The 57,671-nt window shown below is 50.2% G+C and carries 49 protein-coding genes (2 of these 49 cut by a window edge); 29 read left to right on the top strand and 20 right to left on the bottom strand.

Annotated features, from left to right (window positions below; genetic code table 11):
- Positions 1 to 2,098 carry the 5' portion of a S8 family serine peptidase gene (locus ACO0K8_RS07650; protein WP_422946058.1) on the bottom strand. 1,064 nt of this gene lie to the left of the window's left edge, so the window shows 2,098 of its 3,162 coding nt (coding positions 1–2,098); the start codon lies at positions 2,096 to 2,098; its stop codon lies off the left edge, out of view.
- Positions 2,099 to 2,136: 38 nt separating this feature from the next.
- Positions 2,137 to 2,856 carry an NF038120 family PEP-CTERM protein gene (locus tag ACO0K8_RS07645; protein ID WP_422946057.1) on the bottom strand — a complete coding sequence of 240 codons (720 nt, stop codon included), beginning with the start codon at positions 2,854 to 2,856 and terminating at the stop codon, positions 2,137 to 2,139.
- 467 nt (positions 2,857 to 3,323) lie between these two features.
- On the opposite strand from ACO0K8_RS07645, the gene gspG reads away from it, so the two are divergent.
- Genes gspG through ACO0K8_RS07590 form a run of 11 tightly spaced genes read left to right on the top strand, consistent with a single transcriptional unit; the run spans position 3,324 to position 12,518 of the window.
- Positions 3,324 to 3,773 carry a type II secretion system major pseudopilin GspG gene (gene gspG, locus ACO0K8_RS07640; RefSeq protein ID WP_422946056.1) on the top strand — a complete coding sequence of 150 codons (450 nt, stop codon included), beginning with the start codon at positions 3,324 to 3,326 and terminating at the stop codon, positions 3,771 to 3,773.
- Positions 3,774 to 3,808: 35 nt separating this feature from the next.
- Positions 3,809 to 5,005, top strand: a complete 1,197-nt coding sequence (locus tag ACO0K8_RS07635) for a type II secretion system F family protein (protein WP_422946055.1) — start codon at positions 3,809 to 3,811, stop codon at positions 5,003 to 5,005.
- Positions 5,002 to 6,693: a GspE/PulE family protein gene (locus tag ACO0K8_RS07630; protein WP_422946054.1), complete on the top strand. Its 1,692-nt coding sequence runs from the start codon at positions 5,002 to 5,004 to the stop codon at positions 6,691 to 6,693. Before ACO0K8_RS07635 ends, ACO0K8_RS07630 begins: the two co-directional genes overlap by 4 nt.
- Positions 6,686 to 7,504 (top strand): hypothetical protein, encoded by an 819-nt coding sequence (locus ACO0K8_RS07625; RefSeq protein ID WP_422946053.1) that lies wholly within the window; start codon positions 6,686 to 6,688, stop codon positions 7,502 to 7,504. The genes ACO0K8_RS07630 and ACO0K8_RS07625 overlap by 8 nt, the downstream gene beginning before the upstream one ends.
- Positions 7,501 to 8,049 (top strand): hypothetical protein, encoded by a 549-nt coding sequence (locus ACO0K8_RS07620; protein WP_422946052.1) that lies wholly within the window; start codon positions 7,501 to 7,503, stop codon positions 8,047 to 8,049. The genes ACO0K8_RS07625 and ACO0K8_RS07620 overlap by 4 nt, the downstream gene beginning before the upstream one ends.
- Positions 8,046 to 8,612 (top strand): hypothetical protein, encoded by a 567-nt coding sequence (locus ACO0K8_RS07615; protein WP_422946051.1) that lies wholly within the window; start codon positions 8,046 to 8,048, stop codon positions 8,610 to 8,612. Before ACO0K8_RS07620 ends, ACO0K8_RS07615 begins: the two co-directional genes overlap by 4 nt.
- Complete coding sequence (locus tag ACO0K8_RS07610; protein WP_422946050.1) at positions 8,609 to 9,157, top strand: hypothetical protein; 549 nt, start codon at positions 8,609 to 8,611, stop codon at positions 9,155 to 9,157. Before ACO0K8_RS07615 ends, ACO0K8_RS07610 begins: the two co-directional genes overlap by 4 nt.
- Positions 9,157 to 11,073, top strand: coding sequence for a secretin N-terminal domain-containing protein (locus ACO0K8_RS07605; protein WP_422946049.1), 1,917 nt, complete (start codon positions 9,157 to 9,159; stop codon positions 11,071 to 11,073). The genes ACO0K8_RS07610 and ACO0K8_RS07605 overlap by 1 nt, the downstream gene beginning before the upstream one ends.
- Before the next feature lie 2 nt (positions 11,074 to 11,075).
- Positions 11,076 to 11,561, top strand: coding sequence for a type II secretion system protein (locus ACO0K8_RS07600; RefSeq protein ID WP_422946048.1), 486 nt, complete (start codon positions 11,076 to 11,078; stop codon positions 11,559 to 11,561).
- The gene (locus ACO0K8_RS07595) at positions 11,555 to 11,950 is read left to right on the top strand and encodes a type II secretion system protein (RefSeq protein ID WP_422946047.1); all 396 of its coding nucleotides are present in this window, start codon (positions 11,555 to 11,557) and stop codon (positions 11,948 to 11,950) included. Before ACO0K8_RS07600 ends, ACO0K8_RS07595 begins: the two co-directional genes overlap by 7 nt.
- 4 nt (positions 11,951 to 11,954) lie before the next feature.
- Positions 11,955 to 12,518, top strand: a complete 564-nt coding sequence (locus ACO0K8_RS07590; RefSeq protein WP_422946046.1) for a type II secretion system protein — start codon at positions 11,955 to 11,957, stop codon at positions 12,516 to 12,518.
- A gap of 42 nt (positions 12,519 to 12,560) precedes the next feature.
- Here the strand turns inward: ACO0K8_RS07590 and ACO0K8_RS07585 are convergent, their stop codons facing one another.
- The 7 genes from ACO0K8_RS07585 to rpmH form a co-directional block, all read right to left on the bottom strand.
- Entirely contained in the window at positions 12,561 to 13,892 is a 1,332-nt protein-coding gene (locus ACO0K8_RS07585; protein ID WP_422946045.1) for an acyl-CoA reductase, read from the bottom strand.
- A complete protein-coding gene (locus ACO0K8_RS07580) occupies positions 13,852 to 15,051 on the bottom strand; it encodes a hypothetical protein (protein WP_422946044.1) in 1,200 nt (399 codons plus the stop codon). The genes ACO0K8_RS07585 and ACO0K8_RS07580 overlap by 41 nt, the downstream gene beginning before the upstream one ends.
- A 120-nt stretch (positions 15,052 to 15,171) precedes the next feature.
- Positions 15,172 to 16,590 (bottom strand): tRNA uridine-5-carboxymethylaminomethyl(34) synthesis GTPase MnmE, encoded by a 1,419-nt coding sequence (gene mnmE, locus ACO0K8_RS07575; protein ID WP_422946043.1) that lies wholly within the window; start codon positions 16,588 to 16,590, stop codon positions 15,172 to 15,174.
- Between the two features lie 145 nt (positions 16,591 to 16,735).
- Positions 16,736 to 18,421, bottom strand: a complete 1,686-nt coding sequence (gene yidC / locus ACO0K8_RS07570) for a membrane protein insertase YidC (protein ID WP_422946042.1) — start codon at positions 18,419 to 18,421, stop codon at positions 16,736 to 16,738.
- An 18-nt stretch (positions 18,422 to 18,439) separates the two neighbouring features.
- Positions 18,440 to 18,712 carry a membrane protein insertion efficiency factor YidD gene (yidD, locus tag ACO0K8_RS07565; protein WP_422946041.1) on the bottom strand — a complete coding sequence of 91 codons (273 nt, stop codon included), beginning with the start codon at positions 18,710 to 18,712 and terminating at the stop codon, positions 18,440 to 18,442.
- Positions 18,709 to 19,113 carry a ribonuclease P protein component gene (locus ACO0K8_RS07560; RefSeq protein ID WP_422946040.1) on the bottom strand — a complete coding sequence of 135 codons (405 nt, stop codon included), beginning with the start codon at positions 19,111 to 19,113 and terminating at the stop codon, positions 18,709 to 18,711. Before ACO0K8_RS07560 ends, yidD begins: the two co-directional genes overlap by 4 nt.
- 60 nt (positions 19,114 to 19,173) lie before the next feature.
- A complete protein-coding gene (gene rpmH, locus ACO0K8_RS07555) occupies positions 19,174 to 19,308 on the bottom strand; it encodes a 50S ribosomal protein L34 (RefSeq protein ID WP_061535510.1) in 135 nt (44 codons plus the stop codon).
- A 479-nt stretch (positions 19,309 to 19,787) separates the two neighbouring features.
- Here rpmH and dnaA point away from each other — a divergent pair, with 479 nt between their 5' ends.
- The 7 genes from dnaA to ACO0K8_RS07520 all read left to right on the top strand — a co-directional run bounded on the left by dnaA (position 19,788) and on the right by ACO0K8_RS07520 (position 31,241).
- Entirely contained in the window at positions 19,788 to 21,203 is a 1,416-nt protein-coding gene (gene dnaA / locus ACO0K8_RS07550; protein WP_422946039.1) for a chromosomal replication initiator protein DnaA, read from the top strand.
- 118 nt (positions 21,204 to 21,321) lie between these two features.
- Positions 21,322 to 22,428: a DNA polymerase III subunit beta gene (dnaN, locus tag ACO0K8_RS07545; protein WP_295747809.1), complete on the top strand. Its 1,107-nt coding sequence runs from the start codon at positions 21,322 to 21,324 to the stop codon at positions 22,426 to 22,428.
- 237 nt (positions 22,429 to 22,665) lie between these two features.
- Positions 22,666 to 25,173 (top strand): DNA topoisomerase (ATP-hydrolyzing) subunit B, encoded by a 2,508-nt coding sequence (gene gyrB, locus ACO0K8_RS07540; protein WP_422946038.1) that lies wholly within the window; start codon positions 22,666 to 22,668, stop codon positions 25,171 to 25,173.
- Between the two features lie 92 nt (positions 25,174 to 25,265).
- Complete coding sequence (locus ACO0K8_RS07535) at positions 25,266 to 26,177, top strand: Abi family protein (protein WP_422946037.1); 912 nt, start codon at positions 25,266 to 25,268, stop codon at positions 26,175 to 26,177.
- 419 nt (positions 26,178 to 26,596) lie between these two features.
- On the top strand, positions 26,597 to 27,043 hold the full coding sequence (locus ACO0K8_RS07530; protein WP_422946036.1) for a nucleotidyltransferase substrate binding protein: 447 nt from the start codon (positions 26,597 to 26,599) through the stop codon (positions 27,041 to 27,043).
- Positions 27,030 to 27,353, top strand: a complete 324-nt coding sequence (locus ACO0K8_RS07525) for a nucleotidyltransferase domain-containing protein (protein ID WP_422946035.1) — start codon at positions 27,030 to 27,032, stop codon at positions 27,351 to 27,353. The genes ACO0K8_RS07530 and ACO0K8_RS07525 overlap by 14 nt, the downstream gene beginning before the upstream one ends.
- 111 nt (positions 27,354 to 27,464) lie before the next feature.
- Positions 27,465 to 31,241: a hypothetical protein gene (locus ACO0K8_RS07520; protein ID WP_422946034.1), complete on the top strand. Its 3,777-nt coding sequence runs from the start codon at positions 27,465 to 27,467 to the stop codon at positions 31,239 to 31,241.
- 632 nt (positions 31,242 to 31,873) lie between these two features.
- On the opposite strand, the gene ACO0K8_RS07515 is transcribed toward ACO0K8_RS07520, so the two are convergent.
- Both ACO0K8_RS07515 and ACO0K8_RS07510 read right to left on the bottom strand, forming a co-directional pair.
- Complete coding sequence (locus tag ACO0K8_RS07515; protein ID WP_422946033.1) at positions 31,874 to 32,200, bottom strand: type II toxin-antitoxin system RelE/ParE family toxin; 327 nt, start codon at positions 32,198 to 32,200, stop codon at positions 31,874 to 31,876.
- Entirely contained in the window at positions 32,197 to 32,463 is a 267-nt protein-coding gene (locus ACO0K8_RS07510) for a type II toxin-antitoxin system Phd/YefM family antitoxin (RefSeq protein ID WP_422946032.1), read from the bottom strand. The genes ACO0K8_RS07515 and ACO0K8_RS07510 overlap by 4 nt, the downstream gene beginning before the upstream one ends.
- 479 nt (positions 32,464 to 32,942) lie before the next feature.
- Here ACO0K8_RS07510 and ACO0K8_RS07505 point away from each other — a divergent pair, with 479 nt between their 5' ends.
- Positions 32,943 to 34,760, top strand: coding sequence for a TonB C-terminal domain-containing protein (locus tag ACO0K8_RS07505; RefSeq protein ID WP_422946031.1), 1,818 nt, complete (start codon positions 32,943 to 32,945; stop codon positions 34,758 to 34,760).
- A 223-nt stretch (positions 34,761 to 34,983) separates the two neighbouring features.
- Here the strand turns inward: ACO0K8_RS07505 and ACO0K8_RS07500 are convergent, their stop codons facing one another.
- Both ACO0K8_RS07500 and ACO0K8_RS07495 read right to left on the bottom strand, forming a co-directional pair.
- Positions 34,984 to 35,136 carry a hypothetical protein gene (locus tag ACO0K8_RS07500; protein WP_422946030.1) on the bottom strand — a complete coding sequence of 51 codons (153 nt, stop codon included), beginning with the start codon at positions 35,134 to 35,136 and terminating at the stop codon, positions 34,984 to 34,986.
- An 88-nt stretch (positions 35,137 to 35,224) separates the two neighbouring features.
- Positions 35,225 to 35,512, bottom strand: a complete 288-nt coding sequence (locus ACO0K8_RS07495) for a DUF1330 domain-containing protein (RefSeq protein WP_422946029.1) — start codon at positions 35,510 to 35,512, stop codon at positions 35,225 to 35,227.
- Between the two features lie 147 nt (positions 35,513 to 35,659).
- Here ACO0K8_RS07495 and ACO0K8_RS07490 point away from each other — a divergent pair, with 147 nt between their 5' ends.
- The gene (locus ACO0K8_RS07490; protein WP_422946028.1) at positions 35,660 to 36,544 is read left to right on the top strand and encodes a LysR substrate-binding domain-containing protein; all 885 of its coding nucleotides are present in this window, start codon (positions 35,660 to 35,662) and stop codon (positions 36,542 to 36,544) included.
- A 366-nt stretch (positions 36,545 to 36,910) separates the two neighbouring features.
- On the opposite strand, the gene ACO0K8_RS07485 is transcribed toward ACO0K8_RS07490, so the two are convergent.
- Positions 36,911 to 38,026 (bottom strand): catalase family protein, encoded by a 1,116-nt coding sequence (locus ACO0K8_RS07485; RefSeq protein WP_422946027.1) that lies wholly within the window; start codon positions 38,024 to 38,026, stop codon positions 36,911 to 36,913.
- Between the two features lie 442 nt (positions 38,027 to 38,468).
- Complete coding sequence (locus ACO0K8_RS07480; protein WP_422946026.1) at positions 38,469 to 39,296, bottom strand: hypothetical protein; 828 nt, start codon at positions 39,294 to 39,296, stop codon at positions 38,469 to 38,471.
- A 643-nt stretch (positions 39,297 to 39,939) separates the two neighbouring features.
- On the opposite strand from ACO0K8_RS07480, the gene ACO0K8_RS07475 reads away from it, so the two are divergent.
- Entirely contained in the window at positions 39,940 to 40,566 is a 627-nt protein-coding gene (locus ACO0K8_RS07475) for a hypothetical protein (protein WP_422946025.1), read from the top strand.
- 257 nt (positions 40,567 to 40,823) lie between these two features.
- Here the strand turns inward: ACO0K8_RS07475 and ACO0K8_RS07470 are convergent, their stop codons facing one another.
- Positions 40,824 to 41,306 carry a GNAT family N-acetyltransferase gene (locus tag ACO0K8_RS07470; protein ID WP_422946024.1) on the bottom strand — a complete coding sequence of 161 codons (483 nt, stop codon included), beginning with the start codon at positions 41,304 to 41,306 and terminating at the stop codon, positions 40,824 to 40,826.
- A gap of 52 nt (positions 41,307 to 41,358) precedes the next feature.
- On the opposite strand from ACO0K8_RS07470, the gene ACO0K8_RS07465 reads away from it, so the two are divergent.
- The 4 genes from ACO0K8_RS07465 to ACO0K8_RS07450 all read left to right on the top strand — a co-directional run bounded on the left by ACO0K8_RS07465 (position 41,359) and on the right by ACO0K8_RS07450 (position 45,544).
- The gene (locus ACO0K8_RS07465; RefSeq protein ID WP_422946023.1) at positions 41,359 to 42,318 is read left to right on the top strand and encodes a LysR family transcriptional regulator; all 960 of its coding nucleotides are present in this window, start codon (positions 41,359 to 41,361) and stop codon (positions 42,316 to 42,318) included.
- Between the two features lie 218 nt (positions 42,319 to 42,536).
- Positions 42,537 to 43,616 carry a formylglycine-generating enzyme family protein gene (locus ACO0K8_RS07460; RefSeq protein WP_422946022.1) on the top strand — a complete coding sequence of 360 codons (1,080 nt, stop codon included), beginning with the start codon at positions 42,537 to 42,539 and terminating at the stop codon, positions 43,614 to 43,616.
- 12 nt (positions 43,617 to 43,628) lie between these two features.
- A complete protein-coding gene (locus ACO0K8_RS07455; protein ID WP_422946021.1) occupies positions 43,629 to 44,771 on the top strand; it encodes a sensor histidine kinase in 1,143 nt (380 codons plus the stop codon).
- Complete coding sequence (locus tag ACO0K8_RS07450) at positions 44,768 to 45,544, top strand: LytR/AlgR family response regulator transcription factor (protein ID WP_422946020.1); 777 nt, start codon at positions 44,768 to 44,770, stop codon at positions 45,542 to 45,544. The genes ACO0K8_RS07455 and ACO0K8_RS07450 overlap by 4 nt, the downstream gene beginning before the upstream one ends.
- Before the next feature lie 223 nt (positions 45,545 to 45,767).
- On the opposite strand, the gene ACO0K8_RS07445 is transcribed toward ACO0K8_RS07450, so the two are convergent.
- The 3 genes from ACO0K8_RS07445 to ACO0K8_RS07435 form a co-directional block, all read right to left on the bottom strand.
- Positions 45,768 to 48,185, bottom strand: a complete 2,418-nt coding sequence (locus tag ACO0K8_RS07445; RefSeq protein WP_422946019.1) for a phosphocholine-specific phospholipase C — start codon at positions 48,183 to 48,185, stop codon at positions 45,768 to 45,770.
- A gap of 300 nt (positions 48,186 to 48,485) precedes the next feature.
- The gene (locus ACO0K8_RS07440) at positions 48,486 to 50,672 is read right to left on the bottom strand and encodes a molybdopterin cofactor-binding domain-containing protein (RefSeq protein ID WP_422946018.1); all 2,187 of its coding nucleotides are present in this window, start codon (positions 50,670 to 50,672) and stop codon (positions 48,486 to 48,488) included.
- Complete coding sequence (locus ACO0K8_RS07435; protein WP_422946017.1) at positions 50,669 to 51,124, bottom strand: (2Fe-2S)-binding protein; 456 nt, start codon at positions 51,122 to 51,124, stop codon at positions 50,669 to 50,671. The genes ACO0K8_RS07440 and ACO0K8_RS07435 overlap by 4 nt, the downstream gene beginning before the upstream one ends.
- A gap of 399 nt (positions 51,125 to 51,523) precedes the next feature.
- On the opposite strand from ACO0K8_RS07435, the gene ACO0K8_RS07430 reads away from it, so the two are divergent.
- Positions 51,524 to 52,000 carry a DUF1203 domain-containing protein gene (locus ACO0K8_RS07430; protein WP_422946016.1) on the top strand — a complete coding sequence of 159 codons (477 nt, stop codon included), beginning with the start codon at positions 51,524 to 51,526 and terminating at the stop codon, positions 51,998 to 52,000.
- Between the two features lie 132 nt (positions 52,001 to 52,132).
- Positions 52,133 to 52,417, top strand: coding sequence for a KUP/HAK/KT family potassium transporter (locus tag ACO0K8_RS07425; protein WP_422946259.1), 285 nt, complete (start codon positions 52,133 to 52,135; stop codon positions 52,415 to 52,417).
- A gap of 291 nt (positions 52,418 to 52,708) precedes the next feature.
- Here ACO0K8_RS07425 and ACO0K8_RS07420 read toward each other — a convergent pair whose 3' ends face one another.
- Entirely contained in the window at positions 52,709 to 53,464 is a 756-nt protein-coding gene (locus ACO0K8_RS07420) for a response regulator transcription factor (protein WP_422946015.1), read from the bottom strand.
- Positions 53,465 to 54,033: 569 nt separating this feature from the next.
- Here ACO0K8_RS07420 and ACO0K8_RS07415 point away from each other — a divergent pair.
- Together ACO0K8_RS07415 and ACO0K8_RS07410 are read left to right on the top strand one after the other, a co-directional pair.
- Positions 54,034 to 55,404 carry a sensor histidine kinase gene (locus tag ACO0K8_RS07415; protein ID WP_422946014.1) on the top strand — a complete coding sequence of 457 codons (1,371 nt, stop codon included), beginning with the start codon at positions 54,034 to 54,036 and terminating at the stop codon, positions 55,402 to 55,404.
- Positions 55,405 to 55,752: 348 nt separating this feature from the next.
- Positions 55,753 to 57,671, top strand: the 5' portion of a protein-coding gene (locus tag ACO0K8_RS07410) for a penicillin acylase family protein (protein ID WP_422946013.1). 532 nt of this gene lie beyond the right edge of the window; 1,919 of the gene's 2,451 nt are visible here — the first part of the coding sequence; the start codon lies at positions 55,753 to 55,755; its stop codon lies beyond the right edge, outside the window.

The following is a 57,671-nucleotide window of genomic DNA, read 5'->3' as shown; positions in this document are numbered from 1 at the left end:
CCGCTGCTTTATTGACCTTACATTGATATTTGATGTAATCGTTTTTACCCATGTCATACACCAGACCTGGATTGGCCGCACCGTTTGGATTCACGTGACCTGCACCTTGCGACCAAGGCAATTTACCGTTTTGCATACCAGCCAAACCGTCATCCAGAGTAGGCGTGGCCGTTGTCATCATGGCGGACTTGACTGCGGCAGGCGACCAGGTCGGATGTTGCTGACGCAAGAGTGTCGCGATACCGGCGATATGCGGCGAGGACATCGAAGTACCTTGGTAGGATGCCCACGCTGGTGCACCAGCTGCATTGCCATCGGCAATCGCATTTCTCTCTGCCTCAGTCATACCTGGTGTGACATTGGCGATGATATCGACACCTGGACCGGTGATGTCCGGTTTGAGTTGATTGCCATCAAAACGGTTTGGACCACGTGAGGAGAAACCTGCCATGATAGGTGCCGGCACCTTCACGACACCAAATTTTGATATTGCTGCACTGGCTGACGCAGTAGTCGCGTAGGTTTGGATTAACGCACCATCGGCTGCGCTAACATGGACTGTTGGTACTGAATGCACTTCAGCCACCAGGCCAGCTCCGTTATCCACCAGCACCATACCAGCACCGCCGGCATTTAACACTGCCAAACTCTTGTCTACACGTGCGTTGGTGCCGCGGGTGCAGGTTACTACTTTGCCAGCGACCTTTGCCGGATCCAACAGTGGTGTGCCAGGAGACACAACACTACTGCTAAAACATAGTTTCAATTCGGTAGCATCGGCACCCGCGAGGCCTGCGTCTTCTGCCCGTATCATAGGAGAAGCAGCCAGATCGACGGTATTGAAACTCGCACCAGAATACTTCGCGCCATTACCTAAAGTGACTGAACTCTTCAAGCTGCGATCATGCGTAGATGCAGCAACGGTAGTCAGCCAAGGGCTGATATGTGCGACCTGATTATCTGGTCCGCTATTACCAGCCGACGCAGCAACAAAAACACCCGCGTTGGCAGCACGCAAAAAGGCCTGCTCCGCCAGGTCATTGACACTTTCACCACCGCTAATGGAGAAGTTAATCACGTTCACACCATCTTTAACCGCCTGATCAATCGCACTGACGATATCGATACTGGTACAGCTATTTTTACTCCCTGTACCATCGGTCGCTGTTGCATCAACGAAGGTCCAGCATACTTTATACGCCGCAATACGCGCACGCGGCGCCATACCCGTCGCGATTCCCATAGGAACACCGCTGATGATCGCAGTCGCGCCCCAGTTACCGGCAACGGTGGAGGCAGTGTGATCACCATGACCTCCGTGCCCTACAGTACCGCCGACTGAATCACGGGGCGAATCCAAAAATTCAGTCCAGTGAAAAGTAGGGTTACTGGCCTTCATACCACTAGCGTAGGCATGGGCGCCGACCAATTTATTATTACAATGCTTGGCAGGATCGAAACCTAAACCGCTATCGCAGGCACCTTTGTACGTCGCAGGAGCAGCACCAAAAACTTGGGTACCGCCAGCGTCATGGGTAGGAACGCCGTTCGCATCCACGCGATCAGCAAATGCCGGATTTTCTGGCCAAATACCTCCGTCAATAATACCGACGACCATGCCTTCGCCCGACATATTACGACCACCAAGCTGAGACCACATCCCATTGGCCGCATCTAAACCTAAAAAGCTAGTCGTCGTAATGGTCTGTAGCTGGCGCATTTCATTTGCCTGCACACTCAGAACATTAGGATTATTTTGCAGGCTGAATACCTCAGCATCGGTCAACATGGCGGCAAAACCATTGAGTACCGTGTTATAGGAAGCCAGAATTTCTGCGTTGGCGATGGTGGAGGTCACCAGATTTTGTTGGTCTCCCAGGTAACGTACATAATTTTGAACATCGACCGATTCAAAATTAATACGACTTCCTGAAGTTGCCTGAGTTGGCGCTAAATTCGCCACGCCACCGGCATAACTGGCGGTCGGTTGAGCTTGCAGTTGTACGATATAAGGACGACGTGTTTCTTGAGCGAAGGCGCTAGCGGCAAAACCGGATAGCAGCAGCATCGCAGCCAAAGAAATTGGGCGAAGTTTCATGTTCTTAATCCTTGAGAGTGATAGTTTTTAAGCTGTGTTTATACGGCGTTATTGCGGCGGCGCAAGCCAGCGATACCCAGCATGCCCAAGCCCATCAGTAACCATGTGGCTGGTTCAGGAACGGTGGCAGTGAGGACATTGTCTATAGCAAAATTCACTTTGCCATTGCCGTTGGTACAACCACTGAAATTGGCATTGGTGCAGGAAAACCCGAGAACCCTGACATAGTCAAAGTAAACGTCGGCAAACGCATCGTTGAGATTCAAGTTGGTAAAATTGTATTCGCCATTACTCAATCCGGACAGTAGTAAATCGGTAGTGAAAACCTGGGTTCCGCTGAATCCGGCAATACGCAAAAAGCTACTGGCGGGCAAGGTATCGCCAACACCGACGGTGCTCGCCATCAGGCTTTTTAACTGGAACTGTTGATTGTCTTCACGACCTAAATAAACATAGCCGTCATTGAGCCCAGCATAATAATTACTTTGATTATTTTGCGGGCAACGCAGTCCGTCGGCACAAATGTCGCCTTGATTGCTGCCATCGATGAAAGCACCAATCAAGTCGCCGTCGGTCCTGCCAACGCCGTAACTTTCAGTCCAGAATTGACCAGCGTTTTTATGATCGCCATGAAATACGAAGGGGCCGTCTTGCTGGGTTTCAAAATCGACAGTGGTAAATATGCTCGCGTGCGCGACGCCAGCGCTTAAGCAAGTCAAAGCAGCGGCAGCAATGCTAGTTTTTAGTAACTGTTTCATGCTCAGTCCTCATCTCAAATTATTTTTAAAATTTTTCTCCTGGACCGAGTTTCGTTCCAAGTTGCTGTCAAATATAACAATTCGTTTACCAGATGTGGAAATTATTTTATCAACAATAATTTATTAAATAGCACCTAAATCCAAATTTAATTTGGCACTTCATAGATGAAATTTTGTGCAAGATTATGTGGAAAAATTTTTCCACAAAGGAGAATATTTTTGCAAATTTTGTGCTCTTGTTGGCGTGTGGAAATTGCTGCAATAGCATAATTTCTTTGCAACAATATTTCATGCCAGAATATATACGTCCACAAAAAAATTTATAATAAAAATCGACGAAATTCAACACTGCGTGTTAGTCTTTCGCACACAAAATAGCGCTCGACCTGAGTTTTTGCATGCTAGTTGAATTCAAGCATGCAACAGAATGAGCAAAAGCTAAGTAAAAATTATGGGGAATAGGTCTGATGAAAGAAGTGCAGAAAAAGTGCAACAAGAGCTTGCAGGCGAATACTCAGCATGAGGGTTTTACTTTATTGGAACTATTGGTCGTTATCGTGATTATCGGTTTGCTAGCGGCTTACGTAGGTCCAAAATATTTTTCACAATTAGGTAAATCTGAAGTGACGATCGCCAAAGCGCAAATTGAGGCCTTCGAGAAATCCCTAGACACTTACCGCTTAGACCTCGGTCATTATCCGAATAGTGAGGAAGGCTTAAGCGTCTTGCTGACCGCACCTGCAGCCAATGCAGAAAAATGGAATGGCCCTTATCTTAAGAAAGCAGTACCACCCGATCCATGGGGACATCCGTATATTTATCGTTCGCCCGGCACTAAATCTGAATTTGAAATCGTATCCTACGGGCGCGATGGTCAGCCAGGCGGTAGTGGCGAAGACGCCGATATCAGTAACTAATTCGCCCCAGTTCACCCTAAGATGAGTTAAGCGCCATGCAGTACGATGTTCGAGCCTTAGCGCCCGATTTAGTTATATCCCTATTGACTATCGAAGCTGTCGACGAGGCCGATGCGCGTCGTCAGGTTGAGGCGCGCGGCCTCTTCGTCAGCGCGATCCATCCTTTGCGCGCGAGCTGGAGCACGGGCTGGCCGCGCAAGTCCAAAAGCGCCCTTTCCTTGGTACTGTTCAGCCAGGAATTATTGGCACTATTGAGTGCTGGTTTGGGTGTGGTCGAGGCACTTGAAGCCTTACAGGAAAAAGAAGCCAATACCAATACACACGCAGTGTTAGGGCGTTTGCTGGCGGGTTTACGCGAAGGTAAACGCTTCTCTGCAGTATTGGCGGAACAAGAAAATTTATTCCCTCCTTTATACGTAGGAATCGTCAAAGCCGCTGAGGGCACCAGTGACCTCCCACGATCACTGACGCGCTTTATCGACTATCAACAACGGATCGATATAGTGCGCGGAAAAATTATCAGCGCCGCTATTTATCCTATGATTTTATTAGGCGTAGGGGGAGGCGTAAGTACCTTCCTCATTACCTATGTGGTGCCACGCTTTGCCGAAGTGTATCAGGGTGCCGGGCGTAACTTGCCGTGGATGTCGCAATTGCTGCTGAGTTGGGGGCAATTTGCCGCGAATCACGGCGCGTTCTTATTCACTGCGATAGCCGGTTTACTGAGCCTGATTATCGTATTACTGCGCCGTATGATGGCACAGGGCGGCATCGCCCGTATTTTGGCTAAATTACCCGGCGTTGGTGTACGTGTTCATGTCTACCAATTATCCCGTTTGTATCTGACCTTGGGCATGCTGATAGAAGGCGGTATTCCTATCGTTCAGGCGATTACTACCGTGCAGGATATGGTCACACCTGCGGTTAGGATAGGCTTAAAAAACGCCCGCAACATGATCGAATCCGGCATGTCGCTCTCTATCGCTTTTGAAGAAAATAAACTGACGACGCCAATTTCATTACGCATGTTACGTGTGGGTGAACGTACCGGCGACATGGGACCAATGTTAACGCAATCGGCCGCGTTTTACGATGGCGAAATCAGTCGCTGGATAGACAGATTTACACGCACTTTTGAACCGCTGTTAATGGCTGCGATAGGTTTGATCGTCGGTGCCATTGTAGTCTTATTGTATATGCCTATTTTTGATCTGGCCGGAGATATGTCATGAGTAACCCGGCGATGGCGATCGACGCCTCTATGCTGGCACGCGCACGAACCCAGAGTCAGTTATCGCAACGCCCTTTGATCACAGAATTGGAAGAATTGAGTGGCGGTGATCCGCGCCAACTAGTGCATGGACTGGCGCTACCTCTGGGTCTGGCTGTGTTGGAAACGGCCGACATGCTTGGATTGACACCTGCTTTCGATCTACTGCCGTTATCACAAGCGATGACGCGCCACTGTGTATTGTTACGCGATGTTGAACAACTCGTGATCGCAGTGATCGCAGATCCTTTTGATCTTGATTTGCAGACCTGGCTGAGTCAGCGTGCCAATGCAAGTATCCGACAAGCATTACCTATAAAATTGGCCTTGCAGTCTGACATTCAGGCCTATCTTTCCAAGCAGGAGGAATCGGCACGTGCGGTCGATAATTTATTGCCAGGTGCCGTAGATACTAAGCGCGATCACAAAACCGCAGCTAATCTATCATTTGCCTCGGTATCGGAAGCGGCTAGTCCCGCTGTGAAGCTAGTTAATTCAACCTTATATGACGCCTTAAAAGCAAGTGCTTCAGACATCCACCTGGAAAGTACCGCGGCTGGTCTGGCGGTCAAATATCGGGTAGACGGGGTGCTGGATCACGCCACTTCAGTTAACGGCATAGAACTAGCAGAACAAGTCATTTCGCGCTTGAAAGTATTGGCAGAACTCGACATCGCTGAACGCCGGGTGCCGCAAGATGGTAGTTTTAGGGTAGAAACTGGCGGACGCGAAATCGATTTGCGAGTCTCCATCATGCCGAGTATTCATGGCGAAGATGCGGTGATACGGATACTCGATAAACGCGCCATGATAGAAGCCTATGGCGCACTAACACTTGAGTCTCTTGGTTTTGATATGGCATCGCTAGTCACTTTGCGTACCTTAGCGCAGGAAGCTTATGGCATGTTACTGGTCACCGGTCCCACTGGCTCCGGTAAAACCACCACACTATATGCCGCCTTAACTGAGATTCATAATGGCCGTGAAAAAATCATCACGATTGAAGACCCGGTCGAATATCAACTGCCTGGTATTTTACAAATTCCTGTGAACGAAAAAAAAGGGTTAACTTTTGCAAAGGGCTTGCGTTCCATCTTGCGGCACGACCCGGACAAAATTATGGTTGGTGAAATTCGCGATCGGGAAACTGCCGAAATAGCAGTGCAGTCTGCACTAACCGGACACTTGGTCTTGACCACGGTGCATGCGAATAATGTGTTTGACGTATTTGGTCGTTTCACCCACATGGGAATCGATCCGTATGCCTTCGTTTCTGCACTTAATGGCATTTGGGCGCAGCGTTTAGTGCGCATGAATTGCCCTCATTGCGCCAGCCCTCATGTACCTAGTGATGCGGATTTAGCGAGTGTCAATTTGTCGCGCAGCGAAGTTCTTGATTTTCAGTTCATGCAAGGCAAAGGCTGCGGCGATTGTCGTGGCACCGGCTACAAAGGTCGACGCTCTATCGCAGAAATTCTTACTCTGAATGACGAAATTCGTGAACTAATAGTCGACAAACGTCCGATACGCCAGATCAAAGCAGCGGCTTACGCAAATGGCACCAGAAGCCTGCGTTTAGCGGCTTTGGATTTGGTAAGACGCGGTGCCACGACACTAACAGAAATTAAGCGAGTGACTTTGCATGTTTAAACGTTTCGGCCAATCATTAAGAATCGGCATTGCACGTGACAGTATCACTGTGCTGCGCATTAGCAAATGGCACGAACCGGCAGTGACGGTGCTATTTGAACAAAAATTTGTGGCGCTGGATAACCACACACCAGACCAGTTACGCTTGCGACTAGAACAAAGCATGCAAGGAATAGCCGCAAATAATCTCCCTACAACGATAGTACTGGCCGACGATTTAGTCCGGCTTTGGCAAGTAACGCCCCCCCTAGGAAGTACTCGGATAGCGGATATACAGGCAGCGGCAGCCATGCGTTTTTTTTCTTTGTTTGGTGAAACTATGGACGATTGGCAGATGAGCGCCGACTGGCAAGTGCGCAGGTCGTTTTTTTCCGCCGCAATTCCACACACTATACTCAAGGTACTGACACAACTTGCACACGAACATCAATTGGCCTTGGTCGAGATAGCGCCGCAATTTGTTTTGGCGTGGAACCGCTGGAGTGCAAAGATCAAACCCGGTGCATGGTTCGCTTCAATCAACGATCAGGTACTAAGCGTCGCGCTAATTGAAGGATCGAACATCTGTGCAGTACATAGTATCTTAGTACCAACGGAAGCGAATCATGATTGGCTACAAGCACATCTGACGCGACTTGGTCTATTGCTAAATGTTACAGTCCCAACCCAGTTGCAAATATGTGGACAATTCAAGCAAAGTTGGGAGCAAGAGACCGCTCTGCTCAACTGTAGCCGACTGGTCCAGTCAAGTCAGGAAATTCCGGGGTATACCGCCGGCATAGAGTTAGCCTTGACTGGAGCCTCGCTATGAAACAAATTAGAATTGACTTTGCGAAGGGTAGTCTGCGCCGTACGATATGGCATAGCACGCCCCTGCATTGGTTTATTTTTGTCCTCGGCGTAGTAGCCTGTCTGACTGTTAGTTACACAATAGTCCATAACCAAGGGCTGCAACAAGAGCAGCAAGCGTATAGAAACAAAATTTTAAAAGAACGCAATAGTCAAATAGCACCTGTAAAAAAAATTGAAATCCCTATGGCGCAAGCAAGTGCCGTAAATCAAGTCGTATTGCAGCTCAATCTCCCCTGGCGCGAGTTGCAGTATGCGTTAGAAGAAGCGACCTCTGAGAAAGTCGCGGTGCTAGCACTAGAGCCTGATGCAAAATCACGTATATTGAAGATCACGGCAGAAACCAAAAACAGTGACGATATGTTGTCCTATATTGATAGACTTAAATTACAAGATTTTTTTGTCAGCGTGGTCTTAAACAAACATGAAATTAATGAACAAGACGCGAATAAACCCTGGCGCTTTCAACTAGATTTGGAATGGTCAGAAAAAGTGAATAAGCCATGAATTTCTCTGCTTTCGCGACGCTCCAGTTGCAAGCACGTTTATGGCTACAAAAACGTGGCTTAATCGCCAGTGTTGGAGTCTTGTTTCTAACATTAGCTTGCCTTGTCTGCTTGGGCTATTTTTCTTATGCAAGAACGCTAACGTTTCCCGCGCAACTCAGTAATCTCACTAAGCTGGAGAAATTGGATGCAGCCGTACAGACAGATAGCGAGTATCAGAATCTGGCGATTTTTTATGATGCCCTGGGCGAGCGGCGCTATGCTGAACAGCAACTAAAAACCATATTCGCATTGGCTAGTAAAAATGGTTTAAGTCTGGCAAAAGGGCAGTATAAATTAAGCTATGACAAAAACTCTCATGTCTATACCTACCAGATAGTTTTACCCGTAAAAGCTTCCTATCAGGCCATTTGGCAGTTTGCGCTCCAGACTCTGGATACGATACCGTTTGCTGCATTGAATGAAGTTAGTTTTAAGCGCGATAGTGTTACCGATAATATGCCAGAAGCAAGTTTGCATCTGAGCTTGTATCTGCATGACGTCGCGAAAAAGGGGGGGCCATGAAGCCGCGTCATTTAGTACTGGCGCTCGCTCTGTTACTGGCCGCTGGCGTCGCATTATTCGGAGATAAGACTCCTGCCAGCGGCGTGGCAGAAGCGGTGGCACGTGCCACACCTACAAAAAAAATGACTGTTGCAAACGTGAAATCACCAGCATCGACGGCCGCCGTAAGCGCAAAAATAGAAAACATACGTCCACGTCCCAAATTTGCGCCAGAAGATAGTATGGGAGACAACACGGTAGCCTCGCCGACGGCAATGTTTGGAAATCAAAACTGGAATCCGCCCCCGCCACCAGCGGCCAAAGCTATACCAGTAGCACTCGTGCCACCTAGCGCGCCACCACTGCCTTTCGTGTATTTGGGTAAATCTCTGGCTGACGGTACCTGGGAAGTATTTCTTGGTCGTGGCGACCGTACTATTATCGTCCAAAACAATAGCCTTATCGACGGCACTTATCGTGTCGATGCGATAAAACCGCCGCTACTCTTCCTCACTTATCTTCCGTTGAATCAGATTCAACAGCTCACCATTGGAGTTCTCGACTGATGTTAAGTCAATCGCAAAAATACGGTTCATCAAGCGCACCGCTGTTCCGTTTGTTAAAGTGTTTCGCCTTGCCTATGTTGGTATTGGCGCTGACTGGCTGTGCTGCACAAATCGCCTATAGGGATGCTAAGAAATTAGTCGCGGAAGATCAAATCGAGGCAGGACTGGTCAAATATAGAGAGGCCATGCGTGCTGATCCCTATAATGCAGAATATCGTATTGCCTACCTACGCATCCGAGACAAGAGTGTTTTGCAATTACTAGAACAAGGCGAGGCCCTATTTAGCGAGGGAAATAACGAGGCGGCTAGAAATAGTTTTAATCAGGCCTTAATACTGGACCCTGGTAGTGAACGTGCTCGGAATGATTTGAGGTCGCTAGAAATAAATACGCGTCAGGAAAAACAGTTGGTAGCGGCCGCAACCGCGCTCGACATGAAAGAACACGAGACAGCGCGTCAGATACTCAGTGCCGTCTTAGCTGAAACCCCTGGCAATCAAAAAGCCCGCAGCATGCTGGCATCTATTGCTGAAAAACCCAAAACAACCAGCGCGGAAACAGGAATAGCAAAACAATTTAAAAAACCTATTTCTATACAATTTAAAGATACGCCGTTGCGCCAGGTATTTGACGTGATCGCCCGCACATCCGGTTTAAATTTTGTGTTCGATAAAGATGTCAAAGCGGATCAAAGGACCACCATTTCTTTAAAAAATAGCAGTATCGAGTTGGCGGTTTACTATCTGCTCATGAGCAATCAGCTAGAACAGCAAATTGTCGATGCCAACACCATCATGATTTATCCAAATAGTGCCGCCAAACTTAAGGAATACCAAGAAATGGTGGTGAAGACATTTTTCATCACCAATGCGGATGCCAAAGTTGTCGCGAATACGCTTAAAACCATACTCAAATCCAAAGACATCGTGGTGGACGAAAAGCTCAATCTGGTGATTTTACGTGATACACGTGAATCGATACGTCTGGCGGAAAAATTGGTCGCCTTGCAAGATATTCCTGAAGCCGAAGTCATGCTAGAAGTTGAAATACTCGAGGTAAAGACCAATCGTTTGACTGAACTTGGCGTGGCATGGCCAGCCAGTCTCGCATTGACGCCCTTGGCGGCGAACAACGGAGTAGGTTTGACGATTGCTGACTTACGAAATCTGAATCAACGCAATATTGGTATTACCACCCCCAGTGTGACCATCAATGCGAACACCAAAGATGGAGATGCCAATACCCTCGCCAATCCAAGGATACGGGTGAGAAATCGAGAAAAGGCCAAAATTCATATTGGTGAAAAATTACCAAGTGTCACCACTACAGTCTCACCGGGTGCCGCGGGATTTGCTTCTGAATCGGTCAGTTATATCGATGTCGGATTAACGCTCAATGTAGAACCGACTATCTATCTGAATAATGAAGTGGCCATTAGGGTCGATCTCGAAGTGAGTAATTTACTCGGAACCATGACTACTAAGCAAGGTGCCGTAGGCTATCAAATTGGTACACGTAAAGCCACCACGGTACTGCAATTAAAAGATGGAGAGAATCAAGTATTGGCCGGCCTCATCAGCAATGAAGATCGCAGCAATGGAAATAAAGTTCCTGGTGTGGGCGATCTACCAGTGCTCGGCCGCCTGTTTGGCAGCACCAAGGACGATACGCAAAAAACAGAAATCGTGCTCTCTATCACGCCTAGGCTGATACGCAATATCCGCCGCCCCGAAGCGAACACTTCAGAATTCGCTGCAGGTACGGATTCTAATTTTAGAAATCGGCCCGAAGCCGCTGGTCGGACACCGGCGATAGTCGCACCTGCCAAAGTTGAACCGGTAGTCACTCCCGTACTAGTCCCTGTCTGGCCTGCGCCGGCTGAGGTTAGCACTGAACCGGCAGTGAAGCAGGAATAATAATGTCAGTCGAGTGCTACAAATTGCGTGGTTTTACCCTGATAGAATTGTTAGTGACTTTGGCGATTTTAGGTTTATTGGCTAGTCTCGCCATTCCTGTGGCACAGGTCGCTCAACAGCGAAAACAAGAGCGTCAATTACGGACTGCGTTACTAGAGATACGGCACGCGATCGATGCTTATAAAGCGGCGGCCGATGAAGGTCGCATCGTCAAATCAGGCGCAGGAAATTCGTATCCGGAAAGTTTGGAATTACTGGTGGAAGGGGTAACGGATCTGAGTAGCCCAAAACACGCGAAAATGTTTTTTTTGCGGCGCTTGCCACGTGATCCATTCAACCCCGATACCGAACTTAGCGAGTCGCAAACTTGGGGTAAGCGCAGTTATGCCAGCGAGGCCAGCGATCCGCGTGAAGGTGCCGACGTCTATGACGTTTACTCCACCTCAGAAAAAATAGGCTTGAACGGCATCCCGTATAGAAAATGGTAAACATGAAAAATCTGGCTAGACGAAATAGCGGGTTTACACTGATAGAATTATTGGTGGTGCTAGGGATTATTGCCCTGATGCTGACGCTGGCGGTACCGCGTTATTTCCCGACTATTGATGCGGCCAAAGAAGCCATGCTAGCCGATAATTTACGCAATATGCGCAGCACGATTGATCAATATTATGCGGACACTGGCCGCTATCCAGAAAACCTAGGGCAACTAGTCGAGAAAAAATATCTCAAAGCCTTGCCTATCGATCCGATTACGGAAAGTACGGAGACCTGGATCATCTTGCCGCCGGAAGATGACACCAAGGGCAATGTCTACAACATCAAAAGTGGTGCCAGCGGCAATGACCGCAATGGTAAGTCTTATCTAGACTGGTAATAGCATGAGGGTTAAAACTCGCTACCGACAAATTCAATCCGGCTTCACCTATGTAGGCTTGATCGTCTTAGTGGCGATTATAGGATTGGTCGCGGCCAGCACCCTGAAAATGGGCGCCTTGTTACAACGCCGTGCGGCAGAGCAAGACTTGCTGGAAGTCGGTGCAGCCTTCACCGCCGCCTTTAATAGCTATGCCGAAGCCTCTGGGCCAGAACAGCGTAGAAGCCCCACTACACTCAATCAGCTATTGCGCGATCCGCGCTTTCCCTCTGTCAAGCGCCACTTACGCACTTTATATGCGGACCCGACTAGCGGTGAAGCCGAGTGGGGCATAGTGCTGGGTGGTGATAAGCTAAGTATTATTGGTGTGTATAGTTTATCCAACGCAAAACCCATCAAACAGGGAAACTTTACACCAGGATTTGAGCACTTTGAGAACAAGGCGCATTTGAGCGATTGGATATTTATGGGGCGCGAAGCCCGCTTGTTACCGCAGCAAGCGAATACTCCTAAGTCAGCGACTCCGGTCCCTACATCGCTTACTGATATAGCTAAACCTGGCTCATAAACTAGTCTATTTCATCCGGTGTCTGCGAAAAAACAGGCAGACTTATTCAGCCATGATATTTACCAATTGCGTCAAATCATAGCCACCGTCGTGCGCTTGCGTTGGTGAACTTAGCACCATATTTCCAAATCCGCACATTCTAGTGATACCTAACGCCTTGGCAATGCTCAGCAAGCGTTCACTCTCATTGAGAGAGCTGCAGTGCGCCATGGTCTGCATCCAATATTTTTCATCTTTAAGCCCGTGCAAGATAGCGGTGACATCATCGTACTTAATGATGTGCAAAAAGCGACATAAAGGAGAGGGAATCAAGCCAGTTTTCCATTGGCTCCAGACCGCAGTTGACCATGAATTTTCTACAGGGCAGTGCAAACTAACTGCTCCAGTAAGTATACTCTGAGCCTTGATATCTTCTCTGGCGTTGACGATGTCGACATAATCATCGTTACTACGAAGCGCAGGAGCATCATCGTAAACCGATTGAAATGCCGCATGCAGGGAAGACAAGAAACGTTCAAATTGTTGATCAGAAATTTTACTTTCGACAAACAATGCCTGCAAATTATTACAAGCTTTTTGATCCCACATGCTAACGTCCATCACGATATTTTTACATAGCGTTGCTAGTTGCGCGTCTTTCAGACCGGCAGCGGTTAATACACCGATACCATATTTCGGACCATGACTTAGTATCCTTGCGGCGTAACCCAGATCAGTACGCCAGCTCATCACGGCATCCAGCCCACCCCACACGATAATTCTATCGACATTTTTTTTGAACAATATCTCTATTTCTTTATCGCCGCCCTTCCAGAAAAATGCAGCGAGTCGTGTGACTAATACTTTGTCGCCGTCAGCGGCAAACAGGCTTTCGATAAAGATGCCGGGCACACCACCATCAGCTGTCGAGAATTTATAAAAATTGATGTTGCCCGATAGGAGGCCATCGACCAGACCATCGAGACCAGATACCAGAGTATTGGTCGCGCCTATATGTAGTACCAAGCCAACAGGGCTGACCGATCTATTGCCGATTGCAGCTTGCCATCTTTGCTCTAGTGTTTTTCTTGAAAAAAATTGTGCGCACTCGTTAAAAAACAGAGTAATCGAACTTCCGGCTATTCCTGAGTTTTCTAAGTGCGCTAGGATACGCGTATGAAAAATATTAGTTTCATCGCTCCAGAGCCTGCCCAACTTGACCAAAATATCTATAATTTCATCTCGCGGCGGGGGCGGACTCAGCGCTAAGGCCTTACCAGTTTCAAGTAAGTGTTGAAGTTCATTTGCGTGTACCGGAGCGCTACTGTTTTGCATTCGGCCAAACTGAAAGCTTTTATTGAGCATGGTGGTCTTTTGCAAGATATTGCTCGGCATGGAGTGCGCAGCTCATGGCTTTTTTGGAGCCGCCTCTTCCTGTAATCGTCAAATAATCGCCGACCCGCCCACAAGCGCAATGCTGCTCCAGATAGCCCAAGTCCGAACTAAGTAAACTTGCAGAGGGATAGCTTTGCAAGATCGGGGTGAATAGTTGGACTAAACCAGTCTCTCCATGCGCGAGTTCCTCCATGCTTCTAAGGTCTCGTATTACGACATGGGCGAGCGCGGAAACATGTAACTTATTTTTTTCACAGGCCACATATAGCGCGGGATGCTCAACCAGCGAATAAGAATCGCGTATAGCCGAGGCTGGCATATTGCTAAACCTGGTCAAATAGGCATACAAATTAAAATCCTCGCCATACAAATGAGCAAACTCTTTCCAACCGCCGCCGCTCAAAATATAACTATCATCTGGAAATTTCACCTCCCCATATTTGTGATGATAGGCTTTGATGATCTCGCAACTGTAATGCAGAAAGCCCAATATCCGGATAGGCTTTGCTGTCAGTACATAAGCTCTTAAAGTCTCGACTGCTTGTTCGAGTAAAAACACGGTCCGCCCTTGCGCATCAAGATCGAGTGCGTAAAAATTGGCCAGACTAGGTGTTAGATGAGATACCACGCTATCGGTGCCGGCGGTGCCTGCTCCATTCGATGCGTCCGGGCTGTAGCCGGCGAATAAATAGTTGGCTGGTTCTGGACTTGCCAGGCCAAACTCACCGTAGACCTTGAGTATCCCGGCCACGATACGTACCAGAGAAGTCTCATCTATTGTGATTTCGGCCTTTTGGCCGCTAGTTCCAGACGAAAGAATATTGAGCGTAGGTGCTTCAAGTGCAGTACTACTGAGTGTATATTTTTTGAGTACCGAGGAGCTGATGTAGGGAATGCTCAGCAAGTCTTCAAAGCACTGGAATGACGCTAGCTCACAATCTGCTAGACGCATCAATTTACGATAAAAATCATAGTCCTGATATTGAATATGCAGGGTTTCTCGCATTGCGGCGAAAAACGCCGTCTTCCATTTTTCGTCTTTATTAAAGCTATCGAACTGGTATAAGCGATCCACCGCATTATCGCTATTTTGGCCAAGAATGTGGGCTTTAGCTAGCAGCAATTGCGGCGACGCCATCAGGTTATTGAGCTGATTCAAGTTGCTCTCCTTTGAAAATGAGTTTTCTAAAAATCACTTCGAAAAATAGAACAACCCAATCAATGCAAATTTAAACCCTTTACAACTATAGTTAACAAAATAAAGAAATGTTAGAAATTATTATTTTCCTATGCAGAAGCGTGAAAAAATAACTCCCAACAAATCATCTGAAGTAAATTCGCCGGTAATGCCGTTGAGTCTGTCTTGGGTCAATCGTAATTCTTCCGCGAATAAATCTAATGATTGATCATTTTGCGCTGCATAGCTGGCGGCAAATTCCAGATGTTCACGTGCTTGCTTGAGCGCGATCAAATGACGTTCGCGCGCCAGGTACAGTGATTCACCAGTCTGCTGCCAGCCTGCAATGCGCAACAATTCTTTGCGCAATAAGTCCATGCCCAGATGTTCTTGCGCCGACAAATAAATATGCGTTGCGTCTTCCATTACATCGACACTGGCATGATGTCCGGAGACATCAATTTTGTTCCAGATACGTATTACCGGGACATTCAGCGGAAAGCGTTCTACGATAGATTCGTCTGCACGGGTCGGACCACGACTGGCATCGAGTAAATGCAAAATGACGTCGGCTTTCTCGACTTCAGCCCAGGTGCGTTCTATGCCTATGCGTTCGACGGCATCAATCACGTCGATGTTCTCGCCAAATTCTGGCTCATCGTGCTCATGTCGTATCCCTGCGGTATCAATGATATTGAGCGGGATACCTTCTATGTGGATAGTCTCAGTAACCTTATCGCGGGTGGTACCTGCAATCGGAGTGACGATGGCGACATCATCTCCGGCTAGCGCATTGAGCAAAGACGATTTGCCTACATTCGGCTGACCTGCCAACACCACATTAAGACCGCTGCGTAACAAAGCCCCTTGCGCGGCTTGCTCAAAGACCTTTTGGAGTGCGCTTTGTATCGCTAATAATTGTCCGCGCGCATCGGATTTTTCCAGAAAATCGATTTCCTCTTCTGGAAAATCTAAGGTTGCCTCCACCAACATGCGTAGGTGCACCACTTTTTCGACCAGAGCATTGATGACTTTTGAGAAAGCGCCAGATAAAGATTGCGATGCCGATTTAGCCGCCGCCTCGGTCGAGGCTTCAATCAAATCGGCGACTGCTTCGGCCTGCGCCAGATCGAGCTTATCATTCAAAAAGGCACGCTGAGTAAATTCGCCGGGTTGCGCCAGTCGCAAACCGGCATCTTTACCCGCTTCCAGGCAGCGCGTCAGCAACATCTGCATCACCACTGGGCCGCCATGTCCTTGCAACTCCAGCACATCCTCGCCGGTATAAGAATGCGGTGCCTTAAAAAAAATCGCTAAGCCCTGATCAATCACGCTACCGTCCGCCTGGGTGAATGGCAGATAAGTGGCGTGGCGCGGCTTAAGTTGAGTGACGCCGAACAAGGCACTGACAATCGGTGTCAGATTTTTGCCAGATATGCGGACCACGCCTATACCACCACGGCCAGGAGCAGTTGCGATCGCAGTAATTGGGGTAGGGTCGTAAGTAGTGTGATGATTCATAAGGAATTTTAACCTTGCAGGCTATACCCGCAAAAAAATTTTAGTGCTTGTGATCTAAATGCTACAAAGGATACTGCTATGCCAAGCCCTTCGCCATAAAAAAAGCCCATGCACGCATGGGCTTTTTTCTAGTTAAATGCGTAGATCAAGACTTGTGTTCAGCCGGGATCAACTTATTATTGATCACCCATTGCTGAGCTATCGACAACACATTATTGACTACCCAGTACAGTACCAGGCCTGATGGGAAGAAGAAGAACATTACTGAGAACGCCAAAGGCATAAACAACATCATCTTCGCTTGCATAGGATCAGCAGGTGCAGGATTGAGTTTAGTCGTGATGTACATAGAGATCGCATAAATCACTGGCAAAATGTACCAAGGATCTGGAGCGGTCAGATCAGTAATCCAGCCCACCCAAGGCGCGCCGCGCATTTCTACGCTGGCTTGCAAGACCCAGTACAAAGACAAGAACACCGGCATCTGGATCAAGATAGGCAAGCAACCTCCGAGCGGATTGATCTTTTCTTTCTTGTACAACTCCATCATGGCCTGATTCATTTTTTGCGGATCGTTTTTGTATTGCTCGCGCACCGCTGTCATTTTTGGTGTGACCACTTTCATCTTCGCCATACTGCGATAACCGGCAGCCGACAGTGGAAACAAAGCAAGCTTGATAGAGATGGTGAAGATCACGATAGTCCAACCCCAGTTACCCAATAATTTGTGGATTAATTCCATCAACCAGAACAGGGGCTTTGCAACTAAGGTCAACACGCCATAGTCCTTCACCAGTTCTAATCCTGGCGTGACTTTTTCCAATAATGCCGATTCTTGTGGGCCGGAATACAAACGTGCGTCCATTGCCAATGTTGCGCCTGGAGCGATCGTCCCCATAGGCAAGATACTGCCCACCGCGTACAGATTGGTATCGACTTTTTTAGTGAAAATTTCACGCTGTGTTTTATCTTGTGGAATAAATGCAGAGACGAAGAAATGTTCAATCACAGAAACCCAACCGTTATCAGCCTTAGTCGCATGGTTGCTATTGCTAGAGCCAAGTTTTTCAGTTTCTTGCTTACCAATTTTTTCGAAATCAAGTTTTTGAAACTTGTCAGCATCGGTGTACACAGCAGGCGCAAAAAAATCACCGCTACCTGAGAACATGCCGCCGCTTTCAGGCTTAGTACCGTCATGTAACAACTGCAAATACAGAGAAGGAGTAATCGCAGCCGCAGTGTTATTGCTCACTTCATGCTTGACGTCGATAACGTAGTCACCTTTTTTGAAGGTAAAAGTTTTGCTCAGTTTAACGCCAGCCTGCTCAGACTCTAATACCAATTGGACATGGTTACCATCGCCCAAGACACGCACGCCTGGCTTAGCAATAAAACCGGATTTATGGTTAGGAAAATTACCGCCTAGCAAACCTGTCTGTGCCAAGTAGGTACGTTTCGCATCTTGCGTGAACAACACCACGTTTTTGCTGTGATCATGGCTATCTTTATGCTTAAGCAACTCTAAGCGCTTTACTTCGCCCCCGATGGTATCAATATCGGCCTTAATCAGATCAGTCGTGATGGTAATGATTTCACTCTTGATTGCCGGTGTATCGGCTGCAATTGCACCGACACTGGCAGCAGTGGCGTCAGCCAAAGCCTTGGGTGGATTGGTAGTTGCGCTGGCAGACGCCGCAGTATTCTTGCTCTGTTGCGCAGTCGGCGCAGGGAAAAACATAGATTGCTTGCCGCTATGGCGCATCCAGTTGTCCCAGAGGATCAACAGCGACATCGAAAAAACAACCCACAGGACGGTACGTTTGATATCCATTTGTGTATTTGACGAAGATTAGGAGAGTTTAGAAGAATGACCCGCAACAGATGTGGGGGCAGATGTTAATTTTTCAGCCTTGGGTGGAACATTATCCACGCCGCCAGGATGCCACGGATGACATTTACAAAGGCGTTTTCCTGCCAGCAGACTACCTTGGCAAGCACCGTATTCACGGATCGCTTCTGCAGCATACTCGGAACAGCTAGGATAAAAACGGCAGCGCTGCCCCAACATAGGGCTGATCATTAGTTTATATCCGCGCAGTAACAGTAGCAGCAAGGATTTCATGACGCAGGTTCGGCCGGAATTTTTTGTGACGCAAACAAACGCACGATCTCCACCCTCAACTCGCGTTTAAGTTGGGCGGTAGTGGCTGGTCCTGCCTTAGTATTGACCGGCTTAGACAAACGCACAATACAGTCGACATTTATTAATGTCGACTGCCGAAACACTTCGCGTGTCACGCGTTTGATTGCATTGCGCGTCGCCGCACGCGGGGCAAATCGCTTTGCCGCGACCACACCTAAACGAGCGTGCTCCAACGCAGTCGGGCGGGCATACAAAACGAAATGTGCCGTTCTTTGTACGGGGCGCAAACGAAAAACGGATGAAAACTCATCCGTTTTAACGATACGCCTAACGCGCGCAAAATCTCCGCTGGCGTTGGTCATGTCGATTGCATTGATCATCTCAATAATCTAGCTATCGCCACATCAGCCTAAGCTGCTGCGGCCAATAGCCAGAACAGATCAAGCTGCCAGGCGTTTACGGCCTTTGGCGCGACGTGCATTCAGAACAGCGCGGCCGCCGCGGGTTGCCATACGTGCGCGGAAACCGTGAGTGCGCTTACGGCGAACTACGGAAGGTTGATAAGTACGTTTCATGTTGATCTCGCTATTTTAAGCAAATAATAAATCGGAATTACGGGTAATAGCGTGAAGCGCGTTGATAAAACTTACACTTAATTTACACTTTCTCACACTCTATTCACACCATTACTGCCCCAAAACCGCTGCTCATGACTGCTTCATTAGTTGTTTCATTACAAGCAACAAATGCAACATCCATTAAAATAGGGGTAGGGAACCCATAATTATTCACTAGTTTGGCATTCCATGTCAATCCATTTGACGCAAATTTAATCAGGCTTGCGCTTTTAATAATTAAGAAATTTCCCTCCAAGCTGTGGATAACTCTGGCTGGCAAGGGTAGAATAGCGGATTAGTGTGTCAGCTTTATTTTGTTCTTTTTGCAATTGTGCCGGATTGATACTTCTACGGTATTTAGCAACATACTGGCAAGTCCAAAAAGTAAGACGAACGAAATTTTCTGTTCATACGCAAGCATTTTATAACGAGTATTCATGGATAATTTTTGGCAAGCCTGTTCTTCTCAACTAGAGCAGGAGCTCACGCCGCAACAATACAGCGCTTGGATCAAGCCTTTAGCCCCCGTCGATTACGAAGACGGTAGGTTGCGTATTGGCGCGCCGAATCGCTTTAAGTTAGATTGGGTAAAGACGCAATTCGCCAGCCGCATCACAGAATTAGCCGTGCAGTATTGGGACGACACGATAGAAGTGCAGTTTATTATCGACCCGCGCATTAATAAAAAACCTGTGCCTAGCGTGCCGACGTCTAGCAGCATGCCTAGTGCGGCCAGTATCGCGCAGCAACACAGTCATGAAGGCGACCGGCCTAGCCACGCCGAGATGCCGCAATACCCAGAGCCAACACCGCAGCCGTCGCCACGTCGCGAGCAAAGCCGTATCAACTCGGATCTGACCTTCGATAGCTTCGTTACTGGTAAGGCCAATCAACTGGCACGTGCCGCTGCGATACAGGTAGCAAATAATCCTGGTGTCTCGTACAACCCGCTGTTCTTATATGGCGGCGTCGGTCTGGGTAAAACGCATTTGATCCACGCTATCGGCAACCAGATTCTGGTAGATAACCCGAACGCCAAGATTCGCTACATCCACGCCGAGCAGTACGTGCGCGACGTCGTTACCGCTTACCAGCGCAAGGGTTTTGACGAATTCAAACGTTACTACCATTCGCTAGATTTATTACTGATCGATGATATTCAATTCTTTGGCGGCAAGAGCCGCACCCAAGAAGAATTCTTCTACGCGTTCGAAGCCTTAATCGCCGCCAAGAAACAAATCATCATCACCAGTGATACCTATCCAAAAGAAATCACTGGCATGGATGACCGCTTGATCTCGCGTTTTGATTCTGGCCTGACGGTCGCCATCGAACCGCCAGAGCTCGAAATGCGGGTCGCTATTTTGCTCAAAAAAGCCACCAGCGAAGGCGTGCATTTTTCTGATGACGTGGCCTTTTTTGTGGCCAAGCATTTGCGCTCCAACGTGCGCGAGCTCGAAGGCGCTTTGCGCAAGATTTTGGCTTACTCCCGCTTCCACGGTAAAGAGATTACGATCGACGTCACCAAAGAAGCGCTGAAAGATCTACTGTCGGTACAAAACCGCCAGATTTCGGTAGAAAATATACAAAAAACGGTAGCCGATTTCTTCCACATCAAAGTGGCGGATATGTACTCCAAACGTCGTCCGGCGAATATCGCCAGGCCGCGTCAGATCGCCATGTATCTGGCCAAAGAACTCACGCAAAAAAGTTTGCCAGAGATCGGCGAATTGTTCGGTGGGCGCGATCACACCACCGTCTTGCATGCGGTACGCAAGATCACAGCAGATCGCGGTAAAAGCCCGGAATGCAATCATGAGCTGCACGTTTTAGAGCAGACCCTGAAGGGCTAAGTTTGAGGAAATCGCAAGCAGAGATCAGCCTGCTTGCCGTTAGAAATAAGCTCGGCAATACAAGTAATCAAGTAATGAACCATCCTTTATCAACCACAAATTAAGCGAGGATATACAAATGCAATTGGTAAAAACCCACCGAGATACTTTACTCCGACCTTTGCAAATCGTGAGTGGTATTGTCGAGCGTCGGCACACTTTGCCGATTCTGGCCAATATCCTCATACGCAAAGATGGTGAAAAGGTCTCCTTTCTGTCTACCGACATCGAAGTTCAGATCACCACGCATGCCGAAATCGGTTCGGGCGGCGAAGTTACGGCGACCACCGTTGCAGCCCGTAAATTGCTCGATATTTTGCGCGCTTTGCCGGATGATAATGACGTCTCCATTAAGCTAGAAAACAAGAAAATGACCGTGCAGTCGGGCAAATCGCGTTTTTCTTTGCAAACCCTGGCAGCTGAAGAGTTCCCTACCGTGGCGCAAGCCGAGACTTACAACGCCAGCGTTAGCCTGCCGCAAAAAGCGCTCAAGCACCTGTTCAACATGGTGCATTTCTCGATGGCGCAGCAAGACATCCGTTACTACCTTAATGGTCTGTTATTAGTCGTCGATGGTAAGAACGTGATTGCGGTTGCCACCGATGGTCACCGTCTGGCATATTGCCAGGTAGAAGTCGAGCAAGAGTTTGCGCGTCAAGAAGTCATCATCCCGCGCAAGACCATTATCGAATTGCAGCGCCTGCTAGAAGACAAAGACGAGCTGGTACAACTAGACATCGCCAACAATCAGGTCAAACTGACTTTTGCCGATATCGAGTTAATCTCTAAGCTGGTCGAAGGCAAGTTCCCTGACTTTAACCGCGTCATCCCTAAAGGCTACAAGAACAACTTCACGCTCGGTCGCGAACAATTGCTGCGCTCACTGCAACGCGTTGCCATCATGACTAGCGATAAGTTCAAAGGCGTGCGTTGTGTGATCACCCCGGGTCTGATGCAAATCTTGTCTACCAATGCCGATCAGGAAGAAGCGGTCGAAGAGATAGAAATCGATTACGGAGGAGACAGCGTCGATATCGGCTTTAACGTCACCTACTTGCTCGATGTATTGAACAATCTCAAGGTCGATCAGATTAACATCGCCCTTGGCGATTCCAACTCATCGGCTTTGCTGACCATCCCAGAAAACACCGACTTCAAATACGTCGTGATGCCAATGCGGATCTAGTACTGAGAACCCCTCTCACGCTTGCGGGAGAGGGGCAGGGGTGAGGGCGGTGGAGAAGACCGGACACCCGAAAAATCCGCAAGCCGATTTCCACAAGAATTCCGTTTCGGATTTTTTAAATAATGCAGTCTATCAGCCACCCTCACCCCTACCCTCTCCCGCACGCGGGAGAGGGGGCTGCAAGCTAAAACCCAAGAACCAGTTAGACCCAGTAACACATTAATTCAGAAGGTAGCCATGTCCGAGAACACCCAAGACAATACTCCAGCAACAGAATCCGCCACATCGGCTGGTTATGGCGCATCCTCCATCCAGATTCTGGAAGGCCTGGAAGCCGTGCGTAAGCGCCCCGGCATGTATATCGGTGATACGTCGGACGGCACCGGTCTGCATCATCTGGTATTTGAAGTGCTGGATAACTCCATCGATGAATCCTTAGCTGGCCACTGTACCGAGATCAACGTCACTATCCACAGCGATAACTCGATCTCGATTACCGATAACGGCCGCGGTATTCCTACCGGCATCAAGTTTGATGACAAGCACGAGCCTAAGCGTAGTGCGGCCGAAATCGTCATGACCGAGCTGCACGCCGGTGGTAAGTTCGATCAAAACTCCTACAAAGTATCGGGCGGTCTGCACGGCGTCGGCGTCTCTTGCGTGAACGGCTTGTCGAAACTGCTCAAGCTCACCATCCGCCGCGACGGCAAAAAATACGCCATGGATTTTGTCCGTGGTGTACCGCAAAACCGCGAGATAGAAACCATCAACGGCGTAGTCTGCTCACCGATCAAAGTGATAGGCGACACCGATAAGCGCGGTACCGAAGTGCATTTCTGGGCTGATGAAGAAATCTTCACGCACGTAGAATTCCATTACGAAATCCTGGCCAAGCGTATCCGCGAACTGTCTTTCCTGAACAACGGCGTACGCATCAAACTCAGCGACCATCGCACCGGCAAAGAAGAAATGTTCGCGTTCGAAGGCGGCACCCGTGGTTTTGTTGAATACATCAACAAAACCAAGAGCGTCTTGCATCCGACGATTTTCCAGGCAACTGGCGAGCGCATGTCCGACCAGGGCACCAACATCAGCGTCGACGTATCCATGCAATGGAACGACGCCTACAACGAACAAGTACTGTGTTTCACGAATAACATCCCGCAACGCGACGGCGGTAGCCATCTCACCGGCCTGCGCGCAGCGATGACACGCGTCATCAACAAGTACATCGAAGAACACGACTACGCCAAAAAAGCCAAAGTAGAAGTCACCGGCGACGATATGCGCGAAGGTCTGACCTGCGTATTGTCCGTCAAAGTACCAGAGCCAAAATTTAGTTCGCAAACTAAAGATAAACTGGTATCTAGCGAAGTGCGCGGCCCGGTAGAAGAGATCGTCGCCAAGACCCTGTCCGATTATTTGCAAGAACGCCCGAACGACGCCAAGATCATCTGCGGCAAAATCGTCGAAGCATCCCGTGCCCGTGAAGCCGCCCGCAAAGCGCGCGAACTGACACGCCGCAAAGGCATCATGGACGGTTTAGGTCTGTCTGCCAAACTGGCCGATTGCCAGGAAAAAGACCCAGCCCTGTGCGAACTGTATATCGTCGAGGGTGATTCTGCGGGTGGATCAGCCAAGCAAGGGCGTGACCGTAAGTTCCAGGCGATTCTGCCACTGCGCGGTAAAGTGCTGAACGTAGAAAAAGCCCGTTTCGAAAAAATGTTATCGAGCGAACAGATCACCACTCTGATCGCCACGCTTGGCACCTCTATCGGCCCGGACGAATTTAACGTCGAAAAACTGCGCTACCACCGCATCATCATCATGACCGATGCCGACGTCGATGGTGCCCACATCCGTACCCTGCTGCTGACCTTGTTCTACCGCCAGATGCCGCAACTGGTAGAGCGCGGCCACATCTACATCGCCCAACCGCCACTGTATAAAGTCAAGGCTGGCCGCGACGAGCGCTACCTCAAAGATGATGCCGAAGAAGCCAGCTACATGATGACCGTCGCCTTAACCGGCGCAGCACTAACCCCAAGCACAGGCGCAGAACCGATCACCGGCGAGCCGCTGGCAGAATTGGTACGCCAATACAATCTGGCCAACGCCGTCATGATGCGCCTCACCCGCGTGATCGACCGCGCCGCCCTCACCGCCATCATGACCGGCGTGACGCTGCAACTAGATACGGCAGAGAACGCCGCGATCTCGGCCCAGGCACTGACAGCCACCATCAACGACACGGCAGTAAAAGCCATCGTGCGCACCGATGACGTCACCGGCACCTTCAGCCTGCGCATAGAACGCATGTTCCACGGTAACGTCAAAGTAAGCAGCATCGACTACGACTTTAGCGAGAGCGCCGACTACCGCGTACTGGCCAACGCCGCCCTGACCTTTAAAGGCCTGTTAGGCGAAGGCGCCTTCATCCGCCGTGGCGAAGGTGAGCGCGCCAAAGAAAGCGCCGTAGCCGACTTCCACCACGCCATGCTGTGGCTGCGCGACGAAGCCGAACGCGGCGTCAGCAAGCAGCGCTACAAAGGATTGGGCGAGATGAACCCTAGCCAGCTGTGGGAAACCACGATGGACCCAACGGTACGCCGCTTGTTGAAGGTACAAATCGACGACGCCATCGCCGCCGATCAGATCTTCACTACGCTGATGGGCGACGATGTAGAACCGCGTAGAGCATTCATAGAATCGAATGCTTTGCGTGCTGGGAATATTGATACTTAATCTCATATCGACTATAATTCGTTCAACACAACCGCCACGCCTCTTAACAATGCGCAACCTTGGCGGTTTTTTTATGTCTTTTTGAAAAGTACATGAAGAATTACACTAAACCAGCGTTATCGTTTGAACTACAGGTCGATAAATTAGAAACAAGAGGCCTCATCGTTTCTGATCGTATTGGCGCAGCTAAAATACTTGCTTGCGTCAGCTATTACCGATTCTCTGGATATTGCTATCCTTTTCGCCAACGAGATCACAATGGATTGATTTCAGACGATATTATTGCTGGAACAACTTGGGAAGAAATCGTCAAATTTTACGAATTTGACCGGCATCTACGACTATTAATATTAGACGCAATAGAACGAGTAGAAGTGGCCATTCGTACTCAGCTAACCTATCATCTTGCGCACACGCATGGCGCGTTCGCTCACACAAATGCGGCTATCTTTCATCCAAAATTTGATCACGCAAGCTGGCTTGCGAAAGTCGAACAAGAAACAAAACGATCGAGTGATGAGTTTATTCAACACTATCAAAGAGAGTACAACGGCTTTCCGACAATTCCATTGTGGATGTTGACTGAGATATTGAGCTTGGGAAATTTATCTTATTTTTATCAAGGCTTGCAAGCCGACGATAAAAGGCCTATTGCGACATATTTCAACTTGCATCCCAAGCGTTTGGCTGACTGGTTACACACTTTGACTTACGTGCGCAATGTCTGCGCACACCATAGTCGATTATGGAATCGTGAGCTTGCGATTCGTCCGGACAAAGCGAAAGAGACTGAATGGCTCCCGCCAGTCACGCCGCGCAATGACAGAATATTTTATGTCCTATTAATGTTGCGCCATCTGTTAAGTGCAACGGGCAATGGCCAAGATTGGGCAAAACAAGTAACTCTATTGTTAGCGCCGTTTGCAGAAAATCGCCAATGGCGGGCGGCGATGGGAATACCAGCTCAGTGGGCGCAGCATCCGATCTGGGCACATAAAAGTTAATAGCGTTTGGCAAAAAGAACTTAATTTGTTTGACGGGTATTTGATAAACTCATCTGATTCATAAAGGAAAGTATATAAATCCTTTAAATATCAAATGCTTAGCGGCTCCGAATTTGTTTGATGGGTATTTGATGAAAAGGCCATTTAAGACCTTTAGGAAACCAGAGCTGACACTTTACTTTGCGCCCGATCGCGCATTCGACGCACGGTCGATGCACTACTGCTGTCAGGCAAATTACAATCGGTAGGGGTACAGCACACGATGGGGGCAGTTCTAACATTTCAAGGTTTTCAAAACCCATCACGCATATTCCATGCGGTCTGCAGGCCAATATCGTGCCACGAGCCGCATGGGTATTGCGCGACAGGCCGGCACTGCTTTAAGATTGTTTTCTGTCTCTTGTACTGGGTGAGCCACCATGATTTACCTTAACACCGATCACTTGCAACGCTGCATACAAACGCTGCAATCCTCGCTGCGCCTATACCAGGCTGCCGAAGCTGGCAGCATCGATCAGGAAGTGTTTCGCAATGCGATCGTCAAAGGCTATGAGCTGAGCCAGGAGGCCGCCTTCAAACTGCTGCGCAAGGCGCTCAAAGAATACGGCCACAGCAGCAAAAAACTCAACGAAACCCCGATCAAAGACGTGTTACGCCTGGCCGCCAGCCACAGTCTGATGAGCGTGGCAGAAGTAGAGCACTGGTTTAGCTATCGCGACAACCGCAACAACACCGCCCATGGCTATGGCGAAGGCTTCGCCAAACAAACCCTTATTTTATTACCCGGCTTTATCACGGACATCAGCAGACTGGCACAGCAACTGGAAGCCAAACTAGGCAAAGACAGCGACCATGCCCAAGCTTGATCCCAGCGCCCTGCACCTGCCCGCCCGCTATCGGCAAATACTGCTAGCGCTATTGCGTCAGCACCTGCCGCAAGCAGAAGTCTGGGCCTACGGCAACCGCATCACCGACGACTATTACGAAGCCAGCGATCTCGATCTGGTAGTGCGTAATCCATCTGATTTAAGCCAGGCCAGTGACGGCATTCTTGACCTGCAAGAAGCGCTGGTAGAAAGCGATATTCCTATCCTGGTGCAGGTAGTCGACTGGGCGCGGTTACCTGGGTCATTTCATGCTGAGATTGAGATTGGGTATGTGGTGGTTTTGGGGTGAATTTTTGGAATGTTAGACCCCCGCGTTAGTTGATCCATTTAGTTGAACGCGACACATCGTAGTCGATAATATGCACTGCCGAAATGCAAAAATCAATAAGAGCGGAAATCAATGAACGGTTTAATCAATGTTCCAATACCATCTATTACGTCGTTAACCGCAGAAGCAGCCGTGACGGTGATTCGGGACACCCTGCGAGCGGAGTGTCGTTATAGCCAACTGGGGCCGACAGCATTAACGGTTTCAAGTCGTCTCACGGTTGCTGATGGCGGCATCGACGCGGAAATAGATGCCACATTAAGTCTGACTGTTCCGACAGACTGTCTCTTCCAAGCTAGTCTAACGGGCTTTCAGATCAAGTCAGGAACCAGTTTTAAGCCATGGACGGCAAGCGCTATTCGAGCCGAGCTTCTGGATAGCAAAGGCGCGCTTTACAGCGAAGTTCAACGCCTGGTGCAGCGCGGCGGGCGCTACACGTTGATTTGCACTGGCCACGACCTTACGCCCAAACAGCGAAATGAGGCCAGGGGTCAAATTGCGCTGGTCCTCGCAAACTCTGGTTTCCCTGCATACGACACATTGATTGATGTCTTTGGCGCCAGTCAATTGGCTGAATTCATTGAGCGTTACCCTGGTGTGGCGTCTCTGGTAACAACCGATCCCATTCAAGAAGCGCTTGTTTTCGATGAGTGGGTGCGCGACGACCACATGTCGAATTCATTCGAAATGTCCAAAGATCAAAGCGATTTGATCGATCAAATTCGCCAGGGCTTGTTTGGGATCGCTAAACATGTTCGTGTGCTGGGTGAACCAGGCCTCGGGAAAACTCGTCTTGTGCTTGAGGCATTGCGTGATGTGAATCTCGCTCCGTTTGTTTTGTACGTAGAGCATGGTTCCAAGTTTGGTCAAACAAAACTATTCCGCCAGCTATTGAAAACCCCGTACGACAAACCGCTCATTCTTGCAATTGACGAATTACCAGAGCAGGAAATGGCCGAAATTTGGCGGCATTTAAAATCAAGATGCGGGGCTTTGAAGATTGTTTCGTTGGATCACGGTCGCGATGAAACACAGGATGCCGAAATACAGAGGATCTACGCTCCGCCTCTGCCCGCCGAAACAATCAAGAAGATATTGATAAGTCGGCTGGGAGATTCGCGCGAGTTGGATCGTTGGGTAGAAATATGCGAAGGTTCCCCTAGGGTGGCACAAGCGGTTGCTGACAATTTGCGCGCGAATCCTGCCGACTTACTACGCCCACCTGCGACAGTCCCGATTTGGGATCGATTTCTGCACGGTTATGGTAAGCGTAACGAACAACATGCTCGGCAAATTGACTGTGTTACGCAGCATATGGCCTTGTTCAATCGATTTGGATTTGAGGATCCGGTCGGCGATGAGGCGCGCTACATTGCGGATTTAATTGCAGTGGTAGATCCAACTGTCGGTTGGGCCAGGTTTCAAGAGATTGCGCAAAGTCTGCGCGCACGAAGGGTGTTACAAGGTTCTAGAACATTGTTCTTTGTACCTAAAGCGTTACATATCTACTTGTGGAAGCGATTTTGGCAGAACTATGGCCGTGGATTCGATTTCACACATACCTTCAACACAATGCCTGAATCTCTTCATACGTGGTTTATGAATATGTTTAGGTACGCTGGAGATGCGGCAACCACGAACGTAATAGAGGACATTCTCAAACCAGACGGCATCTATTCAGAACGGGCAATGCTGACTTCGTCGAAAGGCGCGCGATTTCTTTCAACGCTGACTGAAGCAAACCCATCCGCGGTACTGAGACTGCTTGAGAACACTATGTTGAAGTGGTCGAATGAAGAAGTTGCATCGTTTAAGGAGAATCGTCAAAGTATTGTTTGGACACTGGAGAAGATTGCAGTCTGGCCTCAACAAACTGTGCGCGCAATGCGCTTACTCATTAGGCTTGCAGTCAATGAGACGGATACGAATAGCAACAATGCTACTGGCACTATTCGAGGTCTCTTTTGCATAGGGGTTGAGGCTGCGGTAACCGAGGCATCCCCAGCCGAACGATTGCCCGCCCTCCTTCCGCTACTCCGATCTTCCTCTGATAAGGAACGCGAGTTAGGATTAAATTGCATAGAAGCAGCATTGGATACACATGGACGTGGCTACCGAATCATTGGACCGGAGTTTCAGGGACTCAAACCGCGCGCTAAATTATGGATTCCAAAAACTTACGGAGATTGGTGGGATGCGCAGTATTTATATTTCAAGGCATTGGTAGACGAAACGGCGCTTTGGCCAGATCACTTAAAACCCAAGGTCTGCAGTGCGTTGTTAAGCGCAATACAACAGCAAATAAAAGTAAAACCTTGTACCCAACTTGCCTTCGACATGCTTAGCACCTTGGTTCGTGATCCAAACATGGAATCAAGCGAGCTCAACAAGTTTTTTACGGATTGGCCAGAATACCATGACCAACCAGAAATCAAGGACATCACAGACAAAATTGTCTCGATAGGACGCGCCTATACAAAGCAGAGTTTAACGAATCGTTTTCAGCGATATGTCGTAGATGTTGACTACCTGACTTGGGATGAAGACATTCGTGAAAGACGAGGAAAGCGCAACAACCACGCTAAGCCTCTGGTTAGTGCACTCGCCAAGCGAGTCGCTACGCGTATTGAACTGTTTGAATCGTTATTGCCATGCCTTTCCCCGCAGAAGAATTCGCCAGCTTTGTGGCACTTTGGAGAGCAGTTAGCAAGTAATGACCCAAAAAGGTACTTGCAGGATAAATTAGTTACGCAAGCGCTTACTTCCAAGCATTGGGGCTGCTTAAACGGTTATTTTTCCTATGTACAAAAACATGATGTATTAGCATTCCAGGCTGCTGTCACTTCCTTGTTGTCGAATGCTGACAATGCTTGGCTTGGTGCGGCGTTGACGGTACGTTCTGAATATGATCAGGTGCTGTTTGATGGGTGTCTAGTGGCCTTCGAAAAAAAATGGATCGAATCTAGTCAATTTTATGCTTTGCGTTATGGGAAAATGTGGCAAAAACTCCCTTTACCTAAGTTAGAGCGCTTAATCCAACTGCTGATCGATGCAGCAAATACCACGTCTGTTGGGATTTTGATCGGACTTTTTCATGAAATTGAATTCGATGATACATCACCCTTTGCCAGTATGACAGTCTACACCGCTCTTTGCCGCGCCATACCAAGCGACCAAGGATGGAACGACTCACGTGGCTATGATTGGCAGCATGTTTGCGAGAAGCTCATAAAGTGGAACAGTCATTTTGCACAACCTTTGCTGGACGCATTGTTAACGGAAATGGATAGCCACTACCGATTGAGTTATGACCACTATGTCGAATCCGTTTCTATTGAGTTGGTCAAGGTAGATCCCGTCGGCGCATGGCAAGTGATCGCGCGGCACTTTGAAGCAACACTGCCCAAATGGAGGTCAGATTTATTGAACTGGCTAAAAGGAGGAATCTCTGGTTTTGATGAAAAGGTTGTTAATGCACCCATTAACTTGCTTTCAATAGTCTCAATATTAGAATGGATTGACGTAGACCCCGGGAAGCGCGCGTGCCTAATTGCACATTGCGTTCCAGGCACTCTTGATATTGAAGCTGGCGGTCAATTGACAAGCGTGTTAATTGCAAAATACGTCAATATTGACGGAGTCAAGAGCGGTATAAGTGCATCTTTCCACTCAGGTGGATGGTCAGGCCCAACCAGCCTTCATCTAAAGAAAAAACGCGAAAAATTGCGCGAGTGGTTATCGCGAGGATTCGATTTCGAGGTCGTTCAGTGGATAGAGTCAGAGCTTGAACAAATAGACAAAAGCATTGAGCGTGAGGAAATAGCAGAGGAGAGAGCCCGGTTCGACTGAATGCGGACGACGGGGGCAATTTTAATCAAAGGGACTGCAGCCGGAGTCAGTTCTAACACTCCACCATTTTCAAAACCCATCACGCATATCCCATGCTGCCTGCAAGGCCGTAACCCGCAATAGGTAGGGCAATGGAATGGACTCCTCCCCCTACGGCATCAACTGTGCCAGACTGATGAGTCACAAAACTAGTCAGTTCACAGAGGAGAAGTCCAAATGAATATTAATCGAATTGGTATCGATCAAAGAGGTCAGCATCAATTATTTTTTAAGATGAGTATCTCTTAATTTCAAAACCCATCACGCATATTCCATGCGGCTCGCAGGCCCATATCGTGCCACGAGCCGCATCGGGATTGCGCGGTCGATTTCAGTAAGTTGGTAACTTAAAACCGATAAGGCTAGGCATCGCATTCAATTTAAGCGATGCCCTTTAGATTTCAATCACATCCACACGCACTGGTATGCCGAGAATTTTTACTCTGATTTTGCTTTGATTGATTCGATTCGGATACACAGGCTCTGTCACTTAGTTGGCTTGATGGATAGCAAAGAATGGCCTGTTTCTCTGCTCAGGTAAGTCAGATTGCTTTTCGATCAGATGATCTATTTTGAGTGGGCGATGAGCCTTTTTATATATTGAACATTCGCTTCATTAAGTGTGTTCTGAAGTCTCGTTTTGTGTGAACAAACATGTGAACCAAAACCTGCTTGTCGTCATATTCATAAACAATTCGGGTCTGTCTTACAAATCGCAATCTGAAGTTTCCTTCACCCAAATCATTTAACTCTCCAATCATTTTTCCTGCTTCTGGATTTGATCCAATGTTGGAGATTGTCGTTTTGAATTCTTGATTGACTTCATTCCAAACCGTTTCACCAAACTGATCCTTCACATAGCTTTTTATTTCTCTGTAGTCTGGTTTGGCAACATCAAGAATAATAACTTTTCGGGTCATTCTTCTTTATCCATTTCTGCAAAGAAGGCATCAGCTTCCTGAAAATGGCCTTGTTCAAATTCCTTTCTACCAATCGCAATTAACTTAAGAAGGGCGAAAGTCTCTTGTTGTCGTTCGTATTCATGAATGTCCATTACTACCATCTTGGCTTCACCATTCTGAGTAATGATGAGCGCTTCTGGATTGCTGGCAAAGTTCTTCACAATGTCGGCTGCATTAGATTTCAGATAGGAAATTGGCTTTATCTGTGTGGCTAGGCTCATGGTGTTTACTCCTGTTGGTGGCATGCGCCTTAATATAGTCCAAATTTAGCCAAGCATCAACGGATTTGGGTAACAACGAACAAAAAGGTAAGAACAATATGGGTCAGCATCGACGCAAATAATTGATGCTGAATATCTCTTTATGCTAATTGTTCTTCAAACCGAAACACATTCTCAATTACAAACAGTTTCGCCTAAGCTTGTTTGTTTGGGTTTGTTTGGGATTGTGATGTGTTTTTGATGCTTTTTTTGCGGTTTGTTTTCTGATGGGATGCTGCTGCTTGTGAGAAGTAAGGATGATAAATTATGCTTGTGGCAATGAGCTTGACGTGAAATACTCTAGCTAGGTGGCATAAATTTCCACTCCGTTTTTATGGCTTATTAAATGGCTTATGACTCAGGTGAAATAAGAACAGGCAGCAAACCAATGGGATTTCGATTTTAAATGAACATGTCGCTTAATTCGAATGTAAGACCTGATGCCGAGATATTCTGAACGCAGGCGTCTGACGTTTGGGCTACTGCTCTCCTTGACGATCCACGCGATGTTGTTAAGTCTGACCTTCGATGGTCAAAGTGATGGGGTTCCGGGCTTGGGCTTACCCTGGCAGGATAGACGCAGCGAAGTTCCCGATTTGCACATTGTGCTAGTTCCGCAGCCAGTCATGCATGCAGAAGCTTTGTCGAGTGCAGGCGGCGAGCTGCTTGGTGATATGAAGCCGACGATGCTGACACTCGTGCATGTTGAGTCGCCCCCGAAGGTAGCGGTTGCCGCCGCAAGTCCAGCGCAAGGCAAACCTAAGAAAAAGACTAGGGTAAAGACGATCATATCGTCCAGTTCTGCAGCTGCGATTTCGCCCACACCCGTCAAAGCGCCGAATGAAAATAGGGCGGCCTTGCCGAAAGCTACAGATGACTTGATCGCCGTGGCGAATTCGGACAAACCCACATGGACCGTGCCTCCTGCGCCAGAGGTGCCAGCACCGGTCACGACGGTCGCGTCGCAGGCTGAGCTGCTCGAAGCTGGACGGCAGGAGATGATAAAACAAGCGGCAAAACAAGCTGCAACACAACAAGATGCAGCCAGGGCAGAAACAGCACGGCTAGAGGCTGAACGCAACGAGCTTGCAAAGCAGGCAGCACAATCTGCAGCGCAACAGGAGGCCGCCCGTCAGGAAGTGGCCAGTGCGGGTGCTATGAGAGTCGAAGCGGAGCGCCAGGCAGCCGCAAAACAAGAGGCAGCACAGGTCGAGACCGCGCGGGCAGAAGCTGAACGCAAGGAAATATCACGTCAGGAAAGCGCTAGACAGGCCGCCGCACAACAAGCAGTGGCGCGGCTGGAAGCAGACCGAGCCAAAGCCGCACGCATCGAGGCTGAACGCCTGGAAATTGCAAAACAAACGGCAGCGAAACAAGAGGTAGCACAGGTCGAGGCCGCGCGGGCGGAGGCTGAACGCAAGGAAATATCGCGCCAGGAAAGCGCTAGACAGGCCGCAGCACAACAAGCAGTGGCGCGGCTGGAAGCAGACCGGGCCAAAGCCGCACGCATCGAGGCTGAACGCCTGGAAATTGCAAAACAAACGGCAGCAAAACAAGAGGCAGCACAGGTCGAGGCCGCACGGGCAGAAGCTGAACGCAAGGAAATATCACGCCAGGAAAGCGCTAGACAGGCCGCCGCACAACAAGCAGCGACGCGGCTGGAAGCAGACCGGGCCAAAGCCGCACGCATCGAGGCTGAACGCCTGGAAATTGCAAAACAAACGGCAGCGAAACAAGAGGCAGCGCAGCAGGGTGCAATCCTGCTTGAAGCCGCACGGTTGGCCGCCTTGCAAGCAGAGGCGGAACAGCGGCAAGAAAAACTGCGCGCCATTGGGCGGCAGCTGAACGAGGAAGCCAGGCAACGCGAAGTGGCAGCCGCACAGCGCCAGTTACCGTCTGCGAGCAGCGCGCGTCGCGGCAGGCTGTTAGGCTACACCAATCCCAACGCCGAGCTGGTCTTGTATGCACAAGCGTGGAGCCAGAAGATCCAGCTAAACACAGCGAATGACACGGTTCTTGCAACAGCAAAGCAGCCCCACATCGATCCCATGGTCACTGTGGCCATTCGAAGCGATGGATCGGTGGAATCGATCACTTTCGTTGTTTCCAGCGGTGTGCCGGCCATCGATGAAGCAGTACGGCGCATTGTCAATAGTCAGGCCAACTATCCGGCATTCCCGCCGGGGCTGGTCAAGGAGTTCGACGTTATCGAAATTCGCAGAAGCTGGTACTTCGACATGGCGATCCGGCTGCACTGAGTGCTTTGAAGTGCGCCAAGGAATTGAGAAACCCGGGTCAGATCTGTATCTCTCCTTTATCAGCGACGCAGGTCGTTCGGCCTACTCGCTGCAATCGCGCATGATTTCTCTGTATCGGAATTGCCGTTTAAAATCGCTGTGCTAGGTAGTGCGCCGAGTAATCTGGCCTTGCGCGGGATGATTGAACTGCGGTCCAAAGGGGTCCGGTCCAAAGGGGTCAGCATCAATTATTTTTTAAGCTGAGCATGTCTTCATTTAAAAACCCATCACGCATATTCCATGCGCTCTGCAGGCCAATATGCCGCCACGAGCCGCAGGCGTATTGCACCGCATGGTATCGTTCATAGACGCCATGCGATGCAATAGATAAACCCATTGCGGCTTACTGGCTTGAAGACCAACATCAATAATACGTGTTAGCTACCGTGTTTTGAAATCTTCAACGGCCTTCACACTGCCCTCATTCAAATACCATTTACCAGTAGCAAATCAAAATCTGCGCCACTGCGACGCAATTGTTTTAGATGCTCGTGTTCTGGATCTGTGTACCAGGCTTGCGCATGTTCAGCCGTGGGGAACTCTATCATTACTATCATCGCGCCTACTTGTAAATCGCCCTCCAGCTTTTGCGGGGCGGATCTGGCCAATAGTCTGCCTTGGTGGCGCAAAATCAAAGCCGGCATTTTTTCGCCGTATTCCTTTTGCCAATCTGTATTGTGGACGGTGATAGAACCGATTGCATATGCTGCCATTTTTTTTACCTCTTTCATTAAGTGTTGAAGGACTGGCTTGATCACTCTGCAACGCCAGCGTGTTTGTCACGTATGGCATTATTCAACAATGCAAGAAGCGGATAAATGGCCTCACGCTTTGTAGACCCGTAACTTATAATTTCGAATATGAGTAATAAACTACAAAGCATGCATGTCTTCGTTGTTGCCGCCACTTCAGAGAGCTTCGCGGCGGCCGCGCGTGCACTCGATATGTCGTCGGTGATGGTGGGCAAACACGTACAGGCGCTAGAGCAGCAGCTAGGCGCTAGCCTGATAGCGCGCACTACGCGCAAGCAGACATTGACTGAGATAGGCGTCAATTATCTGGAGCGTTGCCGCGATGTTTTGGCCAGCGTGGCTGCCGCCGACACCGTTGCCGAAAACTTGCGCGCCACACCGCAAGGCAATTTGCGCATTAGCGCGCCGGTGGCTTACGGCACGCATCGCTTAATGCCCGTCATTAGCGAATATGCAGCCAACTACCCGCAGGTTAACATTGATCTTGAATTGAATAACCGTGTGGTTAACATGGCGGATGAGGCGGTCGATGTGGCGATACGCTCCGGCTCTTTGTCAAATACTGATCTGATCGCCCGCCCCTTAAGGGCTAGCCGCATGCTGGCGGCGGCCAGCCCGTCTTATCTGGCACGGCATGCGGCACCCGTGCATCCGTCCGATTTGGCGCAACACAATTGCCTGTCCTTGGCGGCTTGGGGTAGCAAGCATGTTTGGCGCTTTACCAAGGCCGATGAGACAGTGCCGGTGCCGGTAGAAGCGGCGTTCGCGAGTAATTATGGCCAGGCATTATTGGCCGCCGCAGTGAGTGGCATGGGTGTTGTGGTGCAGACCGACGCATTGCTGGAAGCCTCTATCGCTGCCGGGCACTTGATCTTGTTGTTACCCGATTGGGAGCTGCCTTCACGTGCCTTGCATGTGGTACGCCGGGCAGAGATACGGCCTAGTGCCAAGGTGCGCAGTTTTGTTGATCTGGTCGTTGCCAGGTTGGCTTAGTTTATTGCAGCTTGCTTGAGATTTAATTCGGCATGGAGCGCTAAGAATTCAAAACACAGCACCGCCACCAGGCAATCTACATGGAAGTCGGAGCTCAGGCCTTAGATTTGACGTTCGGGGGTGCAATCGAGGGCAGTTCTAACTTTCCAATATGTTCAAAACCCATCACGCATATCCCATGCGCTCTGCAGGCCAATATGCCGCCACGAGCCGCATGGGGATTGCGCGAAGGATTTCAGCCAAGTTTAATTAATCAAGGCAGCATGCGGGTTGAGCCCGCTCAGCGCGAGCGAATAAGACCTGCGCCTAACATCAGGCACGGCGTAATTCGTCAAGCCGCAGTGCGCGAGGTGATTTGCCTCTAATCTAATCTGGAACTTCATCGATCCCGCGCGGCTCGCTGCGCGGTTGCACGTTCATCGCATGCCGATAGGCGCTGGAAGCCTCGTAAGCTTTGATGCGCACCCGCATGATAGAGCCCAGCGGCCGATGTTCGGGGATGCAATGCCAGGGATTGAAAGACAGAACGTCGTCGCCATACACGCGGCGGGCCGGGCTATAAGCATCCTGCGGCAACAGGCTAATCTTGGCGATCGCCTGATGCGGCGAGCGCTCCTCTGGCCAGATGATCGATGCATCTTCGACCGGCATCGTATCAAGGTCCATGCAAAGTTGCGCGCGCAGCTCATACTCGGCGCCCTGCGTCGTAAAAAACGCGGCGATCTGATCGCGCACTACCGATGGCGCGTGATTCGGGTCATAGGTCTGGCCGGTGCAGGCGCGTACCGCGGCAGACAGCGGCGCGACGCTGATCTTGGCGACATGATCACCGAAGCGAATCGCCGCCATGCTGTGAAAGGTCTCGCCCAGAATGTGATGATTGGGCGTACCCAAGGCATCGAGCGTCGGGCTATCGACACCAACCAGGTCGAGCACTGCAGCCGCAGCCTTGGCGAGCCCAGCAACGGCGATTTGCGCAGCCTGCGGATCATCTGCATGCTTCTCCAGCACTTGTTGCATTTTCCAGTAAGCGTTGATGTGCCCAAACGGGATCACCGGCTGATTGACCAACAGAAAATCCTGGGTGGTCTCATCCTCATGCCCGGCAAGAACTTTGCGCCCTGCCACATCCAGCACCTTGATCGCCATGCCTTTGGGCGAGGCAATTTTATCGCTATTGATATCGCCGGGTGCCGACGAAAAGCGCACGACTATCGGATACGTGCCTGGCTCGCGGAACAAGCCCTGGCGCAAATGCGGCATCAGGTCAGCGTACACTGTGAGCGTCCCGACCAGCACACCGTGGCTCTTGGCGTGCGCATCGCGGCTGGCGTGGCGGTGCTTGTCGAAGACAATACGGTTGAGCCGCGCCATAGAATTGACAACCTTGTCGATCAGTTGCGCTTCATCCTTTTGCAGAACTTCGATAGTGTCGCTATAGCGGAGATAGCTGTCTTGCGGCGGTACCTTGGCTGCGTTCATGATTCATCTTTCTGATTGAATAGCAAAGGATCTGCTGTTGCAGAACGGCGCGATGTCACACAGATCACATCGGCGCTGCTTGAACGGATACTGATCAAGCTCGTTCTAGCCCGATCTGGACTTGCCATGGCGGTCACGAGCGAAAATCTAGTGACCCATCCTACGCACATCTAGGCCTGAGTCTGTGCGTTGACGCGCATAAGATTTGAAACGATAGGGGGAATCGATAACGGTCTAAGCGATCGGAGTCAGCATCGCCGATTGTAAAACCCATCACGCATATCCCATGCGGCTCGCAGGCCGATATACTGCCACGAGCCGCATAGGGATTGCGCAGTCGATTTCAGTCAGTTTGAAACTCAGAACCGATAAGAGTCAGCTTCGGATTAAATTTATGCGATGCTGACCCTTTAGATTCTCATCTACAGACTTCATCTGTGGCTTACATTGCATAGCCGCTGGCCTTCAAGATCGCAGCCGGATCGCGCAATTCAAGTAGTGTGCGGATGGCCGCGCGTTGATCGGGTGCATGCGCGACGTAGGCTTCGGCGATACGCATTCCTATCCAGTAGCCGGCCTCGCATGGCCATCCTTCCGGGGCGCTGCCACAATTTGCGAACCATCGCTTAAAGCGCGGGCTGGCGATGGGATTGCGCAGGCTGTCGCGGTCTGCCAGCATGGCTAGTCGATCGCGCTGGAACTCTTGCCACAACCAGGATTCTCGTTGGCGCGCCCAGCCGTCGCGATCCAGATTCGGCACTGCGCCAGTGACGAGCTTGGTCAGGTAGTCGGCGACGCCTTCCCTTAACGATTGACTCAACAAGGGGTCGGCCAGCGCTTGCGGCGTCTCGTCGTCCTGCCAGGTGTGGACCGTTTCGTGCGCAAAAAAACCACGCATGGTGGTGCGGAACTGCTCGGGTGTGGTGCCGCGCGGGCAAGTCACCTCGAGGCCGATCACCTGCGCATCGGCGCTAGCGGTGCCGCCCGAATTGAGGGCCCCGAATACGATTTCTATCGCGGGCAGCGGACGTTCCGGGAGTAGGCCGGCGTAGGCCAGGTAGATCGCCCGCAAGTCGTTGCGCAAGGCCGGTAACTGCGGCAGACATTCCCGGATCGCATAGCGATAGGTGTCGGGCTGGGCAGCGACCGCCCGCGCCAGACGTTGCGCGTTGATGATACGCATAGGCGTGAAGATTTTCACGCCAGGTCCGGCACCGTCCAGATACTCGCGCTGCAGGATTTCGGCGGTTGGCAGAGCGCCATCCTTCATCAGCTTCGCGAAGCGCAGAGCGTCGCGAGCGCCAATGTCGGCTGCCAAGGGGTCGACACCGAGGGCAAACACCGCGCTGCACCACAGCATGGCAATGGGCACAAACATGCTTCTGATTTTCATCTATTTATTCTCTTGGTGAATGAGCCGAGATCGGCCAAAACAGGGTTATCGCTTTGGCAAGCGGCGGCTGATGCCGGTGCAAACGCACATCTTGCCTGCGATTTCAGGGGGCCGTAGCGCAAACATTTGTAGGTGTACGGTCGGCGCCGATTGTAGATGCTTATTGTGGGATTGTCACTGAAGGTTAAGGTCTCATTTTGAATGATTCAGAATAATCATAGAGGCAGTTTCGACTATTTTTTGAGCTGAATATCTCTTCATTTTGAAACCCATCACGCAGATTCCATGCGGTCTGCAGGCCCATATCGTGCCACGAGCCGCATGGGGATTGCGCGGACGATTTTCAGAAAGCTAGCTCGGGCTGATGAAGCTTTAGCTCACGCTAGGCCTTAGCCGCGGTTTTACGCAAGCAATAAACCAATTTTTGGCTTGCATATCTGTGCCAAATCCGCTATTAACTCGGGGTGCAAGAAATCTGTAAGATTGTACTAAAACACTCACCATCACAGGAGTCAACATAGTGTCTAAAATCGTCCGTGTAGCCATTCAGGAAGACGTCCCGCAACTGGTGTGGCCAGCATGCTGTCCCAAGTGCGGAACTACGGAAAAGCTAGTTAACACCACTAGCCGTATCGGCCGCGTGAAATCGATACGCCCTAATCTGCTTGGCGGCATGACCATGAAAAGTGATGTTTTATATCTGTCTTTCCCAACTTGTCAGAAGCACGCTCAGCAAACCCACTGGGCCAACACCATTCTTGAGAAGAGCCCCTTGATGCAACTGCTGCAGCTGCTCATTTATATGGCGGCGCTGTTTGCCTTGCCACTGATCACGCGACCCAAAGCTTTTATTGCCGACTTAGGTTGGTTTGCTTTGATCCCTGTAATCGGCTTGTTGGGTGTCGCTTGCCTGGTGTGGGCGCGCAGATCCAGCAGCGTCTGGCCCATGCATTTTGATCCGGATATGGATGTGATTGCCATACGCTTTCTTGATGAAGATTATGCCGCAAAATTTAGACTCGCCAATCGCAAAGCCACCAGCAACAGCCTGACACAAGCACCACCCTGGTATAAGCGCGGCCTGATCTGGAAGCTGCTCGTCGTCGGGCTATTTATCGCCTTCATGGCAAAATTGATGGCACACTAAAACTGCGTCAGATAACTGTTCCTGGTCCGCAGATTCGGCATTGCGAATCTGTTGATCAGTATGGCGGAATCACGACAAATTTAGCGGTGGCTGCAGTTAGCGCTACTTTCCACCATTTTTAAAAGATCATCACGCATATCCCAAGCGGCTCACAGGCCGATATGCCGCCACGATCCGCATGGATATTGCGCAAACGATCTCAGCCAGTTAGCGTCGGTGTTACACAGCCAATAAATTAATTTTGCCCTAACATGTCCTCAATCGCCACGCGCAAACGCCGTTAAGGTATCGCCGGCCAATCTATAGCGTATCCATTCGTCTTGCGGACTTGCACCCAAGGATAAATAGAATTGGATCGCAGGTTCGTTCCAATCCAGTACGCTCCATTCCAGCCGGCCGCAACCGGCGTCACAAGCGATGCCTGCTAAATGACGCAGCATTTTTTTGCCGGCACCGCTACCGCGATGTTCGGGGGAGATATATAAGTCTTCCAGATACATGCCCTTGCGGCCTAACCAGGTCGAGTAGCTGTAGAAATAGATGGCAAAGCCGACGGCCTGCCCGTCTATCAGACAGATCAAGCCATGTGCCGGGCTATCGGCTGCAAACAAGCTGCGCTCAATATCGGCCACGCTGGCGATTACTTCATGCTCCGCCTTTTCGTAAATCGCCAATTCGGTGATGTAGTGGTGGATCAGCGCAGCGTCACTAGGCAAGGCGTCACGTATTTCAATCTTCATACAGTTTCCATTTTTCAATTCGCATTTGCGTGATAGTAAGCATTCTCGTACTATGCAGCAAGTGCAATTAATTCACTCAATTATGAACAATCTGCATTTGGACTTACGCAAGCTAGACCTCAACTTATTGCTGGTCTTTAATGCTTTATATCAGCAAAAGTCTGTCACTGCTGCCGCCAACGAGTTGGCCATGAGCCCATCGGCACTTAGCCATGCTCTGACACGTTTGCGATTATCACTTGGCGATGAATTATTTGTCCGGCTAGGCAATCAAATGCAAGCGACGTTAAGAGCCGAGCAAATCGCCGCCCCTATCAGTCAGGCATTACAGCAATTGTCCGCCAGCCTGAGCTTAAACGAACGATTTGATCCTATCAGTAGCGAGCGTTGCTTTGTCTTTTCGGCGTCTGATTACACGGCGTTTGCGATTTTGCCGCGCGTTATGGCCGCCTTACAAAATAGCGCACCTAAGCTCAAGATCAAGGTTGTCAATTCCCAGCAGAAACTAGCGATAGAGGATCTGGCTGCCGGCCATATCGATTTTGCTTTAGGCTATGACGAAGAGCGTTTGCCGCTACCGCCCGGTATCGAAGATTTTGATTGGCTGCAGGACGAGTATGTCGTGATTGCCAGTCAACAGCATTCCTTGATCCGTGGAAAAATGACGCTGGCTAAGTATTTAAAAGCACGCCACGCCATCGTCACGCCCTGGAATGAAAACCGTGGCGTCATCGATTTTGTCTTGGATGGCCTGTCCGTGCAACGCGAGGTCGTCATGCAGTTACCGACCGTGCTGGTCGCGCCTTTTATTGTCGCCGAAAGTGAGCTGCTCATGACCATACCGCGCCATGCCGCTGAAACTTTGGCGCGTGCTGCGCCTATCACGATTTATCCGGCACCATTCAAGATCCCACCGTACACCTTAAAAATTTATAGCCATCGCAAATATGCGCGGACTGAAGCACATCTTTGGCTGCGTAAAGAGTTGATGCGATTGGTGCCAGGTTCGTAGCGGCCCACCGCTTGCTAATGCAGCCCATTTCAACTGATTCAGATGAATTGATTTTCAAAAAAATACGCTTAATGCGCATTAAATTTCCTGAAACAGCGCTTCGTTGCCACGCCTTGCCATTCGTCGGCGCTACTGTCGATTCGTCGCAGCCTGGTGGACTATGGTGTTTTATCTGTCGCAAACTGAGGTTCTTCATAACCACTTTGTACAAATATACGATGAAAAATTTACTGCGCTTTCCGATTTTATTGGCTTCATTCTTTTGTATAAGCGAACCGGTATGGGCTGCCGAGGCTACTATCATTCCACCTATGGTGACTATCAAAGCGGGTGATTTTTTAATGGGTAGCACGGCTGGGCCGGATGGCGATGGTGGTATGGAGCCTTTAGAAACACCGGTACATAAGGTGGCCATCAAAAGCTTTCAACTTTCTAAATATGAAGTCACTGTCAGGCAATTTAGGCAATTTGTCGAAGCCACTGGTCATACCGTGGGCACGCAATGCTGGCGACTTGCCGGTAATGATTGGGGTATTGAGATGGCAGCTGGAAGTTGGAATACACCCGCCTATGCACCCAGCGACTTCCATCCCGTCATGTGTGTAAGCTGGGATGATGCACAGGCTTACGTACAATGGCTTACCAAGCAAACGGGTACAAAATATCGCCTGCCTAGCGAGGCCGAGTGGGAGTATGCCGGGCGTGCCGGTAGCACCGGCAAGTACCATTTTGGCGATGATGCTACGCAGTTGTGTCGATACTCAAATGTTTATGATCACGCTGGCAAAGCGGCAAAATTACGTGATTTTGGTAAGGACGTGAAATCGATAGATTGTGATGATCAGGCAGAAGCTACCAGCATCGTCGGTATGTATCAACCGAATGCCTTCGGCCTCTACGATATGACCGGTAATGTCGGTGAGCTGGTTCAAGATTGCCAGCACACCAGTTATGCCGGTGCACCGAATGATGGTTCGGCCTGGACCACCAATTGTTACAAGTTGGGGGGCGGAACGATGATGATACATCGCGGCGGCTCCTATAATAACGGCCCTAAGGGCGCAAGGATTAGCGCGCGCGGGCATGCCGGGCAAGATAATTACAGTAGCTTGGGCGAAGGTTTTCGTCTGGCCATGGATATTACGACAGAGGCGGCAGCGTGTTCTGCCAACCCGGCAACTGCATCGACCTGCAACAAGCTAAGCAAGGAAAATACTTTTGAGACGGAATTGGCGATAGCGCAAAAAACAGAACGTACGCGTAGAAATAAATTAATGGCTGAAAATAAGGGGAAATAAATTACTTTCGTTATGCATATCAGGGCCGCGCTGGATCAGGCCTGGCAATCATTTTGGGTGCTCAAGAAGCATCGTAATGAGCCGGCCTGGGCTCGTCTGCTCATTAGCACCAGCCTCGCGGTTGTGATCGGGCTTATTTTGATGACGCTGTCTGGTCTGTTGACGAACAGGGTAGACGACTTCTACTGGTGGGGCGCTGTGCTAAAGGGCAATCTGTTGATGTGCGTGAGTGTTGCGTATGCTATTCATGCACTGTTTCGACTGCTGGAATTAACGCTCCCCGCAGCCACTATTGAGCGTATTGCTACAGCGCCTAGCTGGCGCTCTTGGATGTTGCTTAACCTCATACTGATTGTTGGCACAATACTCGGTAGTGCGATAGGTTTAAGCCTATTTGGCATGGTCTACCATTTTGATCCTTGGCACGGGCCGGCGCAAAACTCGGGGGTTCAGATCAAATTTTTGATGTTTTGGGCTGTAATGATCTTGGCGAACTGGATTTGGTGGGTGATTAGGCAGAAACGACGCGCCCTGCAGCATCTGGTGACGCAAGCGCAGCTACGCTTATTGCAAGCGCAAATAGAACCCCATTTTTTGTTTAACACCTTGGCCAATGTGCAGAGCCTGATGGATTATGATCCGCCACGCGCTAAACAAATGCTGGAAGTATTCACCGACTATTTGCGCGCCAGCCTTGGGCAATTGCGACATGCCGATAGCGCACTGGAAGGCGAGCTGGAAATGGCGCAGAATTATTTGCAATTGCTGCAGATACGTATGGAAGATCGCTTAACTTTTAAGATACAAGCCAGTGCACAAGCGCGGGCCGCTTTTTTGCCTACACTCTTGCTGCAGCCCCTGATTGAAAACGCTATCCACCATGGCTTAGAGCCGAAAATTGAGGGCGGCCATGTGCATATCCGCGCTGAGGTGTTACTTGATCGCTTAGAAATTTGCGTCGATGATGATGGCCTTGGGCTAGACGCGCCGCGCCGCTCAGGACGAACTGGCAACGGTATGGCGCTCGCCAATATCCGTGCGCGTTTGCAGACCAGTTATGGCAGCAATGCTTCATTGAGCTTAATACCGCAGACTACTGGTACCAGGGTCATCATCAATCTCCCCTATGCGGCCCAACCTAAAATGCCATCATGACCCGTGCCCTAATTGCCGACGACGAGCCACATCTGGCGCAGTATTTAAAAGACCAATTGCAGCAACTCTGGCCTGAATTGGACATTGTTTATGTCGCTAAAAATGGGATAGAAGCGGCCGCGCAGATAGCGGCCTTACAGCCAGAATTGGCCTTTCTGGATATACAAATGCCAGGTTTGAGCGGGCTAGAAGTAGCGCAAGGCATAGAGGGATTGACCCGCGTGGTCTTTGTCACCGCCTATGATGAATATGCCTTGCAAGCCTTTGAACATGCGGCCCTGGATTATTTGCTCAAGCCGCTAAAAAGCGAGCGACTGGCGCGCACTTTGGATAGGGTTAAGACGGCACTTGCGGTGCAAACGTCGGCCGAACCAGTCTCGCCAGATGCACGCTTATCTACGGTGTTACAGCAACTGTTGCAGGCGCCACAAGCACAAATAAATCAGTCGCGCTTGCGCTATGTGCGTGCTGCGCAAGGCGCGCTGATGCACCAGATTGCCATTGAAGATGTTTTGTTCTTTCACGCCGATGATAAATATACGGTGGTGCAGACCGCCACTGCCGAGCACCTGATACGCACCAGCATTGCCGAATTGGTAGCGCAGCTCGATCCTGAACAATTCTGGCAAGTGCATCGCTCTACTTTAATTAATCTACGCTATTTAATGAGTACGCGGCGCGATGAAAATAGCCGGCTGTTTCTGCTGATGAAGCATCATGCACGCGAACTGCCGGTTAGCCGTGCCTATATCCATTTGTTTAAGGCGATGTAAGCTATAGACTTGCGACTCATCGGTGTAATTGTCGATGCATCGCCAGCTAAACCTTCTACCAAGTAATTTCTACGTCCTTGCAAGTATTCACGCAGATTAAATCAAGGGCTGGGATTCTAAGCTTCCAACATTTTCAAAATCCATCACGCATATTCCATGCGCCTCTCAGGGCGAAATGCCGCCAGAAGGCGCATGGATATTGCGTGAATGGCGTTACGAAACATCAAGATCCGAGCACACGCACTTCTGCAGCAGCAACCACTCTTGCTCCATTCACCTCTGACAATGCGAGCAATTTAACGTAGCGTGCGTTGACGGTACTAAAATTCACGCTAGACATGGAGATTGTTTTCGCCCAGGTGCCCTGTCCCATTAATGACCAGTTAGTCGCATCGAGACTAATCCACACTTGGTAGTTTGCGATATTGCCTTCATAGATATTGCTTCGCGCTTCCTGCTTTGGCAAATAACTGAGGCCATTGACTTGTCGCACGCCACCCAGATCCAAAGTGAGGTAATGCGGGAAGGCAGAGTCGGCACTGCTCCAGGCGTTCATAGGATTATCGTCCAACACGTTGGCCGCACCGCCAGAGACCGTTTGGCTGTCATAAGCGATCACTTTGGCGACTGTCCTTGGCAATACTCCTGACACCAAGGTTTTACTGACACTGCCTTCTATGTGGCCGCTAAATCCTCTCAGGAAGGAAGAATCGGTGGGAATAAAAGCGACTAAATCGTACCATCCATCTTTGGTGTACCAACTATCAGAGACCGTGGCACCTGCTGCGATTTGATAACTCCAGGGACCATCGCTACGGTAACCGCCGGCGCACACCCTTACCTCGATGGGGTTGCCGGAAGTGAAGGTATTCTTCATATTGAGAATAATGCGATTGGCCGCGATATCGTAAGCAGCAGTGATCTCGATTCCATATTTGGCCAAGTCGCCACGGTAGCGGCGGGTAAAACCATTTGGCCCATAGGCGGTCATGTCAAATTTTCCGCTGCTGGCAGAATTCACAGAAAAATAGTCGGTGACGGGCGCATTCGTGCCAGTACCGGCGGGGACCACGTAAGACCAGGCCGCATACGCGCGAAATTCATTGACGACGACATTCACGGCGCAACCAGCGGTGCCGGCGTTACTCATATCGAGCCAGAGCCGGCCACCCGCTTTGTCCGGGCGCGCAGAGACATTGAGTTGATATGGCAGGGCTTGCAAAACTTTCGCGCCTGGCTCTTGTGACAATAAGACTTGATTGCCCGGCACCCCGACTGGATTGGTGACGGAGCATACTTTTACTTTGTCGTCAGTGCGAGGTAACACCGGCACGCTGGGGTCAACCGTATAGTTGCCGCCGAAATTGAGTGCCGAAGTGAGATCACCGCAAACCGTTTTTCGCCATGGCGTAATATTCGGTGCCAACACGTCGCGGTTAAAACGCGCTTTGATCCACTTCTCTAAAAAGCGATTGATGGAGGTATGGTCAAAGGTTTCCGAACAGACTCGTCCACCGCGGCTCCAAGGCGAGATCAGCATGGTTGGCACACGCGAACCGAGACCATAAGGTGTATTCGTGCCGGGTGCCAGTTCGGCAGTGCGATAACTGGACTGGAAAGATTCTGTCGGCGGCGAAGGCGGTACCACATGGTCAAAAAATCCGCCATTTTCATCGTAGGTCAGAATGAATACGGTTTTCTCCCAGACCGACAAATTCGATGCCAGCGCATCTAAAATACTGTGGATATAGTTAGCACCGGCAGACAGGGAATAGTTGGGATGCTCAGTGGTATTGGCAGGCCCGACTATATACGACACCGCGGGTAATTTGTTGGCCATGACGTCAGCCTTGAAATCGACGATGCTCATTCCCGCTGCAGAGCGCTTGATACCGCGTTGATAGAGAGGCGAAGTGGTGGGCGCGGTATTAAAGAGTTTGAAGCCGTCTAATGAGTTGTCGCCATAATTATCTTGTTCTTGATAGGTCTGCCAGGAAATGCCTGCGTTCTGCATTAATTCAGCATAGGTGGTCCAGGTCCAGCTATGTCCCGGTGCATCGCCGCCATTGGTTTCGCCACCGGAAGTGCCGGTCCATACATATAAGCGATTCGGTGCAGTGGAGGAAGCGGTGGAACAGAAATACTGATCGCATACCGTAAATTGGTCCGCTAAGGCAAAATGAAAAGGGATGTCGGCACGCGTGTAATGGCACATCGTGCTAGTACCTTTGGCCGCGATCCAAGAATCATATTTTCCTGAGTTCCATGCCTGATGTCCGGTTGCCCAATCATGTGAGAGATCGGGTACGCATTCTTCCGTCACACCGGATCGCGAGGCGCGGAAAGGCAGGACGGTAGTACTGCCATACGGTTGAGAAAAAACACTCGTTCCATTCAGAAAGCGTTGCGGATGGGGATCGCTAAAGCCTCGCACGCCACCAAGCGTGCCAAAATAATGGTCAAAACTGCGGTTTTCCTGAACCAAGATCACCACATGTTCGACATCGGCTAATGTCCCTGCGGGAACAGGTGCGGCCAAGGCTTTTTGTAAAGAGAGCGGCAGTAAACCTAAGCTGGCACTGGCCCCTGCTGCAGTCGCGGCAAGGGATAAAAACTTACGGCGAGGAGTTGGATTTGTCATGGTTCAGTATCTTCAATAAAAAGATGAAAACAGAGAACTTACTGATTTGAAATGACGCCAGCATGACGGATTGATGACGATTGTGTGACCCTTGCGTGACCCTTGCGCTAGCTATTGCGTTAGCGTCTCAGCATTCAAACAAATTCAAAAGGGAACTTCTAAAAACCAGACGCGCATATTCCATGCGGCTCGCAGGCCCATATCGGGCCAGAAGGCGCATGAATATTGCGCAGACGACTGCTGATATTTAAAGAGTCGAAAATACCGCCCTCCTGAGCTGAGTAAAAATCCGCTGATTTATTAAGCTAAAGTGTAGCCTGATTTAGAAAACGGTAAATCTCGTATCCGCGTACCGGTGGCCGCGAAGATGGCATTGGCCACGGCAGGTGCGATGGGGCCAACCGCTTCTTCACCGACACCGCCGGCGGCCGCCTCACTTTCCATAATATGGAGTTTTACCATGGGCATTTCGGACATAGTGATGAGCCTGTAATCATGGAAATTGGATTGCAATACTGCGCCCTCTTGCAAGGTAATTTCGCCATAAAACGCCGCCGACAAACCGAACGCGATGCCCCCTTCCATTTGCGCACGGACATTGCGCGGATTGACCACCAAACCGCAATCAACTACGGTAGTGACGGCATGGATTTTGACCGCAGTGTCTTGCACCGATAACTCCACCACATGCACCACCACCGTGCCATTGGCGTTGATCAAGGCCAGGCCGCGAAACCGCCCGGCCGCAGGCGGCGTATTCCAGCCCGATTGCAGCAGCGCGCGGTCTAAGGCGGCCTGCTCGCGCCCACCATCGGAGAATAAGCGGCGCCGGTATTGCGCGCTATCCATGCCGGCCTGGCTGGCTAGTTCATCCATAAAAGTTTCAATTGCAAACGTATTGTGCGAGGCTTGTACCGAGCGCCAATAGCCGGTCGGCACCTTGGCATCTACCGTATTGGCGCTTTGCAGCAAGGGCAGGCGATAATGCTTAATCGGCCCCAAAGCCTGGCGATTGATGGGCAGTGCATGTGCGGCATCTTTGCCTTCGCGCGAGTATAGACTGATGGCTTCTGTGGCTATATCAAAGCGCCATGCCAGCGGCAGGCCTTGCGCGTCTAAACTGGCACGCATGTGTATCGCGGCGGCCGGGCGATAATAATCGTGGCGTAAATCTTGTTCGCGGCTCCAGATGAGTTTGACGGGCGCGCCTATTTGTTGCGCGATCAGGGCGGCCTGTAGCGCAAAATCATTTTCTGAACGGCGGCCAAAACCACCGCCGGCTAGGGTGCTGTGTATCGTCACTTTATTTTCGTGTAAACCGAGGGCTTGCGCCACTACTTCACGCGCTAAAGATTGCGATTGCGTAGGCAACCAAAGTTCGGCGCTATCGGCCTTGACGACGGCGGTCGCGTTCATCGGTTCCATGGTGGCGTGCGCCAAAAATGGAAAGGTGTACAGTGCGCTGTGCTGCCTGGCTTCAAGACTGCAGGCATCGTCATAGGTCTGTTGGATCTTTTCCAGACTAGAGTCACGCGGCACCGACACAACTCCGCCGGCCCGTGCGCCGGCAATCAGCTCAGCGGCGTATTTTTTTGAATCGCAATGGCTGGCCGCCTGCAGATCCCAGCTCGGCTGCAAGAGCGCTAAAGCTTGACTGGCGACCCAATAATTGTTTGCCACGACGGCCACAGCGCGCTCTAACTTAAGCACATGGCGCACGCCTTTGACGGCCAAGGCCGGTGCCGCGTCTACCTTTAGTAAGCGCGCGCCGAAGCTCGGTGCTTGCAGAATCACCGCCACCAATAAACCGGGCATTTGTACATCGATGCCATACACGGCGCTGCCGTTGAGTTTGGCGGGGATATCCAAACGAGCCACGTCTTTGCCAATAAAACGCCAACGCTCTTTAGGTAATAAGACCGGTTCTGCGGGCACCGGTAATTGCGCCGCCAGCGCCACCAATTGTGCATAGGGAATGCGGCGCTGATCAAGGCGATTGATCACGGCACCGGCATCGCTGTCGCAATCTTTGATATCTAGCTGCCACTGCCTAGCCGCCGCGGCCAGCAGCATGGCACGTGCTTGCGCGCCCGCTTTGCGCAGCGGCGTAATTTGCTGGCTGACACCCAAGCTGCCGTAGGTGGCATATTCTGCCATCGCGGGATTAAAGTAGCTCTGGGCCACGGGTGCCATTTCTAATCTAACGTTGCGCCAATCAAGATCGAGTTCATTGGCGAGAATTTGGGCGATCGCCGTACCCGTTCCCTGGCCGATTTCTGCAGTGTTGGAATATAAAGTGACGATGCCATCGCTGGCAATGCGTATCCAGCCGTTGATCTGCGTTGTGGCAATGCCTGCAGTGCTATTGCTATTGCTATTGCTATTTGGGGCGGCTATGGCGGTATCGCCAACGGCCACCAATAAGGCTCCCGCTGCGATGCTTTGCATGAATTCGCGGCGTCCTTGCTGTATCGTGCCGTGCTTCATAGCGCCATCCCGGCTGCACGCTTAATGGCGCGACGGACAAAATTATAGGTGCCACATCGACATAAATTGCTCATGGCTTGATTAATCTCTGCATCAGTGGGTTGCGGCGTGCTAGCCAAAAGCGCGGCGGCCGCCATTAACATCCCTGATTGGCAATAGCCACATTGCGGCACTTGCTCTGCCAGCCACGCCAATTGCAAGCGATGGCTAGTCGTGGCAGAGAGCGACTCTATCGTGTTGATTTTGGCACCATGCAAGCTATCAACAGGCGTAATGCAACTGCGGGTAGGCTTGCCATCCACATGCACGGTACAGGCACCGCATATGCCGATACCACAGCCAAATTTTGTGCCCGTCAGTTTTAGTTCATCGCGCAACACCCATAGCAGGGGCATATCCGCATCGGCCTCCACTTTGCGTGGCTTGCCGTTGATGTGTAAGGCGTGAATCATGGCTATTCCTTAGGGAAATTGTGGCTCGATATCAACACTGAAAGTAGCCGCTTGGAGCTGGCTAGCGCGTTAATAGTTCCCGGTCTGGAAAAATATGTAGTGATGGCAAAGCCGGGGGCTGCACTACTGAGCTGAAATTGCTGGAGAGTCGATAAAGTGTGCCATCAGGCGCGTAGCCTAATCAGCGAAATGCTGAGCACAGAAATATTACATTTCTAAATAACAACAGTCCCTTTTCGACGCTGAGTAGCGATCACTACCATTTATAAGATGATGCAAGCTAAAGCGAATCCGGGCGTCGCTTAAGTGCCTTTGCTTCGTCATTGCGCGTCCGAAAATGGCGCGACGCTTAGGCCTCGCCGCTTGATACTGTGCCTCTACACTCACCTGGAGTAAGCCATGACATTTCAAATCCGCGGTCTCGCACCTGAGCAATTTACGCACTTGTTTTCTCTCAGCGATGCAGAGCTGCGCGCGCAGGGGATAGACCGGCATATTGCCAATGCAGCGCTCAGTTTTCCATGCAGGGTCAGCCTGCAGGATGCCGCCATCGGCGAAGAACTTTTATTACTCAATTTTGCGCATTTAGATACCACGTCGGCGTATCAGGCTAAAGGTCCGATCTTTGTGCGCCGTCATGCGTTGCTAGCGCCACTGTTTGTCGATACGCTGCCGCCCATGTTAGATCAGGCGCACCGGCTATTTTCTGTGCGCGCCTTCGATAGCGCAGATCGCATGGTCGATGCCGAGGTGGCCAGCGGTGGCGAGTTGCAAACATTGTTAGAGAGTTTTTTGCGCAAGCCAGAAGTTAATTATTTACACGTGCATTTTGCCCGACGCGGTTGTTTTGCAGCACGCGTCGACCGTCACAATTAAGGCAACATGAACTGTTGACACATATAGAAAATTGATCGAATGGCGATGCGGAATCTGCCAGCTGCGCGAGGCCGCCACGCAAACTATTGTGCTGGCGTAGAAAATTCGACGCCAAGCTTATTGTGATGAAAAATCGTAGCGCGCTATGGCTACATGGAAGAAACCAATGTGCCGGCCCTGCTTGAGCTGGCTACCCAACAAACCGGACGCGATTCGCTGGCTCTTCCCGCCCAGGGCAATTTTTTCTATCGTGCTCTGCTCAGATTTTTTATCTGGCTAGACAGAAACGAGTTGGACGCCGCTTCGTATTTCGGTATCCCACCCGAGCGTGTCATGGAACTGGGCGCACGCCTGGAATTAGTCTTACCGGAGACGCAGGAGGTAACTCTAAAGGAAGACCTGGATCAGCTCTCGTAGACCATCTTAAGGCATTTGATTTTTAACAGAGGAAATTCCAGGTTTGCTGCAAAACGATTTACGGCAGCCACGTCGATGGCGCGCCGGGGTTATTTCTGGCATCGCAAGATATTAATTTTGACTAAATTTGAAATCCTACACGCATATCCCATGCGCTCTACAGACCAATATCGTGCCACCAAGCGCATGGGGATTGCGTTATCGATTTGGGGAACTTCTAATAACCCCATGGACAAGCATGCAAAGTACGACATCTGGCAATGTCCTTTGAAACACCTAAGGCGGAAACCATTAGGTGGGGACAATGGCGCAGGGGCTGTTTTGCGCGAGTCCTATATCTAATTGATACCCAACACTTCTATGTGTACGAATCGGCAAAGTTAAGCCCGTCAAACGTAAAACTTTGATTCTAAGTCGACTTAGTATGACTTCAATTCTATGTTTGTCGAGTTCATCCGGATGCAATCCAAGTGCGGCCCCTAACTCCACATTGGTGCAGAGGCTGCCGGGCTTTTCCAGAAGCAGCCGCAGCAGCCGCAATTCGCTGAGTGTGACTTGAATATGCTGACCATTTGGTGCCACCAGCATCATGCGCTCGCTTGCAAGTTGCCAGGCATCCGCTACGCGATGGCTTTCTGATGCCAGAGCTGACCTCAACACTGGCGCTGGCGCTTTGTTGTCGATAAAGCGCTGGCTCAATCGGGTCAAAATCAGACTCAGTTCTTGCACATCTATCGGTTTCACCAGGTAAGCGTCGGCACCGGCCTCGAGTCCACTGATGCGGTCGGCACGCATGCCACGTGCTGTGACAAAGACTATGCCTATCCGACTGTCGTGCTCGCGAAGGTAACGACAAATTGACAGCCCGTCCTCATCTGATAAGCCAATATCGAGCACGCCGATAGTCTGCGCTTGAGTCGCCAGGTAACGATAAAACTGCGCGGCAGTCTCGAAAGCCTTGACGGTGTAACCTAGGTGGCTCAACTGAAAAGCGAGTTCCTCACGCAGGATGTGTTCGTCTTCAACTATCGAAACGGTGTAGTTCATGCTGTTTTTCGGGGTGGCATAGTATGCGGCTAATCTATTTGTTTGATTCGAAACGCAAGTTTGTGATTTTGGCTGCCGTTCAACACCTCATTCTGGCGCGTTAGCGGAAGCAATCATAGCACCGCTGTCGATAAATGCGTATCGGATCAGGTGAGCAGCAGGTCGATTGCATGAAAGAAAAATATGGTCCACGAAAAACACGAAAGGCACGAGAGACAGAAAAAAACGAAAAAAAGTCGATCTTAATCAGCGGAAAATGCATAGGCTCATAGGATGAAGCCGGCGCGCTTTAGTATTTTTTGTGTTTTTCGTGACTTTCGCAGACAAAATAAGACCCTCCTAAATGGTCTGCCATTTCATGCTATTGCCCAGAGCTGAGGATGCAAAAGACTCAGGGGCGGCGCTTCCCGATAAGAGTAATCTTAGTTGGTCTTGCTTGCTGTGCGGCGGAATAGCGACGTTATCGGAGCAAATTAGTCGGCGAGCGATTGAAATCCCTCACAAAAAAATTTTTGCTTCCTTGACGTGATATAAACCATTTTTATCGCACTAGACAGCAACCGACGGACATGGATACACGCACACTGAGTTTCACTATCGGCATAGGCAACCTCGCTTTTGCGCTGCTGGTAGCGATTTATGTCAGCTCGGCTGGCTCCGGCAATCGGGCATTGGTGATATGGGGCTGGGCCAAGATGCTGATTGGACTTGGTTTTCTAGTGTCATGGTCGCGCCTTTTTTCGGGATTCCCCTTCACGATTTCGATAGGTAGTTCCCTGCAAATTGCAGGAATTGGCTTTGAGATGGCCGCCTTCTGCATCTTTCTCAATCGTCGCGCTTGGTTGTCAGCGGTACGCGTTGCGGTGCCGGTCGCACTGTTGCTGCTTCAGCTGCTTCAGCTGCAATCGATATTCATTGCGTCTCCAAATGCCACAATAATTACGATCACGGTGATTTTTGCAATAACTTACGGGTCAATGGCATTTTTGCTGCTAAGCGAAACAACTAAAAATCCCTGGCTGCTGCGCTTTATTGGCGGCATAAACATGGTCGGTGTATTACTGTTGTTGGCACGCGTCTACGTCGGATGCTTGGTCGAGGCGCTCACACCGTTCGCCAACGTCACCGTCAATTACGCGGTGTATATCTGGGGCGATTTTGCTCTGATTTGCAATGGCGTAGGCTTCCTGTTATTGGCCAGGCAAAAGGATGACCAGGGACGTCGGGAAATCTTAAAAGTTCTCGAAAATGCCGAGTATGAGCAGCGCCAGCTATTGTCTATCGCCTCGCATGAGTTTCGCACCTCGGCGGCAATGATCAAAGCCTCGCTGGAATCACTGCGCATCTTGACCGGTAACAATCCGCCTGAAGTTGCAAGACGCTTTCAGAATATAGATAGTGCGGCCGCCAGACTGGTGGACCTGTCCAATACTCTTATCACGCAAGACCGCTTGCTGGACGCGAGCTTCATTCCCAGTTTTGAGGACTTGGAATTAGGAAGCTTGATGGCAGACGCCCTATCTCTTTACCCCGGTGAAGTGTTAATCGATGCCCGTTTGCCTGCCACACCTTGCTGGATACGTGGCGACGCTGCTTTGCTACGCATTGCCTTGCACAATTTACTTGAAAATGCGCGGGCGTATCATAGCTTTGATCATTGCGCGATCAGGCTCACGGTAACGGCATCCCAACACGATGTAGAGATCAATGTGGCTGACAATGGCCCCGGCATTCCTGACCAAAACAAGGAGCTGGTCTTCACACGTTTTTTTAGCGTGGGTGGAAAATTCGAGCACGGCCTGGGATTGTCGATAGTACGAACCATCGCACGCATCCATGATGGCGATGCCATAGTGCTCGACAATCAGCCACGCGGTGCCATCTTGCAGCTGCGTCTGCCGCTGACGGCTAAAATCCCCTCGCAAGAACTCTCAGCTTAGTCTTTTTAGCTCTCAACATTGAGAGCTTTTGAGAGCCTTCCCTGCTTGCAATTCAATACCATGTCCTGCATACGGTGAAATCAATTTACCGGCGGCAGGTCTGCTGCGCAATTCATCCGCGTAATTTTTCCGTATACCGCCGTTACCAGTTTTTGATTATCTGGTGACTGCTCCTGGCATCAATGGCTGTATCACGATCCACATCGCAAGCGTGGTTTTTACGCAGTTGAAGCTTAGCTGCGCGCTCAGCTTGGTGGACTTGTTTTGCTAATTAATTTATCGGCTATCCCAAATAGCGTTCCTTATACGGCGCTTTTGGCAGGCTCATTTTAGGGAGATCGTATGTTTATGAAGAAGAATTTTGCAATAGCAGAACATCATATTTTGAAATTAACAGCTTACATTTTGGCCGCGCAACTCGTCGTTGCCTGTGGAAGTTCCGCGTCGGATAACAAGACAATTGCCGAGCTCCCCGACACTATCAGTGTGGAAATCAGACGAACCGCATTTGGCGTGCCGCACATAGTGGGGAAAGATCTGCGCAGCGCAGCCTATGGCATGGCTTATGCGTACGCGCAAGACAATGTGTGTGTTGCCGCAGATCGATTTCTGACCGTCGCGGGTGAACGCTCCAAGTACCTTGGTCCTGACGGCGCCGGCCCAGGTGCGAATCTAAGGAGCGATTTTTATTACCGCAATATTTTAGATCAGGCAACGATAGACAAAGCCTTTCCTGGCGCGAGTTCGAGTTCGGTCACCTCCGATGCCTTGGCTGGCTATGTAGCCGGATACAATCGCTTCCTTGCCGATGCCAAGCCAGCAGAATTCGGCGATTGTTCCACGCTGGAATGGGCGAAACGATTGCTGAACGAAAATGACCTCAAGCGCCATCTTTTAGCGTTGGCGACCCAGTCTGGCGCTGGCGCTTTCATCGCAGCCATCGCCGACGCCACACCGCCGCCAGGCTTGTTCCCGACTAGTCAGATGGATCAACCACTTGCAGTGACAATGGTGAAGAGCAAACACCTTCAGATGGCACAACTGAAGCGCACTGCGGCCGAATTTTCTCGCCAATTTGATGCACGTCCTATGGGCAGCAACGGCCAGGCCTTTGGCAGTGAGCTTAGCGAAAACGGCAAAGGTATACTCATAGGGAATCCGCATTTCCCATGGTCGGGTATCTTGCGCTTCTACCAGGCCCATGTTCAAGTGCCCGGGCAGTACAACGTGATGGGGGCCAGTGTGGGCGGCGTGCCTCTGCCACAGATCGGCTTTAACAATGACCTGGCCTGGACCAATACGGTTTCCACCGGCCGCCGCTTTACCCTATTTGAATTGCCACTGAGTGCTGGTAATTATTTGGTAGACGGCGTTGCTAAGCCCATCATGAGTAAAAAAGTTACCGTGGATGTGCTGAGCAATGGCGTGCTTACCCCGCAAACACGAAGCTATTATTCAACCGAATACGGTCCCATTTTGGTCTCTGCGCCACTCGGTGCCGTGTGGACGTCCACTAAAGCGTATGCCATTCGCGATGCCAATCTCGATAACGGACGCATCATCGACCAGGTGTGGGAGATGGGGCGTGCTACCAGCACCGAGGACCTTCGTCAGGTAATGAGTAAACGTATGGCACTACCTTGGGTCAATACATTGGCGGCTGATCGCGCCGGTAACGCACTCTACGCCGACTATTCTGTGACGCCCAATGTGGATGCCGCACATCTGGCGAAATGTGCAAAGTCTGTGCAAGCGAAGACGCTTGCTGCGAGCCGCACCTATCTGCTCGATGGCAGCACTGCCGCGTGCAACTGGCCGGTAGATAGTGCCGCTGCGACACCCGGAATTATGTCGGCAACCGCACTGCCTTACTTAGCTCGTAAAGACTATGTCGGTAACCACAATGAAAGCGCCTGGTTAACTAATCCGGCACAGTTGTTGACGGGATTTAGCCCGCTGGTAGGTGATCAGATAAAACCGCAATCGCTACGAACACGCATGGGTTTCATACAGATACAGGAGCGTCTGGCAGGAACCGATGGTTGGGCGGGCACCAAAGTATCGCCTGACAAACTTGAGGCGACTTTCTTTCAATCCAGAATGCTGAGTGCCGAACTCGTTTTACCATCCTTGCTCACACTCTGTCAGACACGATCGAGCGCTTCCGCGTCCAACGGGAATGTGGTCGATTTGACCCAAGCCTGCACCATCCTGTCGTCCTGGGATAGGCGCGCAAAAATCAGTAGCGTCGGGACGCCAATTTTTCG

The sequence above is a fragment of the Undibacterium sp. Ren11W genome (genome assembly GCF_049340485.1).
Taxonomy (GTDB): Bacteria; Pseudomonadota; Gammaproteobacteria; order Burkholderiales; family Burkholderiaceae_D; genus Undibacterium.
Note: the sequence above shows the minus strand (reverse complement) of the source record. Positions and strands in the feature narration are given on the sequence as shown.

What these genes read in the sequence shown, in the direction of transcription:
- ACO0K8_RS07495 (WP_422946029.1), bottom strand. Translation starts at nt 35,512, where the DNA reads ATGGCAGCATATGCAATCGGTTCTATCACCGTCCACAATACAGATTGG.
- ACO0K8_RS07445 (WP_422946019.1), bottom strand. Translation starts at nt 48,185, where the DNA reads ATGACAAATCCAACTCCTCGCCGTAAGTTTTTATCCCTTGCCGCGACT.
- dnaN (WP_295747809.1), top strand. Translation starts at nt 21,322, where the DNA reads ATGCAATTGGTAAAAACCCACCGAGATACTTTACTCCGACCTTTGCAA.
- rpmH (WP_061535510.1), bottom strand. Translation starts at nt 19,308, where the DNA reads ATGAAACGTACTTATCAACCTTCCGTAGTTCGCCGTAAGCGCACTCAC.
- ACO0K8_RS07610 (WP_422946050.1), top strand. Translation starts at nt 8,609, where the DNA reads ATGAAGCCGCGTCATTTAGTACTGGCGCTCGCTCTGTTACTGGCCGCT.
- gspG (WP_422946056.1), top strand. Translation starts at nt 3,324, where the DNA reads ATGAAAGAAGTGCAGAAAAAGTGCAACAAGAGCTTGCAGGCGAATACT.
- ACO0K8_RS07645 (WP_422946057.1), bottom strand. Translation starts at nt 2,856, where the DNA reads ATGAAACAGTTACTAAAAACTAGCATTGCTGCCGCTGCTTTGACTTGC.
- ACO0K8_RS07625 (WP_422946053.1), top strand. Translation starts at nt 6,686, where the DNA reads ATGTTTAAACGTTTCGGCCAATCATTAAGAATCGGCATTGCACGTGAC.
- ACO0K8_RS07600 (WP_422946048.1), top strand. Translation starts at nt 11,076, where the DNA reads ATGTCAGTCGAGTGCTACAAATTGCGTGGTTTTACCCTGATAGAATTG.
- ACO0K8_RS07415 (WP_422946014.1), top strand. Translation starts at nt 54,034, where the DNA reads ATGGATACACGCACACTGAGTTTCACTATCGGCATAGGCAACCTCGCT.
- ACO0K8_RS07515 (WP_422946033.1), bottom strand. Translation starts at nt 32,200, where the DNA reads ATGACCCGAAAAGTTATTATTCTTGATGTTGCCAAACCAGACTACAGA.
- ACO0K8_RS07635 (WP_422946055.1), top strand. Translation starts at nt 3,809, where the DNA reads ATGCAGTACGATGTTCGAGCCTTAGCGCCCGATTTAGTTATATCCCTA.
- ACO0K8_RS07595 (WP_422946047.1), top strand. Translation starts at nt 11,555, where the DNA reads ATGGTAAACATGAAAAATCTGGCTAGACGAAATAGCGGGTTTACACTG.
- ACO0K8_RS07630 (WP_422946054.1), top strand. Translation starts at nt 5,002, where the DNA reads ATGAGTAACCCGGCGATGGCGATCGACGCCTCTATGCTGGCACGCGCA.
- ACO0K8_RS07510 (WP_422946032.1), bottom strand. Translation starts at nt 32,463, where the DNA reads ATGAGCCTAGCCACACAGATAAAGCCAATTTCCTATCTGAAATCTAAT.
- ACO0K8_RS07535 (WP_422946037.1), top strand. Translation starts at nt 25,266, where the DNA reads ATGAAGAATTACACTAAACCAGCGTTATCGTTTGAACTACAGGTCGAT.
- ACO0K8_RS07560 (WP_422946040.1), bottom strand. Translation starts at nt 19,113, where the DNA reads ATGATCAATGCAATCGACATGACCAACGCCAGCGGAGATTTTGCGCGC.
- ACO0K8_RS07450 (WP_422946020.1), top strand. Translation starts at nt 44,768, where the DNA reads ATGACCCGTGCCCTAATTGCCGACGACGAGCCACATCTGGCGCAGTAT.
- ACO0K8_RS07530 (WP_422946036.1), top strand. Translation starts at nt 26,597, where the DNA reads ATGATTTACCTTAACACCGATCACTTGCAACGCTGCATACAAACGCTG.
- ACO0K8_RS07455 (WP_422946021.1), top strand. Translation starts at nt 43,629, where the DNA reads ATGCATATCAGGGCCGCGCTGGATCAGGCCTGGCAATCATTTTGGGTG.
- ACO0K8_RS07500 (WP_422946030.1), bottom strand. Translation starts at nt 35,136, where the DNA reads ATGGGTTTATCTATTGCATCGCATGGCGTCTATGAACGATACCATGCG.
- ACO0K8_RS07615 (WP_422946051.1), top strand. Translation starts at nt 8,046, where the DNA reads ATGAATTTCTCTGCTTTCGCGACGCTCCAGTTGCAAGCACGTTTATGG.
- ACO0K8_RS07490 (WP_422946028.1), top strand. Translation starts at nt 35,660, where the DNA reads ATGAGTAATAAACTACAAAGCATGCATGTCTTCGTTGTTGCCGCCACT.
- yidD (WP_422946041.1), bottom strand. Translation starts at nt 18,712, where the DNA reads ATGAAATCCTTGCTGCTACTGTTACTGCGCGGATATAAACTAATGATC.
- ACO0K8_RS07585 (WP_422946045.1), bottom strand. Translation starts at nt 13,892, where the DNA reads ATGCCGAGCAATATCTTGCAAAAGACCACCATGCTCAATAAAAGCTTT.
- ACO0K8_RS07430 (WP_422946016.1), top strand. Translation starts at nt 51,524, where the DNA reads ATGACATTTCAAATCCGCGGTCTCGCACCTGAGCAATTTACGCACTTG.
- ACO0K8_RS07505 (WP_422946031.1), top strand. Translation starts at nt 32,943, where the DNA reads ATGCCGAGATATTCTGAACGCAGGCGTCTGACGTTTGGGCTACTGCTC.
- ACO0K8_RS07420 (WP_422946015.1), bottom strand. Translation starts at nt 53,464, where the DNA reads ATGAACTACACCGTTTCGATAGTTGAAGACGAACACATCCTGCGTGAG.
- ACO0K8_RS07480 (WP_422946026.1), bottom strand. Translation starts at nt 39,296, where the DNA reads ATGAAGGATGGCGCTCTGCCAACCGCCGAAATCCTGCAGCGCGAGTAT.
- ACO0K8_RS07485 (WP_422946027.1), bottom strand. Translation starts at nt 38,026, where the DNA reads ATGAACGCAGCCAAGGTACCGCCGCAAGACAGCTATCTCCGCTATAGC.
- ACO0K8_RS07440 (WP_422946018.1), bottom strand. Translation starts at nt 50,672, where the DNA reads ATGAAGCACGGCACGATACAGCAAGGACGCCGCGAATTCATGCAAAGC.
- yidC (WP_422946042.1), bottom strand. Translation starts at nt 18,421, where the DNA reads ATGGATATCAAACGTACCGTCCTGTGGGTTGTTTTTTCGATGTCGCTG.
- ACO0K8_RS07470 (WP_422946024.1), bottom strand. Translation starts at nt 41,306, where the DNA reads ATGAAGATTGAAATACGTGACGCCTTGCCTAGTGACGCTGCGCTGATC.
- mnmE (WP_422946043.1), bottom strand. Translation starts at nt 16,590, where the DNA reads ATGAATCATCACACTACTTACGACCCTACCCCAATTACTGCGATCGCA.
- ACO0K8_RS07590 (WP_422946046.1), top strand. Translation starts at nt 11,955, where the DNA reads ATGAGGGTTAAAACTCGCTACCGACAAATTCAATCCGGCTTCACCTAT.
- ACO0K8_RS07620 (WP_422946052.1), top strand. Translation starts at nt 7,501, where the DNA reads ATGAAACAAATTAGAATTGACTTTGCGAAGGGTAGTCTGCGCCGTACG.
- dnaA (WP_422946039.1), top strand. Translation starts at nt 19,788, where the DNA reads ATGGATAATTTTTGGCAAGCCTGTTCTTCTCAACTAGAGCAGGAGCTC.
- ACO0K8_RS07605 (WP_422946049.1), top strand. Translation starts at nt 9,157, where the DNA reads ATGTTAAGTCAATCGCAAAAATACGGTTCATCAAGCGCACCGCTGTTC.
- ACO0K8_RS07435 (WP_422946017.1), bottom strand. Translation starts at nt 51,124, where the DNA reads ATGATTCACGCCTTACACATCAACGGCAAGCCACGCAAAGTGGAGGCC.
- ACO0K8_RS07525 (WP_422946035.1), top strand. Translation starts at nt 27,030, where the DNA reads ATGCCCAAGCTTGATCCCAGCGCCCTGCACCTGCCCGCCCGCTATCGG.
- gyrB (WP_422946038.1), top strand. Translation starts at nt 22,666, where the DNA reads ATGTCCGAGAACACCCAAGACAATACTCCAGCAACAGAATCCGCCACA.
- ACO0K8_RS07520 (WP_422946034.1), top strand. Translation starts at nt 27,465, where the DNA reads ATGAACGGTTTAATCAATGTTCCAATACCATCTATTACGTCGTTAACC.
- ACO0K8_RS07460 (WP_422946022.1), top strand. Translation starts at nt 42,537, where the DNA reads ATGAAAAATTTACTGCGCTTTCCGATTTTATTGGCTTCATTCTTTTGT.
- ACO0K8_RS07465 (WP_422946023.1), top strand. Translation starts at nt 41,359, where the DNA reads ATGCAGCAAGTGCAATTAATTCACTCAATTATGAACAATCTGCATTTG.